We start from the raw sequence: 56,736 nt of genomic DNA, 5'->3' as shown, positions 1-56,736 counted from the left end.
ACCTTAAAATTCAGGGGGTGGCAAGTTTTTTGCATTCATTCCCCTATAAATCAAGGGGTTATTAACTTTTTACTATAGATTATTTGACAATACGAATTATTATGAAGAGGGTGATCTTATGAATAAAAAAGAAATTCTCTATAAAATTGAGGATTTAAAGGCGGATTATGTACGATTACAACATGATTTAGAAAAACTAGAGTATGTAAAGGGGAACTTACACCCTTTGGAAAAACAGCTAGCAGAAATAGAATTAGAGTTACAGAGGTGGAATAAAAAATTGGATGAAGTGGATGGATAAAGAGGGGCAGTCCAACAAGGTCAAACTGACTTTTTTGGAGGCTCCTCCTCTTTTTTAAAAAAGTCGATTGCTGAATCCCTATTGAAGGCCCCTTCACCACGAGCGGTACAGGAAGCCTGCATAAAGCAAGTGATATTCCTATTAATAAATTTATATTGGCTATTCGGAGGAGCAGATGCTGGGTTAGAACTAAAAATATAAGACGAACGATGTACTGCTTGTTGTATTCTCTTTATTGTTTAGCCATTTAACAGGCAAATATGTTCAATCAAAGGAAAAGAAGCTATAAAATTTATTTTGAAAAGAATTTTCCGAAAATGTATTGAAATAAAAAGATGGGCATATTAAAATAGTTGTGAAATATAATTTTATAGATAGATATAATTAGATGAAATTTAAAATTAGATATTGAAGGGGTATGTTTATGACCTACATAATTGGTATTGATGCGGGTGGAACGAAAACAAACGCCATTATTATGGATCGGCAAAAAAACATCCTTTTCTCAGTGGAGGTAGGATTTGGAAATCTACAAGTGGATTTTCAAGAAGCTTCATGCCATATATGGAAAGCGATTACAAAATGTTTAGGTAGTATATATGGTGAAAGATGTAAGGTGATTGTTGCGGGAATTGCAGGGATTGAGGCGAAGAATCATCGAGTAAGGCTTGAAAGGTTTTTGCGGGAGAGAACCTTACTTCCAATTATTCTAGTAAATGACGCTATATTGGCTTATCATGCCATGTTAGGAAATGAGGATGGGGTTTTAACGATTGCAGGAACAGGTTCGATTTCTTATGGACGAAATGGAGATAAGGAGGGGTACACGGGAGGATGGGGGCATCTTCTCGGTGATGAAGGAAGCTCATATCATGTAGTCATGCAAGCATTTCGAAAAATTACCGCGGAAGCAGACCAAGCTTGCCCTCATTCTTCATTATCACGAGTTTTATTGCATGAAATTAGCGCGAAACGGGCAGAAGAGATAAAAGAATTCATATACCAGGCGAATAAGGGAGAAATTGCGGCATTATCAGTTGTGGTTTTTAGTGAAGCTGTAAAAGGGGATCAGGAAGCGCGGGAACATTTTTATCGGGCAGGGCAAGAGTTGGCGAAGCAAACAGCTCGCTTATATCATAAATTGCAATTGGCTCGTCCTCTAAAGCTCGCTAGTAAAGGCTCGCTTCTAGAAAAAAACTTGTATGTCCAATCAGAATATGAAAAGGTTCTTTCTTCGATGGTAGGTGATGTTGAGTGGATTCGGGATGAAAAAAATGTATCAGCAACTGGTGCACTTTCTCTTGCATCCCATTATATAGAAGAGGAGTAGGAGGTAGAGATCATAGCTAAATTAGCAGTTGGACTAATGTCTGGCACATCGATTGATGGAGTTGATGCGGCTCTTGTGCGTATCAATGGATCTGGACAGCAAACAGAAGTTGAATTACTTCATTTTATTACATTACCCTTTTCAAAAAGGGACAGGGAAGATATTCTTCGATGCACGGACCCTGAACATTCTAATGTGCCCTTAGTTTGTCATTTGAATTTTAGGTTAGGCTATTTATTTGCAAATGCTGTGCAGGAAGTATGCAGGAAAGCGGATCTCCCGCTGGAAAAATTAGATTTTATTGCTTCACATGGGCAGACAATTTATCATTTGCCACACGGAGAAGGGAGGTATGAAAGATCAACTTTGCAAATTGGGGAGCCGGCAGTGATCGCTTATGAGACCGGGGTGAATGTAATCTCAAATTTTCGCTCAATGGATATGGCTGCTGGTGGAGAAGGAGCACCACTTGTTCCATATGCAGATTATCTTCTATATCGAAGTGAAGACAAGGGAGTTGCATTGCAAAATATTGGCGGAATTGGGAATGTGACGGCGATTCCAAAAGAGGGGGTGTTGGATGATTTATTAGCATTTGATACAGGGCCCGGAAACATGATTATTGACCAAATTTGTCAGATAGTAAAAGGTGAACCATTTGATGATGGGGGCAAGTGGGCAGCTTTGGGGAAAGTACATTATCCCATTGTAGACACTTGGATGGAGAGTGGGTTCTTCACTAAACCACCACCTAAGTCTACAGGCAGGGAAGAATTTGGCCAACACTTTACCGAGAAAATTATTCGGGAACACCAGCAAATGACAGCGAATGATCTTATTGCTACGACAACCTATTTCACCGCAAAATCTATTGCAGATGGCTATCAAAGATTTATCCTTCCGCGGTTTTCAATTGATGAAATCATTGTGGGAGGGGGAGGTAGTTTAAATCAAACTTTATTGCAATTTATTCAAGAACTTTTGCCTGATATTACCGTTCGCACCCAAGAGGATCTTGGCTTTTCATCAGAAGCGAAGGAGGCGATTGCTTTTGCTATCTTGGGTAATGAAACAATGAATCTTCAGCCAGCAAATGTACCTAAAGCAACAGGCGCTTCCAAAGCTGTTGTGTTAGGCTCCATTACCTGGGGGTAGGTTTATTTAGATGTTGTAAGGCAAAATATGGAGGTGTTGAAATGTTTTTACATGAATTAACAAAATATATTGAAATTAAATTTTAGTCATGATACTGTGGAAGTAGCTTAATTCATTGCATAGTGGAGGTCACATATGAGGATCATTCCAATAGAAATGAGTAGAATAGATGAGTTTGTTCTACTCTGGAATACAGAGTGGGGCACTGAATTTCCGATGCGGAAGGAATTATTTAAGCAAAATAGTGTTGATGATGAAAATGTGTTTTTGAAAGCCTCCTTCATGGCAGTTAATGAAAATGAAGAAGTTGTTGGGATTATTATTTGTAAGCGCTGGCAGGAGGAGCTGGCAATAGAGATGAACCGATATGCTGCCTGGATACAAGTATTATTAGTAAGTTCAGAATATCAAGGTAAAGGGATTGGCACGTCTTTATTAACGCATGCGGAGCAAGCTGTACTAGAAGACGGTGCGACGGAGATTTTACTGGGGCGAGATCCATGGCATTACTTCCCAGGAATACCGGTGCAAGCACAAAAGTCTATTCAATGGTTTGAAAGAAAAGGGTACCAGAACATTTCCACAGATTATGATTTAATAAAAATCTATCAGGAGAATGAGTTCATTGAAAAACCTAGATTCCATAATGTAGAGGCAGAACTTTTAACATTAGCAGAGAAAGAAGAATTTCTGCAATTTTTAAAAAGAGTATTTCCAGGAAGATGGGAATATGAAGCCATTCATTATTTTGATAAAGGCGGAACAGGTCGGGAATTTGTTGTGCTGAAAAAGGAAGGTCGAATTATAGGGTTTTCCAGATTGAATGATCAACATTCTCCAATGATTGCTCAAAATGTCTATTGGGCTCCCTTGTTTCGGGAACCACTTGGAGGGATTGGACCACTTGGTATAGATCAAGGTGAACGTGGGAATGGTTATGGATTGGCTGTAGTTCAAGCAGCTTGTTATTTTTTAAGAGAAAGAAAGATTAATAGAATTGTGATTGATTGGACGGGATTAGTCAATTTTTATGCGAAATTAGGTTACGAGATTTGGAAGGAATATAAGAGCTACCGGAAGCCATTAGTAGATCATCCAACCCCATGACATAGGAAAGGCGTGTTGAAATGAAAATAAAACTTTCGGAATTAACAACGGAACAAGTAAATGAAAATTCAAAGGATATTGACCAAATGTCCACCTTACAAATGATCCAGCTTATGAATGAGGAGGATGAAAAGGTTATTGAGGCAGTAAAATCTGTCGTACCCTCAATCGCTGAAGCGACGGATCAAATCTATCATGCTTTACAACAAGGGGGGCGACTATTTTATATTGGCGCCGGAACTAGTGGAAGATTGGGGATTTTAGATGCTGCGGAGTGTCCACCTACGTTTTATACCCCACCTGAAATGGTGCAAGGAATTATCGCAGGTGGTAATCAAGCTATGTTTGTGGCGGTGGAAGGTGCAGAAGACCATCCAGAAGGAGGAGCACAGGATTTAAAAGAAAAAAAGCTAACCGCCAAAGATATTGTAGTGGGAATTGCTGCGAGTGGGAGAACTCCCTATGTGATTGGAGCACTTGAATATGCTCGATCGCTTGGTGTGAAAACGATTGGGCTTACTTGTAATCATGGTTCACCCATTGGAAAGCTTGCTGATTACTCTATTGAAGTAATTGTTGGTCCAGAGGTATTGACGGGCTCGACAAGATTAAAGGCAGCGACCGCTCATAAGATGGTGCTGAATATGTTTACAACGGTCTCTATGATTAAAATGGGGAAAGCTTATGAGAATCTAATGATTGATGTGCAGCCAACAAATAGTAAGTTAGTGGACAGAGCGCGGACTATGCTAATGACTATTACTGGGAAGACGTTTGAAGAAGCTAAAAAAGCATTGGAGGAAACGAATCTAAAGGTGAAACCAGCCATCGTTATGTTGGAGGCTGAAGTCTCATATGAAGAAGCTGTCGCTTATATAGATCAAGCAAAAGGTTTTGTAAGGAAGGCGATTGAACTTGCACAACAAACCAATGGTTAATATGTTAGATAATCAATTAAGGGAAAAAGTTTTAACTTTTCTAGAAAGAGAAATAACTGCTGCCAATATTCCTGGGGCATGCATTTCAGTTTCTAGAAATAGCCAAATGATCGTGAAAGAATGTATTGGCTCACGGACTTTGCATCCATCGCCACAACCAGTTGAAGAAGCAACGATTTATGATCTTGCTTCTTTAACAAAGGTAGTCGCGACACTTCCAGCTTTATTAAAGTTATTAGGTGAAGGAGCATTTCACTTAAAGGACCGGGTTTCCTATTTCCTACCACGCTTTGGAAATAATGGGAAGGAAGAAATCAGAATTGAGCATTTATTAACTCATACTTCTGGCTTGGCTGCTCACCGAAGATTTTATTTAGAAAATATAACAAAGGGGCAAATTATCGAGAGAATATGTGCTGACACCTTAGTAGAAGAACCAGGGAAAAGAGTGATTTATAGTGATCTAGGGTTCATATTATTAGCGAGAATCATTGAAGAGATAAGCCAACAATCTTTTGAAAGTTTTGTAGACCAATATATTTTTAAGCCTTTAGATATGAAGGAAACAGGCTTTAATCTGTCCTTACCTAAGGAGCGATTTGCGGCCACAGTCTATTCTGATGAACTTCATGATTTTAAATATGGAATTGTTCATGATGAAAATGCAGAAGCGATCGGTGGTGTAAGCGGGCATGCTGGGCTCTTCTCTACGCTCAATGATTTAACTAAATTCGCTTCCATGATTGAAAATGAAGGGGCTTACAATCAAAAAGGGATTTTAGATAAATCAGTTTTAGACTTGGCTAGAACAAATTTTACTCCATATGACCGAGAGGGAAGAGGTTTAGGGTGGCAATTGCAAAGTGAAGGAGCATTGGCGAGTGGCGATCTTTTATCTCGCCAAACATATGGGCATACAGGATATACCGGAACAAGTATCTGGTTCGATCCGCTGTCAAAGATAACGGTAATTCTATTAACCAATCGGGTACATGCCAAAAATCAAAATGGCATTCTTCGCCTAAGACCTAGATTGCATAATTTAATACATTCTCACCTATCAGCGAAGGGGGTGAGGGAACAGTAGTGAATCAGCATGGAATAAGAATGAAATGCAAGGGGGAGGAAAATGAAAAAGTTCTTAATTTTGATTGTAGCATTACTGTTAATCGTGTCAGGTTGTAGTGGGAAAGAGGCTGATGGTTCTGGTGGCGATGGTAAGAAAAAAGGCAAAAAAGATGTGATCACGGTTTGGACTTATCCACATTATCGCGAGAATGAAGAGACAGGGCAGCAAAGCTATGAAGAAGATTTGATCGAACTAATTAAAGAGGTAGAAGCAGAAAATCCAGACATTAAAGTTGAACATGAAATATTATCTTGGGCAGAGGGTCCGAAGAAATTTGATGTAGCCTTGAATTCTGGTAATCCTCCAGATATCTTTTTCTCTGTTATGGAGACAAAATTTATTGACACAGGATTAGCGGTCCCTCTTGATGATTACATGACTGATGAAGATTGGGAAGATATGGAGCAATTTGCGATTGATAACTTTTCTACTGATGGAAATCTCTGGGCGATCTCCCAATGGATCTCGATTCATACTTGGGGTGGGAACCGTGGGTTAATGGAAGAGGCTGGAGCGGATGTTGATAAAATCATGAAAGATGGTTGGACTTGGCAAGAATTTTACGAGATTGCTGACAAGATTTCCAAAATGAAGAACAAGGACGGCAAAAAAATCTATGGATTTTCTACCGCTGGTGATACTGAAACGTACGAACATCTAATGAGGAATAATGGCGTTCTACGTACTGTTGATGAAGATGGGAAGTTTCTTTGGGATGGCGATAAAGCAATTGAAACAATGGAATTCATGAAAAAAATGATGGATGAAGGCATTATGCCAAAAGAAACAGCTGGATTTGATAGTCAAAAAGTAATTGATATGTTTGGAGATGTAGAAGTAGGTATTTACGGACGTACAGGTCCTTATCAAGTTAGATTTAATGATAATCGTAATGAAGAAATCGATGCCGGAAAAATAGATGGAGAAAAAATCGATTTTGTCTTACTGCCATTCCCACATAATGAAGGGGAGAAGGAAGTCGCTACTGGTGGCGGTGGTGGAATGTGGTTGTTTAAGCAGAAAAAATACAAAGGTGATGAACATACTGAAAACGCAGCCAAAGTATTAAAGCATTTAACAGGAACAAAATCGAGTATTGCAGCTGCAACGATGTTTATCCCACCTGCAAGAAAGTCCGGCCAAGAAATGTATGCAGACTTACTCCAGCTTGAAACAGAGAATGGCCAATTTATCCAGAGGACATTGGATTATGTAGTCCCTGGGGCGAAATTAGACCCAGATTTAGCACAGAAATATGCACAGCTTAAAAATGATGGAATTACACCGAAATTCCAAGGGTTTATCTCAGGTGAACTAACACCAGAAGAAGCAGTGGAAGAATGGACGAAAGTGGCCGATCAACTTCTTAAGTAGAAGCCGTTAGCACAATGAGGCTGGGACAAAAGTGTTTTCGCTTAAGTAAAGTCCGAACTTTTAGCGTGAAAATAACCACTCCGGAAATATACTTTGCTTTCCGAAGGCCTACAGGATGTGGGTCATGCAGGCGCTGCGCCAGGATGGCGCAAATTTAGCCTGCGTTTCCCAGCGGCAAGCCTCCGGGGTCTTGTCGAACTCTTACTTCCCGCAGGAGTTTACGTATATTCCCGCCGATAAGGAAATGCAATATTCGCTTTTGAGGCTTAGCATTTAGTTATGTCCCAGCCTCATTTCAGGAAATACGACTCGGATCAACTTTGCCACAAGACGTGGCGACCTTGCGTTTTTGTTCCTGTGTAGAAAATTATAAATTTCTACCTTGTGGATAAGTTTATATGGAGATTATAATCGTCCAGCTCCAGCGCCTAGCAAACTTTCAGTATCTTCCTACGATCAGTCAACATCAGTTCGCCTTTCAGGCACACTGTGTTTCCTTTATCTTAGGCCAACAGGATGTTGGTCAGAACAGCGTTGCGAAAGGACGGCGCGTCTTTAGCTGTTCATCCTTATTATAAAAGTTTGTACGTCGCTAAACAGGCGCTTGCGTTTTGTTCAGAAAGGAGATGAAGTAATGGCCACTTCAGTGGTGAAGTCTACCTCCAATGGGGGAAGCTTTAAACAATTTATTAAAGATTATGGTTGGTGTTATGCCTTTATAGCATTACCTTTACTGCTATTTCTCATCTTCACAGTCTATCCTCTTATCACAGCGTTTGTGATGAGTTTCCAAGAATATGGGATTATGGAATCAAAATTTATTGGACTGGATAATTATAAGTATCTATTGAAGAATGAAATATTTTGGAAGGCCATGAAAAACACAACCATTTATACATTAGGAACAGTCCCAGTCAATATTATTATTACTTTTTTTCTTTCTTTAATGATTTTTCCGCTCAATCAAAGATCACAAACTTTCTTTAAGGCATCGTTTTACCTACCTGCTGTTACCTCAGGGATTACAATGTCCTTGATCTGGTTATGGATGTTTGATCCAACACAGTCAGGGCTTGTCAACATTGTGTTAGGATGGTTTGGTTTTGACCACCAATTATGGTTAGCAAGTTCTAAATCGGCTTTATTTTCTCTTATGTTAATGACTTATATCGGGGGACATGGGAGTGGAGTTATTTTATATTTAGCAGCAATGGGAGGGATCCCAAAGTCACTTTATGAAGCGGCGGATATTGATGCGGCGAGCTGGTGGTCTAAGCTGAAAAATATTACTTGGCCACTATTGAAGCCGACAACACTTTATATGTTGATAACAGGTGTCATCGGTTCTTTCCAAGTTTTTGAAGCAACGTATGTTATGACACAGGGAGGACCAAACTTTGCTACAACAACTATCGCGTTCCTTATTTACCAACATGCTTTTGAATATTATCAGTTTGGCCTTGCTGCAGCAGAAGCCTTTATTTTAGGTTTTATCATCATTGTGATATCTGTATTGCAGTTTAAATACATGGCCAGTGACGTTGAATACTAGGGGGGATAAAGATGGAGCTAAAATCCGCAACTGAATCCCAATATCAAGTAAGATTAGACGAAAAAAAGGATTTGCAAAGAAAGATTTGGAAGCGTATTGGCCTTACGATCGTCTATCTATTACTTGTTTTGTGGGCTGTGTTTACCTTTGTGCCATTGCTATGGATGATTTCTTCCTCATTTAAGGATTCATCGGCTATTACATCGGTACCACCTGAACTTATTCCTAAAAATCCAACCTTGGATGCATATAAGCGGATTTTTCAGGTTGGTGGTCTAGGACGTTGGTTTTTAAATAGTACGATTATTGCCACGGTCAGTACAGTGATTAATGTATTCTTTGCATCATTAGCAGGTTACGCCTTTTCAAAGCTACGCTTTCCAGGAAGAAATGCTATCTTTTGGGTTTTATTATCATCGATGATGATCCCGGGGCAAGTTACGCTTATACCACTATATATTTTAGTTGTCGATAGTTTCCAAATGGAGAACACTTATTTTGGCATTATTGTACCTGGAATGGTGGCAGTTGGTAGTATCTTCCTAATGAGACAATTCATGGGTTCTTTGCCTAGCTCTTTAATTGATGCAGGCAGAATTGATGCCTGTAGTGAATTTGGAATTTTTTGGAAAATTATTTTACCAATTTCTAAGCCAGGTCTGGCCGTTTTAGGGATTTTTACCTTTGTGGCTCATTGGAACAACTTTTTTTGGCCATTTTTAATTACGAACACAAATAGTATGAGAACGCTTCAGGTTGGTTTGACGAGTTTTCGTTTTGAAAACTTGCAAGATTATGGAGCGATGATGGCTGGCGCAGTATGCAGTGCCGTACCCATGATTATTGTTTTCTTAGCATTACAGAAATATTTCTTACAGGGAATTACAATTGGAGCTGTGAAAGGTTAGGAGGGGCAAAATAATGGCTGAAGTGAAATTTGAGAATATCGTAAAAGAATTTGAAGATGCGAATAAGGGAAAGGTATTGGCGGTCAATGATGCCAATTTTGTCGTACATGATAAGGAATTTTTAGTATTTGTCGGGCCGTCTGGATGTGGGAAAACAACTTCCCTTCGGATGGTTGCTGGTCTGGAGCGTCAAACAAGCGGTGATATATATATAGGAGATCGTTTAGTGAATAAAGTCCATCCAAAGGATCGAGATATAGCCATGGTATTCCAAGATTACGCCCTTTATCCACATATGACGATCAGAGAAAATTTAGCATTCGGTTTGAAAAATTTAAAAACCCCGAAGGCAGAAATAGAAAAGAAAATTACAGAAGCTGCCTCCATCTTAAGTATTGAGAATTTATTAGATCGGAAGCCGCGAGAATTAAGTGGTGGACAGAAACAAAGAATTGCAGTGGGGCGGGCCATTGTAAGAAATCCAAGTGTATTCCTGTTTGACGAACCTCTTAGTAATCTCGATGCGAAACTGCGTGTGCAGATGAGAGTAGAGCTATCAGAATTGCATAAACGATTAGGCGCGACGATTATTTACGTTACTCACGATCAGGTAGAGGCTATGACACTGGGACAAAGGATTGTTGTCATGAATGCCGGAAAAATTCAACAAATTGCCACACCAGAGGAGTTATATGAAAATCCTAATAATATGTTCGTGGCTGGATTTATCGGATCACCGCCGATGAACTTTGCGAAGGCACGTTTAGAGGGGAATCAACTCCATACAGCTACACATACATTTACCGTACCTAAGGGGAAATTAGTAGGTTACAAGAAGTACGATGGGAAAGAAGTGATCATGGGTATTCGTCCAGAGGATATCTTATCGACACAACTTATGCCATCTGTACCGACTGAGAATGTCATCAAAGCGAATTTAAAAGTAGTGGAACATTTAGGCGCAGAATTGCTAATCTATTTTGATATTGGTAATGATCAATTAACTGGCAGAGTAAGTGCAGATGCAAAATATAAACCACTTACCCAAGTAGATTTATATTTTAACTTAAAGAAAATGCAGTTATTTGATCCGGAAACACAGCAAAGGATTTAATAATCTAGGAAGGGGGATCTCCATGTTATCAATTAGTAAACTACTAAAAAAAACAGGACATCAAATTTTCATTAATATTTTAACGGTCATGGGTGTTAGTGTAGGTTGGTCTTTATTCCTTGTTCCAGTTCTTTTTATTCTTCCATATCATTTAGCTTTAATCTTTTTTGCCCTTACCTTTATACCGGTTACAGTTGCCGTTTATGCCGTCATTCATCACTTATTATCAAAAAACAAGGCATCCCTTGCCTTGTTTGTCCGCTTTTTCTTTCGCTATTATAAAAGGGCGTTATTGTTAAGTGTCTTTTTCCTACTTGCTGTACTCATTCCTATATCTGAATGGTGGTATTATTTAAAAATCAATGATAGTTACTTTATTTTTATCTTTGCTACCTTTCAAACCTATTTCTGCTTAACATTTCTAGCTACCCAAGTGTATGCCATTCCATTCCTTGTGATCAAGGATTTGGGTACCTTTGCCGCTATGAATCAATCAATCAAGCATTTCATGCAACACAAGGGATATACGATCGGTTTATTTATCCAAATCCTTTCTGTAACAGCATTATTATCATTAACAGTGATTGGCTTCTTTCTACTATATATTGGAATGTTAGCTGTCTTTGTTTTAAATGCAACGAACAATCTTCAATTACATCATCAACAGAAAAACGAGCAATCTGAGAAGCATCCCATTTTGATTAATGAACAATAAAGAATTCGATAGGAGGAGTTTTGATGAAACTAGCTGTAGTTGGAGCTCATTGCGGAGATGCAGAAATTCAAGCAGGTGCCATTGCTCATAAGTATGCCAAGGCTGGGCATGAAGTGACATTTGTTCATCTAACAGCAGGGGAGAAAGGGAATCCTCCGCATATATCAGTGGAGGATTACCGCAAGCAAAAAATAGCCGAATCTGAGAAGGTGGCGGAGGTGCTCGGAGTCGAGACAATCACTTTAGATTATAAAGATGCTGAACTTGTCTTTGATGATGAGATTATAACAAGAGTTGCCACTCTGCTAAGGAGAATTAAACCAAATGTTGTGATTACTCATTGGGAAAATAGTATCCACTCTGATCATGCCCTATGCTGTAAAATTGTGCAGGCCGCTCAATTAAAGGCAGGTTTACCTGGATTCGATCTGGAAGGGTTACCACCTCATTATTATGGGATTTACCATAGTGAAAATTGGGAGGATATGGAGGGGTATGTTCCAGATATATATGTAGATGTATCTGAAGAGTTTGCTACCTACTTGGAAGCTCTATCCCATTATTGGTTCATTATGAATTCTTCTTCTTTTCGCTATTACGATTATTATGAAGCATTAGGAACTGTAAGAGGCTGTGTGAATCGTACAAAATATGCCCAAACCTTAAAGTTCCCAACTGGTAGCAATGTACGTAAAGGAGCCTATATTCCTGGTTATGAATTGTAAGGAGATAGAGACGTTCAAAAAGTCTGGTGAACATGATGTATTATGAAGAGGAAGTTGACTAAGCATAGAGATGTTTTGGGGGTTAGCCTTGGAATTGCTGGCTGTACTTCAGCTAACTTCGTCCAGTTTACCCTCGTTTTTGAATAGCCGCAAAAAGGTTTAGTAAATGAGAGAGGTGAAAAAATGAAGATCGGATTAGATCTTTTTTTGGAAAAAGATTATCAAACATTTGTGGGGAAGAGAATTGGACTACTAACTAATTTAACAGGGGTAAATGGAAGACTTATACCTGCAATCGATTTATTTCATGAGCATGATGGGATTGAATTAACCGCATTATATGGACCTGAACACGGAATTCGCGGTGATGCGAAAGAAGGTGAAGAGGTTGCATCCTCGATTGACCCCTATACGGGTATACCCGTATTTAGTTTATATGGAGAAACAAAGAAGCCGACTAAGGAAATGTTAGATTCCGTGGACACTATCGTATTTGATCTACAAGATATTGGTTCGAGATATTTTACATACATTTATTCAATGGCTTATGCGATGGAAGCGTGTGCAGAATATGGCAAGCAATTTGTTGTTCTGGATCGTCCTAACCCGATTTCAGGTATCCCAATGGAAGGGAATCTAATAGAACAAGATATTCGTTCTTTTGTTGGCTTATATCCTATCCCAAATCGCCATGGCATGACAGTAGGGGAACTGGCCCAATTCTTTAATTATGAAATGGGGATTCATTGTAATTTGACGGTGATTCAAATGGAGGGCTGGGATCGCTCTTTATATTATGATGAAACGGACTTATTTTGGGTGCCATCTTCGCCAAATACGACAGGTGTCGATATGACGATCTTATATCCTGGAACTTGTTTAATCGAGGGGACAAATATTTCGGAAGGAAGGGGAACAACAAAACCATTTGAATATATAGGGGCTCCTTTTATGGATGGCTACCACTTTGCTAGAACATTTAATGATAAAAAGTTACCTGGTGTTTTAGCTCGCCCGATTTCTTATAGGCCCAATATCCAGAAATATAAAGGCGAGGTGTGTGAAGGAGTGCAATTACATATTGTCGATCGTCATCAGTTCCAATCCTTCCAAACGGGTTTGACCGTCTTAGAGTTAATAGCAGAAATGTATCCAAATAATTTTCGCTTTAACCAGAACGAAACAGGGAAATACTTTTTCGATTTACTCGCAGGTAGCAGTACATTACGCGAAATTATTTTAAAGGGGAAGTCGCAAATCTTTTTAGAAGATTGTCAGAAACAGCTTGAACAATTTGCAAAGCAGCGAGGACCATATCTATTATATTAGCGGAAAATGGGAGTAGAAGGGGGATAAAATATGTTCCAGTATCGTCATTATGAAGCAGGGGATGAGGAGAATTTAGTTGATCTATGGAATCAAAGTTTAACTAAAGACCCGATTACAGCCAAAAGGTTCCGCCAGCTTGTTCTCCTAGACGCCAATTTTGACCCAAAGGGTTTGCGTCTAGTCTTCGAAAATGAGCAAATGATTGGTTGTGCCTATGGGATAAGGAGATTGCTACCTATGTATGGAACAGATTTGGAAGAGGATAATGGCTGGATTCCTTTTTTCTTTGTTCATCCTGAATTCCATAATCAAGGGATAGGAACAAGGTTACTAGAAGAAGTGATAACATTTTTTCACTCTGCAAGTCGGAAAAATATCTATTTTGCCTCATATGCACCCAACTATATTTTGCCTGGAATTGATGAGAAAGCTTATCCTACAGCCTTTAAATTTTTGCAAAAACAAGGATTTGAGCAACTATATTCTCCAGTTGCAATGGACCGAAATTTGGTTAACTATGAATATCCTCAAGAGGTTCGAAAATTAAGACAAAAGCGGCTAAAGGAGAATTATACTTTTTCTCAGGCGGCAGATGGAGATTTATATGAAGTGATTCAATTTGCAAATCAAGTATTTAATCCTGATTGGGGAAGAGCAATACGGGAAGGTGTTTTACAAGGTTTGCCAATGGAAAGGATTATAGTTGCAAGAAAAGAAAGGAAAGTGGTAGGATTTTGTATATATGGCGGTTATGAAGGGATTCCAGAAAGATTTGGCCCCTTCGGCGTTGCACCAGATCAGCAAGGAAAAGGTTTAGGGAAAATTCTATTACACGAAGCTCTGCAAAGTATGCGCTCTGAAGGATTGCATGGTGCATGGTTTTTATGGACAGGTGAAAAAACAGCTGCAGGCTATTTATATAAAAAAACTGGTTTTTCCGTGACTCGGCAGTTCCATGTAATGAAAAAAACATTGAGTTAGGATTGAATTCTATGTCATATGCAACAGGTGGATTAGTCATGCTTTCTGAAATGCTTCCAAAATTGCCCCCATCAGAAAGAAAAATTGCTTCATATATGTTGGAAAATCCTAGGGAGTCTATTTCATTAACAGCGAGTGAATTAGGTAAAAGAAGTTCAACAAGCAGTGCGGCAGTCATCCGATTATGTAAATCTCTTGATTTAAAAGGGTTGCAGGAATTAAAACTACGAATTGCAGGAGATTTGCAAAAGGAGCCCTCTAATGAGATTCGGGATATTGAACCGAACGAATCGAAGTACTCTATTATTGAAAAGATGACGGCGAATAGTATCCAAACATTAAAGGAAACAGCAGAATTATTAAGTGCAGATGAGTTATCAAAAGCAATTAAGGTGATTGAGAAAGCGCCAACGGTTCACTTTTTTGGAGTAGGGGCATCTTATATTAGTGCGGAAGATGCTCAACAAAAATTTCTCAGAATCAATAAAAATGCGACAGCTTTCAATGATGTCCACATGGCAGCGACGTCTGTAGCGAATGCTAAGAAACATGACGTAGTAGTCGGAATTTCGTTCTCTGGAAATACGTATGAAGTAGCAAAAATTTTAGAACTAGCTAATAAACAGGGAGCCACTACGATTAGCCTAACAAAATATGGCTCATCGATCGTCTCAGAACAGGCGGATATACGTTTATATATTTCAGCGACAAAGGAACCAACTTTCCGCAGTGGGGCAACCTCTTCTAGAATTGCACAACTTCATGCAATCGATATCCTGTTTATGTGTGTAGCTTCTCAGCAATATGAACAAGCAATTACTTCAATAGATGAAACGAGAGAGGCAATTCACTTTATCCAAAAAAGCCAATCTTCCCGTTCACGAAAATGAGATGATTAAGTAGAAAGACGACATTGGGGAGCACAATGCCGTCTTTTTTTGCGTGATAATAATAACCTTTGCTAAAGATAAATCCAGCGACTAATTTCAAATATGTTCAGGAATGAATTCATCGGCATTGTGTTAGGATGGCACGCTCTTAGCCGTGTTCTTCTGTAACCTCTGAAGCCATGAGGAAGGAATAGATCCCTTGTTGATCTAAAGTTATTTGTTTATTAAGGCACATGTATTTTGTTATGGGAAAAACATACAAAATTTGGCTTTTCTAGGGAAAGAGGCTCATAGGAAGGCTCTATCCCCCAAATCAAGTGAACCGGCGGAAACAGTGTTCAAAGAAGGGGCCTATGTCCCCCAAATCAAGTGAACCGGCGGAAACAGAGTTCAAAGAAGGGGTCTATGTTCCCGAAATCGAGTGAACCGGCGGAAACAGTGTTCAAAGAAGGGGTCTATGTTCCCGAAATCGAGTGAACCGGCGGAAACAGAGTTCAAAGAAGGGGCCTATGTTCCCGAAATCGAGTGAACCGGCGGAAACAGAGTTCATAGGAGGGGTCTATGTCCTCAAAATCGAGTTGAAAAGTGGTCTATGAGCCAAGACAAATCGGAAAGTAAACTATAGGGGAGATCTAGGAACTTTCGCTTATCCATTTCGTAATTCAATGTCCAGACTCTCACTTTTGTTTCATACCTTTACCAAAATTTCATATACATAGCTCTAATTCCTTACTTGCCATACTGCCTATTACTTCCCAATCCTTTGTTGTTAATGGAGAAAGTTTTAAGATGAATGTCAGAAATACATTTAACCGCATAGGCTAGTGTGGAGGAAGTTCATCGGATAGGAGATGATGAAATGAGCGAAAATATTTTACGATATTTTGCAGGAGGAAATACAGCTAAGGGTTTCTACAGTCTATATGATTCGAATTTAGCGGATATAGAAAGAGTTTTATTATTAACCGGAAGATCTCAACGGGAAAAATCAGAGATAATGGAACAGCTGTTAAATAAATGGAAAGATCAAGCATGCTTCATCGAAATTATTTACAGAGCTAATCATCCTGACCAAGTTGAAGGATTTATTATTCGTGAAAAGGGCTTTGCGATTATTGATGCAGATCCGCCCCGGATCATTGGTGAGGAATATGTGGGGCCACAATGGGAAACTCTTGACCTTGAACAAGAAGATCGGACAGCAAATCTTGGAGAAAATCAGCAGATATTGGATTCATTACAAAGAAAAATACAAGAACAGTATGCTGAAGCCTACAAGGCATATGCGAAAGCTCTGCGGATACACGATGATTGGGAAGACATTTATATTGGAAGAATGAACTTCACTCAGGCCGATCAAGTAACAGAAGCCCTTCTAGCTAAATTATTTGCGGATACGGATAAAGTGACAACAAAAAAATCGAAGATATTGCGACGTTTCCTAGGTGCTGCTACTCCTGTAGGTGCTGTGGATTTCGTAGACAATATTACGGAGGGGTTGCAAAATAGATATTTCTTAAAAGGGAGAGCTGGAACAGGAAAATCAACATTATTAAAGAAAGTTGTTGCAGAGGCAGAAAAGCATGGGTATGATCTAGAGATTTATCAATGTGGGTTTGATCCGGAAAGTCTTGATATGGTGTTAATCCGTGAGCTAGGCTGGGCGGTTTTTGATAGTACCTCTCCGCATGAATATTTCCCAGATCGTCCCGGAGACTCCATCATTGATATGTATGAACTTACTGTGGCACCGGGGACTGATGAAACCTTTGCGGAAGAAATTGCTCATATTGAAGCGAAATACCGAGAGCAAATGCAATTAGGAAAAAAACACTTAGCTGAGGCGCAGACAGTATTAGAACAGTTAGAAGACTTGTATTCAAAATACTTCGATCATTCTCGTATTGCCAATATCTATTATGAAGTAGAACAATCATTGTCAATATAGAAAATATTAATGGGGCGTTTCACCAAAACGCTCCCTTTGGAGATCATTCTACAATTCAGTACAAAGTAGTAGTAATCGTAGAATTTGATAATCATAGTTTTATAACTTTAAGAAACTTTATAATTACATTTCCAAAGATTCCTCTTTCATTCCCTTTTAGATAATGATAAAATAAATATACTGGTAATGACAACATGATGTGGTTGGATAAAGGAGAGAAATGATGCAGAAAGACAATCGGCTGCCCCTGTATTATCAATTAATGGATATCCTTGTGGGAAAGATAGATGCAGGCGAATTAAAAGAGCATGATCGCCTTCCATCAGAGCGGGAGTTATGCGAGATGTACGATGTCAGTCGTACTACCGTAAGGCAAGCAATGCAGGAATTAGAAAAAGAAAATTATATATACAAACAGCATGGAAAAGGGACTTTCGTTTCCCCGAAAGTTATTAATCAAAGTTTGGTTAAGTTCTATAGTTTTACCGAGGAAATGAAGAAAATTAATAAAGTTCCTTCAACAAAAGTTTTGGCCTTTGAAAGGATTGGTTGTGAAAGTAAATTGGCAATCAAGATGGGTCTTGTAGAAGGAGAGCAATTATATAAAATTACTCGTTTAAGATTAGCAGATGATATACCTATGCTATACGAAATTTCTTATCTCCCTGTAAGTAAGTTCCCAGATTTACAAGTGGAGTCACTAAAGAAACAACCAATGTATACGATTTTTCGTGACTTATATCAAGTCCGTTTAACGAAGGCAAGTGAACGATTTCGAGCAGTGCCTACGACAAAGGAAGAGGCTGATTTATTGCAAATAAATGAAAATGAGCCAAGTTTATTAATCGAAAGACTTACTTATGAAGATGAAATGGTTGTAGAGTATACATCTACAATTGCCAGGGGGGACAAATTTACCTACTCAGTGGAATTGAACTAACACTGAGTAAGTAAAGATTTAACTGGTAATGACAACACTACACGAGAGGAAGGATATGAAATGAACAATTATTCAAAAGAAATGACACATACAAGAAGAGAAATTGAGCAGCAACCAGAATTGTGGGTTAAAACGATTCAACAGTTTTCTGAGGAAAGGGGAAAATTGGAGCAATACCTTCATGCCATTGAGCAAAAACATTCCCAAGTAAGGGTTATTTTTACAGGTGCAGGAACAAGTGCATTTATCGGTGAAACGATTTATCCGCATGTGCGCGGAGCCATTCGAAATAGGGGATGGGAAGCGGAGACGATCTCGACAACGAATCTAACAGCTAATCCGTATTTATTTTTAGACAAAGACATTCCCACAATTATGGTTTCCTTTGCACGTTCCGGTAATAGTCCTGAAAGCGTTGCAGCAGTGGAATTAGCGGAAAAGCTTGTGGATGAATTTTATGAGATTACCATTACCTGTAATCAAGATGGAGCACTCGCAAAACGTAAGCAGGGAGAAGATCGGCAACTTGTGCTTATTCTTCCGGAAGAGTCTAATGATAAAGGATTAGCGATGACAAGTAGTTACTCTACGATGGTCTTGACGGCTTTGTATTTATTCAGTGAGGATAAAGCAAACTTTTCAAAGGCAATGACCGAAGTTTCTAAAGCTGGAAAAGAAATGCTAAACAAATGTACGGAGCTGATCCCGAGATTAGTAGAAGAAAATTTTTCTAGAATCGTGTATTTAGGTTCAGGTGTATTCGAAGGCTTAGCTAGGGAGTCCGCTCTTAAGTTCCTTGAGTTAACAGCAGGACGTTTCCCAACAATGTTTGATACATCCCTAGGGTTTCGCCATGGACCAAAATCGATTTTAAGTTCTCAAACAATGGTGGTTGTCTATTTATCTAATCATTCGTATACGAGAAAATATGATCTTGATATTTTAAAAGAAATTTATGCAACGGAAGAAAGAGGAAAAGTTGTTGCTATTTCTGGTATACAAGATGTTGAAGTTGAAAAATATAGTGATTACCAGATTACGATTCCTTTATCTGACATAGAAGATATTGCACTTGCATTACCTTATGTAATTTTTGCCCAATTATTTGCTTATGAAAAATCACTTCATACTGGAATTTCACCAGATAATCCATCCCCAACAGGTGTAATTAGCCGGGTTGTTCAAGGTGTTCAAATCTATCCTTTTAAGGGGGAAATATAGAATGACAACATCAACATTAAATATTTTTCAACGAGCACAAGAGGGGAAATATGCTATACCTGCTTTTAATGTTCATAATTTGGAAATTACTAAGGCGGTCCTTGAAACGGCGGAGGAAATGCAATCTCCAGTCCTATTGGCTGCTACTCCAGGGACAGTTAAATATGTAGGGGGTGAATTTTTAGCTGGAATAATGGAAGCGGCTAGGAATAAGTATAAAATTCCGTTTGAAGTCCATTTAGATCACCATGAAAATGTTGCTGATATTAAGAGAATGATTGATCTGGGAGTTGGATCTGTGATGATTGATGCGAGTCATCATCCCTTTGAAGAGAATATCAGCATTGTCCAAGATGTAGTTGCATATGCTCGGCCGAAGGGGGTACTTGTTGAAGCAGAGCTAGGGCGCTTAAGTGGAATGGAAGATGATATGAGTGTCGATGAGAAAGACGCCATTTATACTAATCCAGATCAAGCAAAGGAATTTGTGGAGCGAACTGGTATTGATACTTTGGCAGTTGCGATTGGAACAGCACATGGTTTATATCAGGGAGAACCTAAATTAGATTTAGAGCGCTTGCGGGAAATTCATGAGGCAGTTGATATTCCACTAGTTCTTCATGGTGCCTCTGGAATTCCAGATACTTTAGTTCATGAAACAATTCGCTTAGGAATTTGTAAAGTTAATGTTGCAACAGAATTAAAAAATGCCTATGTTGCTGGATTAAGAAGCTATTTATTGGCTCATAAGGATGAAAACGATCCACGGAAATATTTTAGTGTGGCCATTGCTGATCTAAAGAAGGTCGTGAAAAGTAAGATTATAATGTGTCAAAGCGCACAGAAAGCGTAGGTTGTAAAAATGATAGTGACAATTACCTTAAATCCTGCGATAGATATCGCCTACAAAGTGAATCATTTTAGGATAGGACATGGACATCGTGTAGAGCGTGGAAGAAAAACAGCAGGTGGAAAAGGCCTTAATGTCTCTCGTGTCTTAAAAAGATTAGGGGATAGCCCTGTTTGTACAGGATTTTTAGGTGGGATTAATGGAAAATGGATTATGGACCAACTTGAACATGAGGGACTTGATCAAACTTTTATTGAAATAAAGGATGAGACGAGAACATGTCTTGCCTTTTTAGATGAGGAAAACGGAAACCAGACAGAGTTAATGGAAAAAGGTCCGTTCGTCTCTGCAGAAGAGCAGGAAGAGTTTGAAGAAACTTTGAAACAACTTATGAGTGAGGCGAGCCTGATCATCGCATCTGGAAGTTTGGTTTCTGGTATTCCAGTTTCTTATTACCGAGAAATATCTGAATGGGCTCATGCCGCCCGTATCCCAATTTTATTGGATACAAGCGGAGAGGCACTTGAAAAAGGGATTGAAGGAAAGCCATTTTTGATCAAACCGAATAAAGCGGAACTCTGTAAATATATGAATCAAGCTAATTTATCGATAGATGAGCTAATTGCTGCCGCTAAAAATATATGTGCTCAAGGGGTAAGGTATGTACTTCTATCTCTTGGGAAAGATGGAGCCATTCTTGTGGGGGACGATCAAATTTTGAGAGCCGAAATTCCCACTGTCCCAGTTGTAAATGCCGTCGGCTCTGGTGATAGCATGGTGGCAGGTATGGCTTATGGCCTGCAAAAAAAGTATTCACTTGAAGATTGTCTTAAATGGGCTTGTGCTTGTGGTATAGCCAATGCAATGGAATGGGAGACAGGGACTATCCAGCCTCATGCTGTCCAAGAATTACTAGAAAAGATACAGATCAAACAAGAAGCGAAATTATAATCAACCCTTTTTCACGTTCTAAAATGTAAGCCATTTCTAGTTTAAAAGAGTAATGGGGTGTCAGGTATGAAGAAGCCAAATATTTTATTGATTACGAGTGATCAGCAGCATTTTAATACGATCGGTGCCTTTAATTCGGAAATTTCTACACCAAATTTAGATCGCCTCGTTCATGAGGGGACTACATTTCAACGCGCCTACTGTCCGAATCCGACATGTACGCCAACACGCGCTTCCATTATTACTGGGATGTACCCAAGTCAACATGGGGCTTGGTCGCTAGGAACAAAATTATTAGAGGATCGATTAACCGTAGGGGAAATCTTTAGAAAACATGATTATCAAACAGCTCTTATTGGCAAGGCCCACTTTCAACCAACTAATAGTACAGAAGAATATCCGTCCATTGAATCTTATCCGTTGTTAAGTGATTTAACATATTGGAAGAATTTTAATGAATCTTTCTATGGCTTCAATCATGTAGAGCTTGCTAGAAACCATACGAATGAACATTTGGTTGGTCAGCATTATGCATTGTGGTTGGAAGAAAAAGGCTGTCTTAATTGGCGTGATTATTTCCTTGCTCCTACTGGACAGATGGACCCGAACGAAAAGTACAAATGGGCAATTCCAGAAAAGTATCATTATAATACCTGGATTGCTGAACGAACAAATGCATTGTTGGAACAGTATCAAGAGAACAATCAGAACTTCTTTTTATGGTCGAGCTTTTTTGATCCTCACCCACCTTATTTAGTTCCGGAACCATGGGATACGATGTATGATCCTGAGCAATTGACGATACCAAAAGGAATAGAAGGGGAGCATGAGGATAAACCTCCCCACTTTAAAATGACCCAAGAAGCTAATCCTAACTTTTCAAGTTATCGTGAAACCGGATTTGGCATTCATGGATATATTTCTCACAAAGTGGATGAGAGCGACCATAAGAAATTGACAGCTACCTACTATGCAATGGTCAGTATGATGGATAAATATATTGGGGAAATTTTAAATAAATTAGATGAACTAGGGATTGCTAACAATACGATTATTGTTTTCACGAGTGATCATGGCCATTTCTTTGGCCAGCATGGGCTTCAATATAAAGGGGGCTTTCATTATGAAGATTTAATTAAAATCCCTTTTATTGTCCGTTATCCCGAAGCCGTACCCGCAGGGGAAGTTTCAAATGCGATGCAAAGTTTAGTTGATTTAGCTCCCACATTTTTAAGTGCAGCCAATATCCCAATTCCTGCTCAAATGACGGGTGTAGACCAACTGGATGTATGGAAAAATCAGAAATCCCAAGCTAGAGATCATATTATCTGTGAATTCCGACATGAACCAACAACTATTCACCAAAAAACATATGTTGATGATAGATATAAATTAACCGTCTATTATAACCAGACATATGGAGAACTATATGATTTGCAAGAAGATCCTCAGGAATATATAAACCATTGGGATGATTCAGACTACCAATCTATTAAACAGGAATTACTTTTAAAATATATTTGGGCAGAACTGGGAAAAGAGTCGATGGCAATGCCACGGATAGCTCATGCTTAATAGTTAAAATCATCAAGGGAAATGAGCGAAAAAAATTTAGGGGGGATTATGATGCAATTTCAATTAACAGATTCATTGGAAAAAGTTTTTCCGGATAAACATCCACGGATTTGGACGGAAAAAAGCGCAAGTCTCTTTCAGAATGAGCAATATTCGTTTCAAATTGCTTATCAGCATGTGGGGACTGAAGATAGTTTTGTTCAACTTCAAGCGGAAACAGATGCAGTTGCTATCACGCTTAGTCACGTAAAAAATGTACCTTCTGATTTACCTGCTTATCCTGATCGGCACGATGATAATTATTTATCCATTGAACCAGGATTATATCCAGACCTACTAGAGCCGATTAGAGAGAATAAAATAAAATTGCAAGCAGGTGGTTGGAATGCAATCTGGATTGATGTCCAACCAAAGCAACAAGTTTCGGGAGAGCAATTGATCAAGATCAAGCTGCTAGACGAAAAAGGGCAATGTCTTTATGAAGATGCGGTAAACATATTTGTTTATCCGTATGAGTTACCGAAACAGAAGTTAATCCATACGGAATGGTTTCACGGGGACTGTTTAGCTGATTATTACCAAGTAGAAGTATTTTCCGAGAAACATTGGGAAATTCTTGAAAACTTTATTCAAGCTGCAGGAGAAAATGGCGTCAATATGTTGCTTACTCCAATATTTACTCCTCCATTAGATACAGAAGTAGGAGGAGAAAGAACAACCATTCAGTTAGTGCAAATGGAATATCAGAATGGAAAATATATATTTGACTTTTCATTATTAAAACGGTGGTTAGAAATATGCGAGCGCCATCATATTAAATATCTGGAAATGGCTCATTTATTTACTCAATGGGGGGCAGAATTTACGCCAAAGATCATCGTAAAAGAAGACGGAAAATTAACGAAAAAATTTGGTTGGCATGTAAAAGCTGATAGTGAAGAATATCAAGAATTCCTTCAAGCCTTTTTACCAGAATTAACCTCGTTTTTAAAAGAAAACTGGGAAGTGGATAAGGTATATTTTCACATTTCGGATGAACCAGGAGAAGCTCAACTCTCTATGTACGCTAAAGCAAAAGAAATGGTTATCCCTTATCTAACAGAGTTTTCGATTGTTGATGCTCTAAGTGATTATGACTTTTATGAAAAAGGAGTTGTTGCCAAGCCCATTGTAGCTTCTAATCATATACAACCCTTTATTGAACATCAGGTTCCAGGATTGTGGACGTATTATTGTTGTTCACAAAATATTGATGTTAGTAATCGATTTATGGCCATGCCATCAGCGAGAAATCGGATCATCGCAACACAGTTATTTAAATATGATATCGAGGGATTTTTGCAATGGGGTTTTAACTTCTATAATAGTCAATTTTCGAAAAAGGCCATTAATCCTTATGAAATAACAGATGCTGGGAAAGCTTTCCCTTCAGGAGATGCCTTTCTTGTATATCCAGGGGAAAATGGGAAGGCATATCCATCGATTCGTTTAAGGGTTTTTTACCAAGCATTACAGGATTTACGAGCTTTTAATTGGCTTGCAACTCTAAGTGGGAAAGAAACAGTTCTTAGCAAAATAGAGAAACAAGGGGAAATTACTTTTTCCGTATATCCCAAAGACGGTCGTTATCTTTTTACATTGCGAGAAGAAGTGAATCAAGCCATTATCGAATCCTTAAAATATGAACAAATAAAATAAAGTGGGGTATGGGAGTGATGAAAGTGAAACAAGTGAGAATGGGGATTATTGGAGCTGGATTAAGAAGTGGAATTGCCAAGAACTGGCATGACCCTAATGGAGAATCCGTAGTTGTAGCTGCTGCAGATGTTTCGGAGGAAAGATTGGATAAATTTAAGCAAGAAATTAACCCAGATGCTTTTGTCACAACAGATTACCAGGAATTACTTAAACAAGAGGATATTGATGCGGTGGCGATTCTTTCTCCGGACTTTTTACATGAGGAACATGCTATTGCCGCTTTGAAAGCAGGGAAGCACGTCTATTGTGAAAAACCACTCGCAATTACAGTAGAAGGTTGTGACCGGATTATTGCAACCGCCAATGAAACGGGGAAGCACTTGATGGTTGGCTTTAATATGCGTTATATGAGTATGTATCAAACGATGAAAGGAATTGTTGATTCGGGAATAATCGGCGATATTAAGGCGGTTTGGGTTCGACATTTTGTTGGATTTGGTGGTTATTTTTATTACCATGATTGGCATGGTTTAAGCCGGAATACGACATCCTTGTTATTACAAAAGGGTTCCCATGATCTGGATGTGATTCATTGGATTACAGGAAGATATACCGAAAAGGTTTCAGCATTCGGCAGTCTTGACTTTTTCGGCGGCGACATGCCGAATACATTGACATGTCCAGAATGTGAGATAAAGGACACTTGTACGGAATACAGTCCACACACATTAACAGAGTGCGCTTTCCGTGGTGAGATTGATGTGGAAGATAATAATATGCTCATCATGGAGTTAGAAGGTGGGATTAAAGCATCTTACCTACAATGTCATTTCACTCCAGACTATCAACGGAACTATGTATTCATTGGCACGAAAGGTAGAATGGAAAACTCCGAATTAGAGGGGAAAGTATACGTCAAAACTAGAAAATCCAATTCTTGGAATGAATTGAGTGATGTGACATATGACATCAAAAAGGAACAAGGTACCCATGGGGGAGCAGATCCTAAAATAACTAAAGACTTTATCAATTTAGTTTTGCATAATAAACAACCATTAACCTCTCCTGTTGCTGGAAGAATGAGTGTGGCGGTAGGTTGTGCAGCAACAGAATCGATTCGTTCAGGTGGAAAAGTAATGGAAATTAAGAAAAGCCCAATGATTAATGCGTTATTAACAGAAAGTAAGTAATAGAGCAACAACTTATTGAGACGGTAAATAGATAAATGGAAAATATGAAATTCAAGTTTTAGCGCATAGCTCTGGGACGCGCCCAGGATGTAGGTCAGACCGATGTGGCGCCAAGACGGCTGTACTTCTTAGCCGTTCTTTTTATACCAAGGTGCTTGCGCTTTTCTTGATGGGAGGCAAAAATGAGTACACCTATTCTGGAGTTTTTTGTGATAAGTGATTTTCAGTTAACAGTAGAAAATAAGGAATCTCATGATAAATTACGAAATGCTTTACGCAAGTTAAAAGCTATCGATTCTTTTCCTGATGCTCTTGTTGTGAATGGGGATATGATAAATGATGGAAAGGAAGAAAGCTATCAAATAGTAAGGGAAATCATGGAGAGGGAATTTTATCCCCCTAATACGTTCTTTACAATTGGGAACCATGAATATTTTAAAAATGATGGAAATAGGCCTTCTATTGAGCGTTTTCTTCAATTTACTGGACTAGAGAAACTTTACTACGAAAGAACTGTAGAAGGTTTTCCTTTTCTATTCCTGGGTTCGGAAAGCTGGGGACCAATTGGAGCTCCTACGAAGGATTCAGCTGTATTGAGTAAGGAACAATTAAACTGGTTAGCGCAAACATTAAAAAAATATAAAACAATGAAGCTGCCTATTTTTGTCTTTTTGCATCAGCCTCTTCCATTTACCTTAGCTGGAACAGATTTACCCTATTATCAAAATGGTGTGATTCAGGCAAGGGAGTTACATGAAATATTATCATCTTATCCACAGGCGATCTTATTTTCAGGGCATACCCATTGGGATTTGCATTCCCCGAAAATGTTCATGAAAAGTCGTTTTGCGATGGCAAATTCCGGTGCTATTTATAACACTTATGGTCCAGATGGAGAAGGGCATGAAATGGTGACAGATCCAAATGGGTGTCAAGGTTTGTATATTCAAGTCTATGATAGTGAAGTCGTGATTCGGCCTTTGGATCTTGCAAAGGGAGAATGGATTGATCCGCCCTTTTCCGTAAAATAGATTATGGCTTCATACTAACTTTTAGAATACTCTACATCTGTTGGGAGAGTTGAAGATTTATGAATGCAAAAGCCATAAGCAAAGGGCCTGTCATTATTATCGCGATCATTACGGCGATTAGTGTTTTTGGAAATGAAATGTTGTTAATTGTCATGCCAATTTATTGGGATTTTTTTGGATTAACAGCATTATGGCAAGTGGGGATCATCTTATCGATGAACCGTATTATTCGTCTACCCATCAACTCTATTGTCGGCTGGTGTTATCAAAAGATTAGTAAAAGGACAGGAGTATTGATTGCAGTTATACTGGCGATTCTATCAACCTATTCATATGGGATGCTAAAGGGATTCTGGCTTTTATTATTTATGAGAATCTTATGGGGGATTTCTTGGTCATTTCTCCGTTTAGGTGGCTATTTGACCGTACTTACCTCAAGCGATAACCAAACGAGGGGGCAACTTATCGGGCTCTACAATGGACTATGGGGCTTAGGGACCCTGTTTGGTATGTTAATCGGTGGTCTATTCGCAGATTTGATTGGGATTAAATGGATTACAACTTTGTTTGCTATATTGGGGATTCTCACCTTGCCATTTGTGTTTCGATTTGTTCCAAACAGCCTAAGTGAAGAAGAAACAAATCGTTCAGCGGATAAGAAATTGGCGCCCTTAACGAATAAGGCTCAAATAAAAATATTAATCAATGGTTTGCTAGTAGCCTTGGTTGTTTATGGAATATTTTTTCAACTTTTAGCAAGCTCTTGGAATATCAAATGAATCAAAATTTTATTATTTTAGGCTTTTCACTAGGAGCGGTAGCTGTTGCGGGAATTTTGCAATCCGTTAAATTGGGGACAGATCCATTCATTGCCCCATTTATAGGAAGATGGTCAGATGAGAAATTTGGACGTATTCCGTTGCTGTTATTCGCTTTTACTTTAGGTGCCATTCTCTTGGCAGTCATACCGCTTACCTTGCCATTTCCGCTATTTCTAATTTTGATTTTTGCCTTTCAGCTCGTGGCAACAATTTTTATTACTGCAAGTGATTCTTTAGCTGCAGATGCGGCGACTGGTCCAGCATCTGTTAAAATGATGACCTATTATACATTATTTGTTGACCTCGGTTCGGCCTTAGGCCCATTAATTAGCTTTTTCATCCTTGATTTCATTGGTATTAGATTCTTATATTGGTTTACAAGCCTACTATTGATAATCGCTTTTATCTATTGGTTACGGGAATATCTCCTGCAAAAAAATCACAGACAAACAGAGACTCATTCGCTTCTTTAAGAAGAGGCAGATGAGTCTTTTATAATGATCACTTTTTTATGGCTTAATTTTAGAAAATATGTCCTCTATATACGTACATTATTTCCATTTAAAAGTATATATATTTATATAAGGGTGATAAAAGCACCTTATTGTATTTTGCATGTGAACAAATGTGTTTGTTAATGTGGTATGACAAGAACGGAGATATGGGGGGATGAGAATGCCAAATCAAAATTTACAAGAATTTTTACTGGGACATTTAAATGAGTTACGGAAGCAAGGTCTCTACAATGAGATCGATGTAGTCAAAAGTCCGAACGGACCTATTATCGAGTTAGAAGGTAAGAAGTTAATTAATTTATCTTCGAATAATTATTTGGGACTTGCAACAGATGAACGGTTAAAGGAAGCGGCTATCGAGGCAATTCGAGAGTGGGGTGTTGGGGCCGGAGCGGTTCGTACGATTAATGGCACGTTGTCTGTTCATATTCAGCTTGAAGACAGGATTGCCGAATTCAAAGGAACAGAAGCAGCAATTGCTTATCAATCTGGGTTTAACTGTAATATGGCAGCAATTTCGGCGGTGCTGGATCAACATGATGCAATTTTATCTGATGAACTCAACCATGCTTCGATTATTGATGGCTGTCGTTTATCCAAAGCTAGAATTATTCGGGTAAAGCATTCTGACATGATCGATCTACGAAGAAAGGCACAGGAGGCAAAGGAGTCTCACCAATTTAATAAAATTATGGTGATCACTGATGGTGTATTTTCAATGGATGGTGATATGGCCAAACTACCAGAAATAATAGAAATCGCCGAAAAATATGATCTTATAACCTATGTAGATGATGCCCATGGCTCTGGAGTACTTGGTGCTGGAGCAGGTACTGTGAAACATTTTGGTTTGCAAGATAAGGTGGATTTCCAAATTGGAACTCTTTCGAAAGCGATAGGGGTTGTTGGCGGTTATGTTGCAGGAAAAAAGGAACTAATTGATTGGTTGAAGGTCCGTTCCCGGCCATTCTTATTTTCCACAGCCATTAGTCCGGCAGATGCTGCAGCTGCGACAAAAGCGATTGAGTTATTAATGAAAAATAAGGAGTTAAATGAACGGCTATGGGCAAATAGTGATTATTTTAAAAAGGGACTAAAGGATTTAGGTTTTGATATTGGCATGAGCGAAACACCTATTACCCCATGTGTGATTGGGGATGAGAATAAGACACAGCAATTCAGTAAGAGGCTTTATGAAGAAGGCGTATATGCAAAAGCGATTGTTTTCCCTACCGTGCCTAAAGGAACTGGGCGTGTTCGAAATATGCCAACTGCAGCTCACACACAAGCTTTACTTGATCAAGCAATAGCAATCTATGCAAAAGTTGGAAAGGAACTTGGCATCATCTAAACGTGCGGATCAGGGGGAAATTTATATGAAAAAAATATTAGTCACTGGAGCGCTAGGTCAAATAGGAACTGAGTTAGTTATTTACTTAAGAAAGCTTTACGGAGAAACAAATGTGCTGGCAACTGATATCCGTTCTGCTGGAATGAATAAGGGTACAGAATCGGGACCATTTGAAATATTGGATGTAACTGATGGCGAAAAGATGTTTCAAATAGCAAAACAGAACAAGGTTGATGCGATTATACATTTAGCGGCCATGCTATCAGCGATTGCAGAACAGAAGCCCCTTTTAGCGTGGCATTTAAATATGAATGGGTTAATCAACGCGCTCGAAACAACGAAAGAACTTGGTATCCAATTATTTGCGCCAAGCTCTATTGCAGCCTTCGGTTCCACAACTCCGAAGGAAAAAACCCCGCAAAATACAATTCAACGTCCTGAGACTATGTATGGAATTAATAAAGTGGCGGGGGAACTTCTATGTGATTATTACCATGCAAAATATGGTGTGGATACTAGGGGAGTTCGCTTTCCCGGCATCATCTCCTTTATGACTCCTCCAGGGGGTGGTACAACCGACTATGCAGTAGAGATTTATTATGCAGCTATTGAGAGAGGAAGGTATGAGTCAGTTATTGAAAAAGGTACCTATATGGATATGATGTATATGCCTGATGCTCTCCACAATATTATCCAGTTAATGGAGGCAAATCCCGAAAAATTAAACCATCGCAATGCTTATAATATAACGGCTATGAGCCACGATCCAGAGGAGATTGCTACAGAAATACGTAAGCATATTCCCACCTTTGTGCTGGACTATAAAGTAGAGCCAACTCGTCAGGTGATCGCGGATAGTTGGCCGAATTCAATTGATGATTCGACAGCTCGGGAAGAATGGGGTTTTTGTGCAAAATATAATTTAGAAACAATGACGCTGGATATGTTAAATAAGATTGGTCAGTAGGCCATCTAGATGAAGAAGCTGCCCATTTTCTGTGCAGCTTTTTTGGCTATTCAATCAAAAGGTCTCGTTTGTTTCTAGTTGTCTATAAAAGATTGCATAGCATGAACTTTGATCATAAACTTTGATATACTAGTTTTATCTATTCAATTGGGGGATTCTTCATTGTTAACCAAAGGGAAAAAGTTATTACAAACTCATTTTGGATATAACCAATTTCGAGCAGGTCAAGAGGATATTATACAAAAGGTTTTATCAGGAAATGACACGCTAGCGATTATGCCAACAGGAGCAGGGAAATCAATCTGTTATCAAATTCCAGCGATGATGTTACCTGGAGTGACATTTGTTATTTCACCTTTGATTTCTTTAATGAAAGATCAAGTTGATGCCTTAGATAAAGCTGGAATTCCTTCAACCTATATTAATAGTGCTATTTCTAATGAAGAGATGAATCAGCGCTTAGCCGACATTTACAATGGTGAATATAAACTAGTCTATATTGCACCTGAAAGATTAGAAGTAACTTCATTTCGAAGAATGATGGATGGGATTCATATTTCCTGTCTAGCAATTGATGAGGCCCATTGTATTTCGCAATGGGGTCATGACTTTCGCCCAAGTTATTTACAAATTAAAAATTTGATTCAGGACATTCAACCGAAACCAGTTGTGCTTGCTTTAACAGCAACTGCCACGCCACAAGTTCAACAAGACGTTTGTGAGCTTCTTCGTGTTGAACAGGAAAATATTGTGATGACAGGTTTCGAACGTGAAAATCTCCATTTTCAAGTTGTAAAAGGGCAGGATCGTGACCGCTTTTTATTGGAGTATATAGAAAAAAACCAAGGGCAATCAGGGATTATTTATGCCGCAACAAGAAAAGAAGTTGATCGGCTTTATCAGTTGTTAAATAAACGTGGTATTGCTACTGGAAGATATCATGCAGGTTTATCAGAACAAAATCGTAATGAACAACAAGAAAGCTTTTTATATGATGATGTGACAGTAATGGTTGCGACCAATGCCTTTGGAATGGGAATTAATAAATCGAATGTTCGCTTTGTTATCCATTATCATATTCCACGAAACATGGAATCGTATTATCAAGAGGCTGGAAGAGCAGGACGAGATGGTGAAGAAAGTGATTGTATTCTTTTATTTTCACCTCAAGACACACATATTCAATCTTTTCTTATTGAGCAATCGGATATGGATGAATTACGGAAAGAGAATGAATATGGGAAGTTGCGAAAAATGGTTGCCTATGGACATACGGAATCTTGTTTGCAACAGTATATCCTCCATTATTTTGGGGAGGAAAATCCACCTGAATGCGGAAAATGTGGGAATTGTATTGATGAACGTGAACAAATTGATGTAACTAAGGAAGCCCAGATGGTTTTATCATGTATCCGCAGAATGAAAGAACGCTTTGGTAAAACGATGGTTGCTCAAGTCCTGACCGGCTCGGCCAATCAGAAAGTAAAAAACTTTGGCTTTCAAAAGTTATCAACCTACGGAATTATGAAAGGAAAGCCACAAAAAGAAGTCAATGAGTTTATTGATTTCTTAACAGCAGAGGGTTATTTAAAACCGACGGATGGGACTTATCCCATTCTGATGCTGACAGAACGAGCGGGAGAAGTACTAAGAGGAAATGAACTTGTTTACCAGAAGGAAAAGGTGCAAATCTCTAAAATTGTGGAGGATAACGCATTATTTGAGCGCTTGCGCCAAGTAAGAAAAGAAATTGCCGAAGGAGAAAAAGTTCCTCCCTATATTATTTTCTCGGATGTGACATTAAAAGAGATGAGTGGGATGTTGCCATTAAATAATGCAGAACTTCTACAAGTTAAAGGTGTTGGCGATCGTAAGTTAGAGGCTTATGGAGCTCCATTTCTTGAGGTGATTCAGCAATACTGTGAGGAAAAGGGAATGGAAAAAAAGAGTTTCTCTACACCCATAATGGAGAAGAATGTCACTGCACAAGTTTCCAAGGAGGCAAGTCATCAAACAACTTACCAAATGCTACAAGCTGGAAAAGAAATAGCAGAGATTGCTACTGAACGTGGCTTATCTGAAAGAACTGTGGAGGGACATATTATTAAATGCGATCAAGAGGGGATGGCTGTTTCTTGGGATCAATTTATTCCGAAAGAATTTGAACCATTGATTGAACAAGCAGTTAAACAAGTAGAGACAGCAAGATTAACGCCGATTAAGGAGCTTTTACCTGAGGAAGTTAGCTTTTTTATGATTCGAGCCTATCTGCAAAAATCTCAAAATAGAAATGAATAAAAAGAGCTGCCCATCTGGGGCAGCTTCTTTAAATTAAAAAATAAGATGAGCTATTCCTGCAATGATCGGCAAGGTAATAATCGTTCTTAAAAGGAAGAGCACGATCAAATCTTTCATATTAACAGGGATTTTTGAACCAATCAGTAGTCCACCAACTTCAGACATATAAATGAGCTGTGAAACAGAGACACCAGCAATGACAAACCGAGTTAAATCAGATTCAATGCCAGACGCCAAAATCGATGGGAGAAACATATCGGCAAAACCGACTACAAAAGTTTGAGAAGCGGCTTGAGCTTCTGGAATTCCTAGTAATTGTAATATCGGAATAAATGGTAATCCGAGCCATTGAAATAGAGGAGTGTATTCCGCAATAATCAATGCTAATGTACCTAGTGCCATGACGACAGGGGTAACCCCCATCCACATATCTATAATGTTTTTACAACCATCTGCAAAGAACTTTTTCACACTGCTACTTTTCTCTGCTTGTATTTGTGCTTGTTCTAGGCCATAGCTCAATCTAGTGTATCCTTCGGGAATCAGTTCTGCCGTATGATCGAGTTCTTTTCCATTTACATACGTATCTTCCTTCTTGGATAGCGGCCATATACGCGGTAAAATAATTGCCGCAACCACACCTGATAATGTAATCGCAAAATAATAAGGGACAAAATAATTGATTAAATCGACTTGTTTCAGAACGACAATACTAAAGGTAATCGAAACAACGGAGAAGGTCGTACCAATAATCGCTGCTTCCCGTTTTGTATAATGACCTTCTTCGTATTGTCTACTAGTTAACAACACGCCAATCGTTCCATCTCCTAACCATGAGGCTAAAGCATCGATAGAAGAACGACCAGGTAATTTAAAAATAGGTCGCATCACCTTTGTCATTAAAGCACCAAATAGCTCTAACAGACCGAAGTTTAGTAAGAGTGGCAATAATAAGCCAGCAAATAGAAATACCCCAAAAAGTACCGGCAATAGATCATATAATAAAGTCGCCCCTGTACTTTCGGACCAAACTGCTTCCGGTCCAATTTTAAAATAGACCATAACAGCAAAAATGAAAGCAAGTATTCTAGCGATCACCCAGATAGGATGAACATCCAATAAATTAGTAAAAAAGAGAGAATTTTTTATAAAAGTTGGTTTAACTATTTTAGCGATAATTGTACCAATTAAGGTAAATAGAAGAATCCAAACCATAATAGCCGGGATAATCGGCCCAATTAAATCTTGGATAAGATCGGATAAAACCGCAATTGGGATTGTTATTCCTTCAGAAGAAGGAATAGGAATCATAAATAGAAATACTCCAATTAAAGATGGAATTAAAAATAATAAAAAGTTACCTATCGAAAAAGTCTTCTTGTCCAAAATGTTCACCTTTCATATCAATAAATTTACCTCCTTATTCTAATGCATATTTATTGGGAAATCCACATAATTATACTGGAAAAATAATGAAAGGGAGAAAAACATCTTAAAGCTGTCATAAAGTGGACTTCAAAAATGAGCTCTTAATAAGTTGCTGAAATGAGTCATTCATATAGACCTAATTAAAGAGCGCGAATACAGTGCCTTTTAAAGTCATTCTCTGCGATCTCGCTAAAGGTGGGATTTTGTATCAATGATTTAAACCCAATAGTTTTTCAGTAGTAGAACTATATAATTCAAAGTCTATCCTTTTTATTATTTTACCCCATGATATTCAGCTTTATAATTCATTTTAATTTGTTTGAAAATCGGGTCTATTATTAAACTAGAATTACAGTAAATGGTAGGCACGATCCTTGAATAAAGGTATTTAGAAGAAAATAATTGGATCTGTAATTAGGATGTAGAGCCTAATGATTGTTTTCACGCTGTGTAAATTTAAACTTAATTTAATTTTTTTAAGATAGTAAACTAATTTCTATGCATACCCGGATTTCAGCTAATTAAACCTATTGTAACAAAGGATCCCATCCAATTATACTTATTCAAAACAAAGGGGCATTTTAAGGCCTTATTAAAATATCGGGATAAACACTTGGGCTTGTTTATTCATTATTATCGCTGTTAAAAATTCATATTTTAGGGAATAAGCAATTTATCCCATGTCAATGACTTGCAAACTTTCGGATTCTTCCTGCAATAAGTCAACATCAGCTCGCCTTCAGTCTCTAGCTACAGGCGATAGAGGATCAAGGTCCAATAACCTTGAAACACGAAGGGGAAGTTCACTTTTCTTTGGCTCAAGAATATTTGCTTATCGTCCCTAGACAATCGCCTTTCGCTTTTAACCCTCCCTGTGTTTCCCTTATCTCAGGTCAACAGGATGTGGCGAACCTTAGCCGTTCACTCTTATTATTTAAAGTTTTTACGCAGCTGGCAGTTGTCTCCGCCCTTATTATAATCAAGGATTTTTGCATTGGGGGTATAGATTCGCTATGCTTATTAAGAACAGATGGTTTAAAGGAGCTTGAAAAATGGTTAAATGTATTGCATCAGATATGGATGGAACATTATTGAACTCACAAGGAATGATTAGTGAGGAAACTAAGCAAGCGATCCAATTAGCGAAAGAACAAGGTATCGAATTTTTGGTCGCCACAGGGCGGTCTTGGGAAGAAGCACGCTATGTATTAGACAAAGAAGAGATCGATTGTGCCGCTATTTGTGTAAATGGAGCAGAGATTCGCTCGAGTAAAGGAGAAATCCTTCATTCCATTGGTATGGATGGAGAAACAGCGGAAAAAGTGGCCAAGGTATTTGATGAAGTAGGGATGTATTATGAGTTATACACACCTGAAGGGACATGGACAGCCGATGAAGAGTTAGGAATTCAATCCCTTGTCGATATTTACCATACAGCCAATCCTTCGGAGGATGTCGAGGAGATCCGCGATGCGGTGAAAAAGAGATTCACGCATAGTTCCCTTCGGATTGTCGATCAATATCAGGAAGTCTTTCAAGCCGAGGATTGTACTATCTATAAATTCCTCGCATTTTCTATGGATGAGGAGTTATTGCTGAAAGTAAGTGATCGATTAAGAGAGATTGAGGGAATAGATGTCACATCTTCCGGGCGACATAATATAGAAGTGAGTCATAAGCAAGCCCAGAAAGGCATTGCTTTAAAAGAGTGGACAGCAAAATTAGGAATATCCCTTCAAGATACAATGGCGATCGGAGATAATTATAATGATCTTTCCATGCTTCAAATAGTTGGTCATTCCTTTGCGATGGGCAATGCTGAACAAGCAGTTAAACAGGTTTGTCGTTATACTACAGCTACAAATTCAGAGGATGGTGTAGCAAAAGCAATCAGAAAGTTATTAGGATAAAGTTACAAGAAACTCCGCGGTTTCATATGGAGGATACCGCCTGAATACAATAGGTTGTAAGTCATTTATTTATGATTCTATAATAGGCTATGACGATAAGAAGGATGATTTTCGCTATTGGTAGGAGCGGCAGTTTTGCCGCTCCTATTATAAGAAGGCGCTTACTGTCTATGGTAAATACAATTTCTATTCTTCAAATGAGATTCATAGAAGGGCAAGGTGAAGTATATGAATATGGCAGAAGTACTAGCCATTGGCTTGTTTGTTATTTTATCACTACTAATTATTGTACCTCTGATTATTTTGATCTGGATTTATTTTCTTGATGCTGGTCAGAAGGAGCACTCAGTGCTACGAAATTATCCTGTCCTTGGAAATGTCCGCTATTTCTTTGAAAATATTGGACCTGAGCTCCGTCAATACCTATTCGCAAATAATCGTGAGGGGAAGCCGTTCTCAAGGCATCAATATCAAAATGTTGTAAAATCAGGTAAATATAAAGATCGAGTTCATGCATTTGGCTCCGAGAGAGACTTTGAGGAAGCAGGTTTCTACATAAGGAATGCAATTTTTCCGAGATTAAGAAGCGAACTTCGCATCGATCAAGAGCCGAAAATTCAAACAAAAATTTATAAAATCGATCATGAAGGATTATTTAATCGGAAGGAACATCGAGAGGATGCTATTGTTGAACCACATTTACTTGCGGACAAAGATGCCGTGGTTTTAGGGGAGCATACATGCCGCCAACCATTCAAAACGAAAGGATTAATCGGGCAATCTGCTATGAGCTATGGTTCCCTTGGGAAAAATGCGATTACAACACTTTCGAAAGGGCTAGGAAGGGCAGGAGGTACATGGATGAATACTGGAGAAGGGGGCCTTTCTCCACATCACCTAGTCGGTGATACAAATATTATCATGCAAATCGGGCCTGCCTATTTTGGCGTTCGAACAGTGAAAGGGGATTTTTCTTGGGAGGAATTTAAACGAAAGAGTGAAATCAAGCAAGTAAAGGCATTTGAGCTGAAATTAGCCCAAGGTGCGAAAACACGCGGAGGTCATATTTTGGGAGAGAAGGTGACCCCAGAAATTGCCGAAATACGCGGTGTTACACCATGGGAAACAATCGATAGTCCTAATCGTTTTCCTGAATATGATCGAACTGAAAGCCTTTTAAATTTTGTCGAGGAACTGCGGGAAGTCGGAGGAAAACCAGTAGGAATCAAAGTGGTTATTGGGTCTAAGGAGGAAGCAGAAAAATTTGTTCGAGAAATGGCTGAACTAGGAAAATTACCCGATTTTATTACTATTGATGGAGCGGAAGGAGGTACAGGGGCGACCTTTCAGGAATTATCAGATGCAGCTGGCTTGCCGTTGTTTTCTGCTTTGCCGTTACTAGATTCCATGTTGAAAAAATATGGGATTCGAGATCGCTTGAAAATTATCGCTTCAGGTAAGCTAGTGACTCCAGATATGATTGCTTATGCTCTTTGCTTAGGTGCAGATCTTGTGAATACAGCAAGAGGGATGATGATATCGGTCGGCTGTATTATGGCTCAAGTTTGCCATAATAACACATGCCCAGTTGGCGTGGCAACAACAGATCCCAAAAAGGAAAAAGCGTTGGTCATTGAAGAAAAGATGTATCGTGTAACCAATTATATTGTTTCATTAAGAGAAGGCTTGTTCGATCTTGCAGCTGCAGCTGGAATTTCCTCCCCAACGGAGTTTTCTGAAGAACATCTTATGTACCGAACTCCATCGGGACAATTAATGTCAGGAGAAGAGTTTAAGAAAAGTATGCTCGCTTTGCCGCCAGAATTGGTACAAGAAGGAGCATCTTAAGAAATGCAGTACTTTACTCTATGAATATCGGTTAAGGAGCCTAGGTGAATTGTATTATCTTATCCTTTAAAAAGAAGCTGTCCCATCCTTATTGTTTATTGATGAAACAGCTTCTTTTAATTTGGCAAGATTAGAATGTTTTTATTGATTAAGTCAATTTCATAGCATATGAATGATAAATTCACGAACAATAAAGCGGATCAAATTGTCAGTCAATATATTTCCCGAACTCAGTTGATTGGAGCGGAAGGTCACGACTCTTGGGGGATTAGATTAGTGTGACAGGTGAGATCCCGCAGGAGCATATAGCGACAAGGCAGCTCACCGCATAAAGAACACAGGCTAAATACGGGCTCGTCTATCGGCAGGTTCCAAGCACAAGATCCTATTGCTTTGCCTGCACTTATACGTAGCAACGCCTGCGTGACCGGCACCCCCCCAGGCTACCGGAAAAGCGACCACCTTAGGCGTGAATCAACGTTGTTTGAATTTAATGCTAAAATCGTTACTATGAAATTGATTCGATTTTATATGAAGAAAGAAGTTTTAACGTACTTCCGAAAGAAGTCCCCTCTCTTCACTCGTGTGAAAGGCATAGCCCAACGATTAGGGGGAGATGAATTTCGGTTGGCGCAAGTCTGAGAAAGGGCTTTCATCCGTGGGGCGAATGTTCTGAAATGGAGTTAGATATAGCAAAGAAGGTGATGGCCGTGTTGGTCAATCAAAAGTATGAGATTTTCCCAACAGAAAAACAAAAAATGCGGAACGATACTTGATTGTGACCATAATGCTAGTCGAAATATTTTACAAAAAGGATTAGATGAGTTACTTTACCATAATGGAATAGCCATAACTGTGGGGCAAGGTTGTGTCCGAACAGTATAAGCTACGCCTGCGGAGACTATGTAAGACAAATTGGTACATCCCCATTATGCGACGGTTCATGAAACAGGAAGCCCCTTCTTCAAACAACCCGAAAGGGTGTTAAGGAGGGGTCACTCACACGGCGACTGGTTCCGTAGTCGTCACTTTCAGACGGTGATGGACTAACAAATCACGGTTATATTCAGCTGTATACGTTAAAAGACTATAAAATTCTACAACATCCATAATTTTGGGATCTACAATGCGATGCGTTTGATTCAAGCTTTGGGCATTGCGCCATGCTGTCTCTTCAAAGACATAATTCATTTCATGATCTTCAATATCCCATTGAAAAAGCTCGATATTTTTACTTCTTTCAGAGTAGGGATGGGCTTTTTTTATTTGATAAATATGATAGGATTTTGGAATAGAGGCGTATAAAGCGTCCCGATCAAGAGAATGTCCTAATTCATGAAGAGTTAACGCTTGTACAAATGCTTTAAAAGAGATCGATACAGGCAATTCTTTATGGGATTGAATTAATCGTGTCGGATTAAAAGATATAAAATTTTCTAAGAAGTTATAACTCATATTGATACCTGTAGATCGTTGTTTCATAGGCATAGGTAATTGGACTGTATCCAATACCCCTTTGATCCAACCTTTTATTTGTTTATAAAGAATATTTCTACTCAATTTTTCCCCTCTTTTTTGTATATAGGGTGCGGTCGTATTCATTTGACATAGTCCACACCAACTTTTTATTATTGTATTCTACTTTTTATTATAATATGAAATGGTCTATTTGTACTAGGAAAAAATGAATAATTTGGTAAAATTTGTAATCATTAAGTGAGATAGGGCTGGTGATATAATGAACATTTTAATTGTAGAAGATGATAAGACAATTGCCTCTGGGCTAGAATACTCACTCAAACAGGAACAATTTTCAACGAAGTTATGCTATGATGCGACATCAGCGAAAAAGCTATTAACTGAAAAACGAGAAGAAATTGATTTATGTCTATTCGACTTATCTTTGCCAGATGGAAGTGGTTATGAATTATGTGAGTTGGCAAAACAGGGTGGAGATCTTCCAGTGATATTCTTAACGGCAATTGATGACGAAGTGAATGTTGTAATGGGATTAGATATGGGAGCAGATGACTATATCACAAAACCATTTCGGATTCGTGAATTACTCTCGCGAATTAAATCTGTATTACGGCGCTATCAAAAGCAACCAAAATCAACATCCTTTGTTGAAATAGAGAATATTCGTATCCATCTTTTGGAAGGAAAAGTTTATAAAAATGGGGAAGAAATTATTTTAACGGCATTGGAATACCGATTATTATTAATTTTTGCCAATCATATTGGCCAAGTTCTCTCACGCAATCAGCTTTTAGAGCAAATTTGGGATGTGGCAGGTGACTTTGTGAACGATAACACCTTAACAGTTTATATTAAGAGACTGCGAGAAAAATTAGAAGATGAACCGCAAAAGCCAAAGATTATTAAAACCATTCGTGGCCTTGGATATAAGGTTGGGGATTAGAGATGCTTCGGAATCGTGAAGTTCAAATTTTTATATGGGTGATGGGATGTATTAGTGTTATCGCAATTATCATTGGAAGTTTTATTTCCCTAGCAGCAACCATCACGATCTTTATGACGGCCTTTTTGTTATTGGGAGGTAGCTTTGTTATGACCCGCTGGAGATATCGTGAGATCGAAAAATTGTCCGAGTATTTACGAAAAATTCAAGCTGGGGATTATTTTCTTGATGTTCGTGATAATCGTGAAGGAGAATTAAGCATTTTAAAAAGTGAAATTTACAAAGTGACTTTAATGTTGTCAGAACAGGGAGCCCTTTTGCAAGAGGATAAAATTCGATTAACGAATGCCATTTCAGATATTTCCCATCAGTTGAAAACTCCAATTACCTCTATGACCGTGATGGCGGATTTATTAAGTGATGATGATTTGCCATATGAGAAACGAAAAGAATTTGTTCATAATATTCAAGTACAACTCGAGCGAATTGAATGGCTCGTATCCTCATTATTAAAACTATCAAAAATCGATGCAGGTACGGTGATTTTTAAGAAGGACAAGGTCAATGTAAAAGAGTTAATCCAAAAGGCCTTGAAACCTGTGCTCATACCAATGGATATTAAAGCTCAAACGGTGTCTGTTACTGGAGACCCACAAGTGTCCTTCAACGGCGACTTTAATTGGACAGTCGAAGCTTTAATCAATATTTTGAAAAACTGTGTTGAACATACGAGGATTGGTGGAGCGATCACAATTACTTTTGCAGAAAATGCACTCTTTACGGAAATCATTATTATAGATAATGGGAAGGGCATTTTGAAGGAAGATTTGCCTTATATATTCAAACGCTTTTATAAAGGAAAATCTGGAAGTGAAGAGAGTGTAGGCATTGGACTGGCTATGGCCCATAGCATTATGACTAGCCAAAATGGCTCGATCGATGTTCAAAGCGAGGTAGGAAAAGGCACAAAGTTTCATCTAAAAATGTATAAGCAGGTTATTTAAAATGATTTTTGCAGAATGAAGAATTGAGAAGGAACCCCATAAATTTGTGAAGAACCCCATACTTGATCGGAGAACCTCATAAGTAAGCGGGGAAGCCCACATCCGGTCGAAGAGGCCCATAAATGATAAAAGGCACTTGATTTTTGGATCGATAATGCCAAGCTTTTAACGTAAATCAAAGTGACGATTTTGTCACTTAACAGTCACTTGAAAGTCATTTTAGATAGATAGACTGAGTTTAACAGTTAAAATAATGGAGGTTTTACAATGGAGATTTTAAAAATTGAGCATCTATCTAAAATGTATGGAAAAGGAGAAACAGCTGTAAAGGCATTAGATGATGTTTCCTTTTCGATTCAGAATGGAGAGTTCGTCGCCATTATTGGGCCATCTGGTTCCGGGAAATCGACCCTTTTGCATTTATTGGGTGGGGTTGACCGACCTTCAAGTGGAAAGGTTTTTGTCGACAATACGGATATATACAATTTGAATGAAACGCAATTGGCGATTTTTAGACGTCGGCAAATTGGATTGATCTATCAATTTTATAATTTAATCCCAGTGCTCACCGTTGAAGAAAATATCACATTGCCACTTTTATTAGATGGTCATAAAGTCGATCGAAAACAGTTAGATGATATTGTCAAAAGCCTAGGATTAGAACAACGCTTAAACCATTTACCGAACCAGCTTTCTGGTGGCCAGCAACAAAGGGTCTCTATCGGGAGAGCTTTAATTTGTAATCCTGCTTTAATGTTAGCAGATGAGCCTACTGGGAATCTGGATAGTAAGAACAGTGAGGAAATCATAGATCTTTTAAAAATGTTTAATAAAACGTATAACCAAACATTGATTGTGATCACACATGATGAGCGGATTGCTCTGCAAGCAGATCGAGTGATTGCCATTGAGGATGGCCGTATCACCAAGGATGAGGTGGTTCGTCCATGAATATTGTCAACAAACTGACGATCAGACATTTAATACAAAATAAACGCCGTACACTTGTTACGATTATCGGTGTGATTATTTCAGTTGCCATGTTAACCGCGGTGGCAACCATTGGTGTCTCGTTTATGGATTTATTGAAAAGACAGACGATTTCCGAGGATGGGGAATGGCATCTTGTTTATCATAATGTCGATGGGAAGCAAATAGAGAAGATTCGCAAGGACGCGAATACAGAAAAGGTTATCCTTTCAAGAGATCTTGGCTTTGCCCTCTTAGATGGAGGAAAAGATAAGTACAAGCCTTATTTGTTTATAAAAGAATATAATGAACAAGGTTTTGAACAATTTCCTATCGAATTAAGTTCAGGGCGCTTTCCGCAAATGGCTGAGGAAATCGTTATTTCGGATGAAATGAGTGAAAAGTCAGGAGTCCCCTATAAAATAGGTGATGTGCTGACACTTGATATCGGTGAGCGCTATGCTTTTGACGAAGAAATTGATTATCCATTGGACCAAAGCTTTTCCTATATGACAGATCAAAAAGGTAAGTCGGAGGAAGAGTTGAGGGATACTAAGGCAAGGGAATTCACCATTGTAGGTATCATTAAGCGTCCTACTTGGGAGGCGCCTTGGTCACCAGGCTATACGGCTATTTCGTATTTTGATGAAGAGGCAAACGAAAAAGAAAACGGTGTGAATGCATCCGTTGTGTTGAAGAAACTGAAAGGCTCTATTTTTAAAGATACAGAAGAATTTGCCGAGGAGCATAATATCCCCCATGAAAATTATGAGTTTAATCATGATTTGCTGAGATATTCTGGTGTGATGAAAAATGGGGGAATGCGCACAACTCTTTATACCTTATCGGCGATTATCATGCTGATTATTATTGTCGGCTCTGTCTCACTCATTTATAATGCATTTGCCATCTCTGTATCGGAACGATCCAGACATTTAGGTATGCTTTCAAGTGTTGGGGCAACGAGACAACAGAAACGAAATTCCGTCTTTTTTGAGGGCGCTGTAATTGGACTTATAAGTATTCCAATTGGCATTATCGCTGGTCTCATTGGGATGGGGATTACGTTTATGTTCATCAATCAGATGATTCAGGGAGTTTTTGGAGTTAGTGAGGGACTAAGAGTAACAGTCACGGCCAGCTCTATTCTTATTGCGGTGCTTGTTTCCATTCTAACCATTTTTATTTCAACCTTTATCCCGGCAAGAAGAGCGTCACGTGTTTCAGCTATCGATGCAATTCGCCAAACAGCAGATGTAAAATTAACGGGGAAAGCGGTCAAAACCTCGAAACTTGTCCGTAAACTATTCGGGATTGAAGCAGAAATTGGCTTGAAGAATTTAAAACGAAATAAACGTCGTTACCAAGCCACTGTTTTTTCTCTCGTTATTAGTATCATTCTATTTTTAACTGTCTCCTATTTTACAGACAATCTTAAAAAATCTGCCGAACTTTCTCAAATTGGAATGAATTATGATATGAGCGTGGGGGTAGATCACGAAGGTGATGATCAGCTCATTCAATCAATCATATCCATGGATGAGGTGACAGATTATAATATCATGACACAGGTAAATAATCTGAAAACATGGATAGATCCGCAAAGTATAGCAGATCCGTTACGTGAATCTGCAACATTTGAACAAGAATTTCAAGATGGAAAATATCCATATTATATAAATTTATATGCATTAAAAGATGAAAATTTAAAAAAATATGCAAAAGAAGTTGGGGCAGATTACAATCAACTTCAAAACGGCTTAGCAGCTATCGTTATTGACAAAGCAAAATATGAGGATGGCGGGGCAGGAAAGTATGTTGAAACGAAAGCCATCCACACAAAAACAGGTGAAAAACTAGATCTTTATACAGAGGATTGGGAGACGGGCAAGGAAACGAATTTAGATAAAATAACGATTGCAACATTAACAAACCAACTGCCAATGGGAGTTCACTCAGAAGGGCTTGGGGGATTAAATCTCATAGTATCGGAGGCAACTTTAAATCAATTAGGTGAGGGGGCTTTAAAAGAGGAAGAAAACAATGTTTACCTATATTTAAATAGTAAAGACCCACTTAAAACGCAGAAAAAGATTGAGGAAGTAGAACGAGTTCGCCACTATATTCATAATGTCTATCAAAATAGGCAAGAAGAAGAACAACTTATCATGCTACTATCTGTTTTTACGTATGGTTTTATTAGTTTGATTACAGCGATTTCCATTGCCAATATTTTAAACACAATTTCAACAAGTATTTCTCTAAGAAAACGTGAATTTGCGATGCTGAAATCAATGGGAATGACACCAAAAGGCTTTAATAAAATGATTAATTATGAAAGTATCTTTTATGGGGTTAAAGCCTTATTATACGGACTTCCGCTTAGTATTGCGATCATGCTTCTGATTTACCGAGTGTTAATGAATAGCTTTAGTTATCCCTTTACCCTCCCGTGGCTCAGTTTGTTATCTGTTGTAGTAGCAGTATTTCTTATTGTTGGGATTGCAATGCTATATTCTAGTTCCAAAGTGAAGAAGGAAAATATTATCGATGCGTTGAAGCAAGAGAATATTTGATAGATGGTCCTTTTGTCACGCGAAACGTGATAAAATAGGAGAAACAAACTGGAGTGATGAACATGGATCATGATTTAAAAGAAATGTTACGCTCTTTGCTAAAAGAAGAACTTGGCGAAATCCGTTCTGAGATAAGAGAGTTGAAAGCAGGACAAGAACGGATGGAAACAGACATCGAAAGATTGAGCAGTGGTCAGGAAAGAATCGAGCAAAAGCAAGATCGCATGGAGGTTAAGCAAGATCGCATGGAGGTTAAGCAAGACCGCATGGAGCTCAAACTTGATCAGTTGGCAACGGAAATGAGAAGTAGTTTTAAACATCTGGATGAGACTGTGAAGGAACACCGAGTCGTGATTGATATACTGTAAAGTGATCGAAAGTCAAATCTCTCTCAGTAAAACATCATAAGCACATTAAAAATCGTAAAGGCTCGCTTCTTTACGATTTTTAATTTTGGTTTCTGCTGATAGGATAAACCCAGCATGAACAGGTCAAAATGTGAAAAGGCGAATAAACTCCTCGCAACAGCCAATCTGATAATATCTGTATTGTCCGTAATACATAAAAAAACGGCAGAATTTCTTCCGCCGATTTCATTATAAAACTTTGTCTTGATCCCAATTATAGGTCCAAAAATGTTCTGTTCTAAATTGCTCTGGCAATCCTGTTTTTTCTTCTGTCATTTTCTTCTCTAAGTCGGCTAACATCCATACAGTTTGGGAAAGATGGGCTTTTAATGCGCCAAATTTCCGTTCAGAAACGGCGCTAATATCATGCTTGATATCTGGTAAACCAATCTCTGCTTCGTGATTCTTTGCAAAGGCGACACAGTGAAGCTTTGGTCGGTTTTCTTTGGGAAGTCTACGTATCGCCCGAACGACAGCACGGCCTGTGGCTTCGTGATCCGGGTGAACAGAATATCCTGGATAGAAAGAGATAACAAGGGAAGGATTCAATTCTTCAATCAAGTCAAAGACAAGATTAGTTAACTCCTCATCTGGAATAAATTCTAATGTTTTATCGCGATAGCCCATCATTCGTAAATCTGTGACACCCATGGCTTCTGCCGATGCTTGAAGTTCTTTTTTACGAATCTCTGGAAGGGATTCCCTTGTAGCAAACGGAGGGTTCCCCAAATTCCTTCCCATTTCTCCAAGAGTAAGACAAGCATAGGTGACAGGTGTGCCACTTAAGATATGACTTGCCATTGTTCCGGAGACGCCAAAGGCTTCATCATCTGGATGTGGAAATACAACTAAAACATGACGTTCTTTTTCCATATAAAGCAATTCCTTTCTATTAGAGGGTGTTCGAAAAGTTCGGTAAAAATGACACTGCTAGATAAATGATCTTCGACTGAGTACCGCCACGTCCTGTGGCGAACGTCGAAATCACGACATCCTGTGGTAGCTCGTTGGCTTGTTTCTATGCTCCTCGGAAAAGAGAACCACTTTTCCTTCGTGTGACGCGGATTCATGGGAGCTTTCCTTGTGCTCATGTATCAGGAAAGGTTCTTCTGCTAAATTCACCCACGTCCTGTGGGCATTGTGCAGGTCCGCTGCTCGAAACTGCGCCGCCTTGAACTTTCGATGTACAGGATGTACTAGTGTCGGACGTTAGCGATTTACGTCAGCGCTTTTAGCCGACTTGGTCCTTTTTATCCTTCTTTTTGAACACACGCTATTAATATTTAAACGGTGTTTTGCTAATTTGTAGAGCAACGGCTAGTTTTCCATCATATCCGTGACCAGCAAGTAATAATCTACCTTGTTCATCTAGCTCGAAATGGGTAAGGCCCTCTGCGTAGATCCAGCCAATCGCTAATTTTAGCCCGATACGATAGGGGCCTTCCCCAACAATCTTCCCATATTCGTAACAAACTTCAGCATTGCGAATATAAGCTCCAGCTGAAAAAAATGTTTCATCATTATGGGAAGCATACGCTCCATTTGTTGTTTCTAAATGTATGTAAACTTGTTCTGTAGCAAAAGTATTAATTAATTGTTGAACTTCATCGATACGAATCTTCTCCATAGGATAAACCTCCTTCCTAAATCATTATTTTACTAAAAGAAGAGAAAAATTACGAAAAATAAGATTGGGAATATGGTCAAACTCTCTGATTCCAGTCGAAAAGTTCTTCCTCGATAGGCCATTGATTTTTCCGCGCTTTTCTTGCAATGTGGAAGAATATAATCAATACGAACAAAGTTCCAATAAAACTACCTACCCAAGAAGCGGTCATCGGTAAGTGAAAACCGATTTTTGCATGCAAAATATAAGTAAAAACCATGATAAGCATAAAGGTTCCGGGAATAAGTGAAATCCAATAATTTCTTTTAGCAATATATAAATACATAGCACCAATGAATAAGGTGATCACAGCTGTTGATTGATTAGCCCAACTAAAATATCGCCACAATAAATTGAAATCTATCTTTGTTAGTAAGAAAGCAATGATGAATAAAGGAAAGGCAACCCATAAGCGACTGGATAACTTCCTTTGAGCTAACCCTAAATATTCAGCAATGATCATCCGAGCGCTACGGAAGGCAGTATCTCCTGAGGTAATCGGTAGGACCACTACTCCGAGTACAGCGAGTGTCCCACCAAGTGCACCAAGTAGAGAAGTGGAGACTTTATTGACGACAGCTCCCGGTCCTCCTACTTTTAAAAGTTCATTCAATTCATTGGGCCCATCAAATAGACTCATCGCTGCTGCTGCCCAAATCATCGCAATAATTCCCTCAGCAATCATCATCCCATAAAATACTTTCCTGCCTTGGCTTTCTTTTTGGATAGTTCGAGAAATAATTGGCGTTTGGGTCGCATGAAATCCTGATAAGGCTCCACATGTAATGGTAAAAAATAATAGAGGAAAGATCGGTGCTTGCTCTGGATGAAAATGACTAAAGGACAATTCGGGAATGGGAGCTCCAATTACGACGAGCCCAACACCGACTCCAGCGGCACTTAGGATTAACAAGGCTCCGAAATAGGGATATAATCGCCCGATAATTTGATCAATCGGTAGAAGTGTCGCGAGAATATAATAACTAAAGATGATGAATAGAATAATACTCAAGGCTAGTTTCCCATCGATTAACACATGGAGTAGGTTAGCGGGAGTAATGACAAAAACAGTCCCAACTAATAGAAGGAGTAAAACAGCTAAAACATGGACAAGGTATTTCATCGTACGACCTAAAAATTTGCTCGCTAGTGCAGGTAAATGGGCACCCCGATTTCTAATCGAAATCATCCCAATTAAATAATCATGAACCGCTCCAGCAAAAATAGAGCCAATGACAATCCAAACAAAGGCTACAGGTCCATATAAGGCACCCATAATAGGACCAAAAATAGGGCCTGTCCCCGCAATATTGAGCAATTGGATTAAGGCGTTTTTTGAGGTGCTCATTGGAACGTAATCAACCCCATCATGATTAACTAGTGCGGGAGTGGGTCGATCCTGCTTGATGCCAAATGCTTTCTCAACGATTCTTCCATATATAAAATACCCGAGAATTAAGAGAATGATTCCACCTAAAAAAGTCTTCATTTCACTTCCCCCTGTCCAATAAGTGTTCGAAAAGAGGATAAAAATGACAAGTCGGCTAATGGCGCTGACGCCGCTCAACAACGTAGATACGTTCTGTACATCGAAAGCCATTTATCTAGCAGTGTCATTTGTACCGGATCTTTGAACAGCTTCTAAAATAGAATTGGAGTTGTTTCTGTCCCATGCTATTCAAGAAGAAGGAAGTTTAGAACATTGAGAGGAATGATAAACGCCCAGAAAGGATGAAATAATCATCCTTTCTGGGCGTCATCCTTATTTCTTGGAATTATTATCAAAAGCAAAATAAGCGCCATGCATAACAGGACCTACATATTCATTCAGCTTCCAGCCGTGTTGGATCGCGGCTGTAACAAAGTCCTTGGCAGAGGCAACGGCTTCCTTGACTGATTTACCCTTTGCCAAGTTAGCTGTAATCGCGGCAGCAAAAGTACAACCAGCACCATGGTTATAAGTCGTTTCTAGTTTATCTGACTCAAGTAGAGTAAATTCTTGACCGTCATAGAAAAGGTCGATGGCTTTGTCATGGGCGATTGCCTTTCCACCTTTTACGACAACATTTTTTGCCCCCAACTCGTGAATTTTCGCAGCGGCTTCTTTCATCCCATCTACTGTTTTCACTGGTCCTGTTTTAGCTAATTGTCCCGCTTCAAAAAGGTTCGGGGTTACAATTAAAGCCCGTGGGAGAAGGAACTCACGCATTGCATCCGTATTTTCTGGTTGTAAAACTTCATCCTCGCCTTTACATACCATCACAGGGTCAATGACCACATTTTCTAATTTATGCTCATCCAATTTACGCGCACCTAATTCAATGATTTCCACTGAACCAAGCATTCCAGTTTTCATGGCATCAATTCCGACAGATAGAATGGTGTTTAATTGCTTTTCTACTGTATCAACATCAATTGGAAAGACGTCATGACTCCAATTATTGTTAGGGTCCATTGTGACGATTGACGTTAAAGCATTCATGCCGTAAACGCCATACTCTTCAAATGTTTTTAAATCAGCTTGAATTCCAGCGCCACCACTTGTATCCGAACCAGCAAATGTTAAAACTTTCTTCATTGTCATCCGTTATTCCTCCTAGCAAACACATGATGTTTCTTCTTTGGTCTAGCTTTAGCGCTCAGATTAGTAAATCAACGAAATATCTCGCCTATTTAGCCTTTTTATCTTTACGAGCACTTCTGCTTTTCTCTTTAGGATATACCAATTTATTTGAAAATAAAAGATTTTAATTCCTTACTAGGCTTTACCTGTAAATAGAGCTTTGCCTATAATTTGGTATATAGATGTTAAAATAGGAACATATATGAATTATTTTAAAAGAAAATCAGGGGGATATAAATGGCCAATATTCTATACATAGAGGATGATTTAGAAATTAGTAGATGGGTCGTAGAAGTGTTAGAGGAAAAAGGACATAACGTAAATTGGTTACCATCAGGGGAAGGAGTGATGAAACTAGCAGAAGATGTGGAAATTGCAATTTTAGATGTGATGATACCTGGCCTAGATGGCTTTTCTGTTGGAAGGAGATTAAAACAGGAATATCCTTCATTAGCGGTCTTAATGTTATCAGCTAGAACCTCTGTCGAAGATCGACTTCAGGGACTAGAATTTGCGGATGATTATTTAACAAAGCCCTTTTATCCAGAAGAATTGGTTGCAAGGATAGAAGTTTTATTGCGACGGTTTCAACAAGATCAAACAGAAAAGATAACAATTGGTCATTTAGATATTTTCTTAGAAGAAAACCGGATATTAGATCATGAAAGAAACAAGGAAATTATTTTAACGGGAAAGCAATACCAAATTTTTCAATACTTCCTCCGCCATCAAAACCAAATTTTGACAAAGGAGCAATTATACGAAGGGGTATGGAAAGAACCTTATATAGATGGGGATAAAACATTAATGGTACATATTCGTTATTTACGCGAGAAAATAGAAAGGGATCCCGCAAAACCCGGTTTAATAGAAACCATTCGGGGATTAGGCTATCGATTAAAATCATGACTATAAAAAAGGTTTTAACTCTTCGTCATTCTTTATTAGTAAGATATCTACTGATTATTTTATTCGCGGTTCTATTTATCCCTATTATTTTTCCTCTATCGATTGTTGTTTGGTATTCATTTGATGAGGCGGATGTAAACCAATTAAATGGAGAGGACCTGGAAAAATGGTGGCATCAAGAAGCAGGAAAACTGACTTCTTTAGATGAGGAAGAAGTAAAGAAGAAATTGACTGAATTTCAGAAGAAATACCACGCTTCTACTGTGTTTTGGGTCGATGATAATGGAACACTTCTTTTTGCTTATCCAGAACCAGTTGCTGTACCTAAAAGGTGGACATCTTCAGATATTGTTGAATTTATGAAAAAAAGCTATGATAGTGACCCTTTTACAACAGTGGCCTTTCTTGGTGAAAAAAAGGAAAACGGCTTTATTACCTTTCAAATTCCAAGAAGTGAAATGGACCATACTCGAGAAAAGTTGGTAGATCGCTATAGTTATCTATTTTACGGTATTAATATTGGACTCTTTTTCATATTTGTTTTTATTTCCTGGCTGTTCTTTTCCCATATTCGCAAACGATTACTCCGTTTAGGATTAGCAATGGAAAAAGAGGGTATCGCCGGTATTCCTGACAAAATTATGATTAAGAAACAAGATGAAATTGGCCAGCTTGAGCAGTCCTTCAATGGAATGGTCGAGAGGTTAGGGGAAAGTCAAAAACAGAAGGATGAGGAAGAAGAACTAAGAAAACAATTAATGGCCAATCTTTCTCATGATTTGCGAACACCATTGACGACATTAAGAGGACATCTCTATACATTAAAAAAAGAAAAATTAACGGACAAAGGGGAAAAATCCCTGCAATTAATGGATTATAAGATTACCTTTCTTAGTCAGTTAATTGATAATTTACTGTCTTATACACTGCTAACAGCAGGAAAATACCCTTATCATCCCCAAAAAGTAGATATTATCAGGTCGGTTCGCGTGATGGCTGCTTCTTGGTATCCAACTTTTGAGAAAAAGGGCTTTGCAATTGAAATTGAATTGCCCGAGGATCAGCATTTTGAGTGGTCATTAGACCCAAGTTGGTTGGAGAGAGTGCTTGATAATCTATTTCAAAATATCATTCGCCATGCCGATTCTGGGAAATATATTAGAATTAAAAGTGCAACAACCGAAAAAGGCTTTCAACTCATAATTGAAGATCGGGGCCCGGGAATAGAGACTGCTTCTGATAGTAAGGGGGCTGGGATTGGTATGGCGATCGTAACGCTTATGTTGCAAGAAATGAACTTAAAGTTAAATGTCCAATCAACAGATAGAGGAACGAGAATGACGATAACAGCTGCAGGGGACATGGGAAAGTAAATTGTAATCATGCAAACCGCTTGATTCATGAATATCCATGATTCAAGCGGTTTTTCTTACACTAAGAAAGCCTTCTAATTTTGAATGGAATGGTTGCCTTATTTGCCGATTGGAGGTTATTCGATCTTTTTTAAACAAATTTTAAACTTGCTTGTCCATTGTTTTAACCTTCACCTTTTAATCTTAGAGATGAGGTGAAGAAAATGAACGAATTAGTGTTAAAAACTTCAAATTTAACGAAGAGATTTAAAGGAAAGCAAGCAGTGAATGGAGTGGATCTTGCCATTCAAAAAGGAGAAATTTATGGTTTCCTTGGACCAAACGGGGCAGGGAAAACAACTACGATTCGGATGCTACTTGGATTAATGAAACCGACACATGGCTCGATCCATATATTTGGACAGGATTTAAGCAAACATAAACTATCGATATTAAGCAAAGTCGGTTCTCTAGTGGAATCTCCCTCCTACTATGGTCATTTAACAGCTATTGAAAATTTAGAAGCTTTACGAAAAATTTTAAATGTGCCTAAAGCAAGAATTGGGGAAGTATTGGAAATCGTCCGTTTAACAAACGAGGCCAAACGACCTGTAAAAGGCTTTTCGCTTGGAATGAAACAAAGGTTAGGGATAGCAGCTGCTCTCTTAGGAAATCCGGAGTTGTTAATTTTGGATGAACCAACAAATGGCTTGGACCCTGCAGGCATTCAAGAGATGCGAGAACTAATTAAAAGTCTACCGAAAAAATTTGGTGTAACAGTTGTAGTATCAAGTCATCTCTTAAGTGAAATTGATCAAATGGCAACACGAGTAGGTATTATTACGAAAGGTTCACTTATTTTTCAAGATTCGATCGAGGTATTAAGAAAAAGATCCAGTCCGACAATCCGCATTCACACAAATAATCAAAAAGAGGCAAGGAAAATTCTTCTGTCTTCTGGCATTCAAGTACAGGATCAGGATTCATTTCTTACGCTTGATCAAGCTGATAATATGTTAACGGCTAAAGCAGTGGCGAATTTAGTCAAAGGGAATCTATCTGTTTATCGTGTTGAGGAACAAAAAATGTCTTTGGAAGAAATATTCCTCGATTTAACGAAGGAGGAGATGAGCCTATGATGATCCAAATATTTAAGGCTGATCTGCTAAAAATGAAACGAAAATGGGTATGGTTTCTTAGCTTTCTTGGTCCCTTTGGAGTGATCTCTCTGCAGGCGGTCAATTATGGTGTAAGATATGATTACTTAGTTGGTCTGAATCCGGATGTTTGGGGAGAATTGCTAAAGAATATTAATGGGTTAGTCACGATTTCCTTAATACTAGGCGTTGCCATCTTGGCATCGATGACCGCAAATGTGGAACATCAACAAAATGCTTGGAAACAGCTTTTAGCCCTGCCTGTTCGTAAAGGCTCGGCTTTTGCGTCAAAATTCCTTTTAAACATTATATTCCTTTTGATTGCTTGTCTTCTGCTATTTGTAGGAACGATTATCTTGGGACTTAGTTTGAAGTTTGGGACAGAGATTCCTTATATCGCGATTTTAAGAAATAGCTTCTATCCCTTGGCGGCTGCTTTGCCCATTCTAGCTTTACAAACATGGTTATCGATTACGATGACCAACCAAGCGGTTCCACTTACCATTGGAATTCTTGGTGCCATCGTTTCGTCATCCGCTTATAATGCGGCTGATTGGTTCATGTGGAAGTGGCCATTATTAATGAGTGATGTTCATGAGCCAGTTTGGTTTGTTGGGATGGGCTTACTCGTAGGCATTATTCTATTGGGATTTGGTGCGCTAGATTTTACAAGACGGGATGTGAAGTAAGATGTTATGGAAAATAATTCAGTCAGAATGGCTTAAATTTCGCAAATCTAATATATGGCTGCTGCTTTTCGTGAGTCCTGCATTGGCTACTATTGCCGGTATGACTATGAATATATCAGAAATGAAAGGGGTCGAATGGGCTTATCTATTATCAACAATGGTTTTTATCCATGGCCTGCTTTTTCTTCCCTTATTAACAGGGGTATTCAGTGCTTTTGTCGCTCGCTATGAACATCAGGGTGGGGGATGGAAACAATTACTTGCCTTGCCAGTATCAAGAGGGCAAGTATTCTTGGCAAAAGGGATCATCGTCATGGCTTTTTTAGCGATTACCCAAATATTATTTTATTTCGGTTGGGTAATGGCTGGAATCATTCAGGGAATTGAGACGTCAGTTCCTTACCTGTTTGGTCTTAAAAGTGTCTTTTTCGGCTGGCTCGCCTGTTTACCATTAGTTGCCTTACAATTATGGATTTCAACAGCATGGACAAGTTTCGCCGCCCCACTTGTTATCAATGTGATTTTCACGATTCCTAATATTTTAGTAGCGAATTCAGAGAAATTCTCTCCCTTTTATCCTTGGGTCCAACCCTTTTTAACCATGCTTTCGGCTGGAGGAGATGGGGCAGATGAATTTTTTATCCGCTCACTCTCTTTGTTATTATCAGTGATATTTGGTAGCTTCTTTATATTTTTGTTCGGGGGATTACTGTATTTTCAGAAAAGGGCCGTTTAATCGTCAAAAATACCCTTTTGAACCTGGTCTGTATAAATAATCTCTATATAGGAAGCTGTGAGAATAATGAAATTCAAAAAGAAGCTTAGCCCGTGGTTGGTTACTAGAAATATTTTATTGTGTATACTAGCAGTACTCGTAATTGGGTTCATTTTTCATTCCATTAAAACGGTAATGGAACAAAAGAGATATCCAGCTATTGGGGAATTAGTTGAAGTTGCCGGTAAGAATATGCACGTCTATACAAAGGGGAATGGAGAAAACACCATTGTCTTATTAAGTGGATTAGGTACAGCTGCACCTGTATTAGACTTCGAACCCCTAATTAATCAAATGGCAAAAAATCATAAGGTTGTTGTCGTAGAGCCTTTTGGATATGGTTGGAGTGACATGACGGAGAAGGAACGAACAGTGGAAAACATAGTAGAGGAAATAAGAACGGCACTAAAAGAATCAGGCATAGAAGGACCGTATATTTTGATGCCACATTCAATATCTGGTATATATAGTATCTATTTTGCCGATAAATATCCAAATGAAGTGAAGGCCATTATCGGAATCGATCCTACGTTACCGAAAGCTGTGGAATACTTCGATGAAGCTGTGCCCACTATGCCTAAGTATTGGAGCTATGTGGCACCAACTGGAATGGCAAGATTAGCTGTATCCTTGATCCCAAGTGAGTTTCTACCTGTTGCTGAAGACGGGACTTATTCGGGTGAAAATTTACAGATGGTTAAAGCTATTTCAGCATGGAAAGGCAATAACCGAAATATAGTGAATGAAGCAAATGAAATAAATAATGATCTTGAAAAGACAACCGATATGGTAATCCCTTCTGAGCTACCCGTTTTAATCTTTACTACGAAAGAGAAAAATGTGAATAAAGACGGGAAGTCGAATATCACCTTTTATCAAACGCAATTGGATCGTATCTCCTCTCATAAGCTGATTACGCTAGAAGGGCATCATTATCTCCATTGGACTCGTTACAAGGAAATGAGTGAATATGTGACTGAGTTCATAGAGAATTACTTAAAAGATTTGTAATGGAATTTAACCTGTTGTATTTACATTTTTGCTACTAGACAAAAGCGGTTTCCTCAGTGCAAGTTGCTGGAAAGAAACCTTCATATAATCCGCAAAAAGGGCGTTCTCAAACCGGGAACGCCTTTTAATTTCATTGGCTTATAAGTATCTTTAGCTATCATTATGAGTTTCTCCCTCTAAATGATAAACTTTAGGGAGAGTATAGGGAGAAAAAGATCTATCTCCCTGTTAAATAAGTTTTGATTAAAGCAGCTCGTTCACGAGTGGTCATTTTCCACTTCACTACCTCTGGTGTTTTGGCGGCAAGGGCATCGGTCTCAAGCCCTAGTTGATGAGCAATCTTGCGAGATCTGGCAAGGTGATAATCACTGGTAATGATCGTGACATGATCAATGGAATCAGGAAGTAGTTTTTTTGAAAATAGAATATTTTCATAGGTAGAAGTGGATGTTGTTTCTAGAATAAGTCTGCTTTCTTCTATTCCTTTTTCAATTAAATAGTTTTTCATGGCTTCTGCTTCTGAGAGTTGTTCATCAGGACCTTGGCCACCGGATAATACAAACCGAACATTCGGATATTCATGGCTATACTGGACAGCAGCATCTAATCGATATTGTAAGGAGCGTGAGGGAATGCTGCCATTCACCTTGGCGCCAAGAATGATTGCATAGGAATGTTTGCCAGTGGCTAAGGGAGTTTGACCTTTTTGGATCCAATCACCCGTTTTCCACCAAAGAAAAGCAAGGGAAAAGAGTAGGATGAGAAGGCTAGATAGTAAAACGATCTTTATGTTCATAATTCATTCCCTTTCATCATCATGATAAGCTTAGAATACCTGATAAAAATGAAATCGTATATTGTTTTTATAAGATAAATTGGGAATGACTGGCTAGCGTTAAGATCTAGCATCAGGGCTTGGCTCTAATCATGGATGTTCGACAAGACAGCGAATTCCTAGTTGCTCCCTAATATCAAGAGGTTTACGCTTTTGTAGGTAGTGTCAAAAATTCTATGAAAACAAAAGCCTAAACGTAGCTCTACGGTCTAAATGTGGTGGTAAGCTACCGCAATCGCTCTTGACAAACA

Annotated in this window: 49 protein-coding genes; 42 read left to right on the top strand and 7 right to left on the bottom strand. The window is 38.7% G+C overall.

What is annotated here, in order from left to right:
* Nucleotides 1-118 precede the first annotated feature (118 nt).
* The 29 genes from J2Z23_RS19125 (at nucleotide 119) to recQ (ending at nucleotide 32,904) form a co-directional block, all read left to right on the top strand.
* The gene (locus J2Z23_RS19125; RefSeq protein ID WP_064468894.1) at nucleotides 119-301 is read left to right on the top strand and encodes an SE1832 family protein; all 183 of its coding nucleotides are present in this window, start codon (nucleotides 119-121) and stop codon (nucleotides 299-301) included.
* Between the two features lie 424 nt (nucleotides 302-725).
* On the top strand, nucleotides 726-1,631 hold the full coding sequence (locus tag J2Z23_RS19120) for a BadF/BadG/BcrA/BcrD ATPase family protein (protein WP_057985691.1): 906 nt from the start codon (nucleotides 726-728) through the stop codon (nucleotides 1,629-1,631).
* A 12-nt stretch (nucleotides 1,632-1,643) separates the two neighbouring features.
* On the top strand, nucleotides 1,644-2,786 hold the full coding sequence (anmK, locus tag J2Z23_RS19115) for an anhydro-N-acetylmuramic acid kinase AnmK (RefSeq protein WP_082881465.1): 1,143 nt from the start codon (nucleotides 1,644-1,646) through the stop codon (nucleotides 2,784-2,786).
* 135 nt (nucleotides 2,787-2,921) lie between these two features.
* A complete protein-coding gene (locus J2Z23_RS19110; protein WP_057985687.1) occupies nucleotides 2,922-3,893 on the top strand; it encodes a GNAT family N-acetyltransferase in 972 nt (323 codons plus the stop codon).
* 20 nt (nucleotides 3,894-3,913) lie between these two features.
* Nucleotides 3,914-4,831, top strand: a complete 918-nt coding sequence (gene murQ, locus J2Z23_RS19105) for an N-acetylmuramic acid 6-phosphate etherase (protein WP_057985685.1) — start codon at nucleotides 3,914-3,916, stop codon at nucleotides 4,829-4,831.
* Nucleotides 4,809-5,918 (top strand): serine hydrolase domain-containing protein, encoded by a 1,110-nt coding sequence (locus tag J2Z23_RS19100; RefSeq protein WP_238456223.1) that lies wholly within the window; start codon nucleotides 4,809-4,811, stop codon nucleotides 5,916-5,918. The genes murQ and J2Z23_RS19100 overlap by 23 nt, the downstream gene beginning before the upstream one ends.
* Before the next feature lie 42 nt (nucleotides 5,919-5,960).
* A complete protein-coding gene (locus J2Z23_RS19095) occupies nucleotides 5,961-7,334 on the top strand; it encodes an ABC transporter substrate-binding protein (RefSeq protein ID WP_057985683.1) in 1,374 nt (457 codons plus the stop codon).
* 634 nt (nucleotides 7,335-7,968) lie between these two features.
* Complete coding sequence (locus J2Z23_RS19090; RefSeq protein ID WP_057985680.1) at nucleotides 7,969-8,886, top strand: carbohydrate ABC transporter permease; 918 nt, start codon at nucleotides 7,969-7,971, stop codon at nucleotides 8,884-8,886.
* Nucleotides 8,887-8,897: 11 nt separating this feature from the next.
* Nucleotides 8,898-9,794: a carbohydrate ABC transporter permease gene (locus J2Z23_RS19085; protein WP_082881466.1), complete on the top strand. Its 897-nt coding sequence runs from the start codon at nucleotides 8,898-8,900 to the stop codon at nucleotides 9,792-9,794.
* A 13-nt stretch (nucleotides 9,795-9,807) separates the two neighbouring features.
* A complete protein-coding gene (locus J2Z23_RS19080) occupies nucleotides 9,808-10,908 on the top strand; it encodes an ABC transporter ATP-binding protein (RefSeq protein WP_057985678.1) in 1,101 nt (366 codons plus the stop codon).
* Nucleotides 10,909-10,930: 22 nt separating this feature from the next.
* A complete protein-coding gene (locus tag J2Z23_RS19075) occupies nucleotides 10,931-11,623 on the top strand; it encodes a YesL family protein (protein WP_057985676.1) in 693 nt (230 codons plus the stop codon).
* Nucleotides 11,624-11,646: 23 nt separating this feature from the next.
* A complete protein-coding gene (locus J2Z23_RS19070) occupies nucleotides 11,647-12,348 on the top strand; it encodes a PIG-L deacetylase family protein (RefSeq protein WP_057985675.1) in 702 nt (233 codons plus the stop codon).
* A gap of 183 nt (nucleotides 12,349-12,531) precedes the next feature.
* The gene (locus J2Z23_RS19065; RefSeq protein ID WP_057995573.1) at nucleotides 12,532-13,677 is read left to right on the top strand and encodes an exo-beta-N-acetylmuramidase NamZ family protein; all 1,146 of its coding nucleotides are present in this window, start codon (nucleotides 12,532-12,534) and stop codon (nucleotides 13,675-13,677) included.
* Between the two features lie 30 nt (nucleotides 13,678-13,707).
* Complete coding sequence (locus tag J2Z23_RS19060) at nucleotides 13,708-14,658, top strand: GNAT family N-acetyltransferase (protein WP_057985671.1); 951 nt, start codon at nucleotides 13,708-13,710, stop codon at nucleotides 14,656-14,658.
* 11 nt (nucleotides 14,659-14,669) lie between these two features.
* Nucleotides 14,670-15,548 carry a MurR/RpiR family transcriptional regulator gene (locus J2Z23_RS19055; RefSeq protein WP_165589616.1) on the top strand — a complete coding sequence of 293 codons (879 nt, stop codon included), beginning with the start codon at nucleotides 14,670-14,672 and terminating at the stop codon, nucleotides 15,546-15,548.
* 859 nt (nucleotides 15,549-16,407) lie between these two features.
* Nucleotides 16,408-17,496 (top strand): hypothetical protein, encoded by a 1,089-nt coding sequence (locus J2Z23_RS19050; RefSeq protein ID WP_209974861.1) that lies wholly within the window; start codon nucleotides 16,408-16,410, stop codon nucleotides 17,494-17,496.
* A gap of 220 nt (nucleotides 17,497-17,716) precedes the next feature.
* Nucleotides 17,717-18,436, top strand: coding sequence for a GntR family transcriptional regulator (locus J2Z23_RS19045; protein WP_209974859.1), 720 nt, complete (start codon nucleotides 17,717-17,719; stop codon nucleotides 18,434-18,436).
* Between the two features lie 60 nt (nucleotides 18,437-18,496).
* On the top strand, nucleotides 18,497-19,657 hold the full coding sequence (locus tag J2Z23_RS19040) for an SIS domain-containing protein (RefSeq protein ID WP_064468813.1): 1,161 nt from the start codon (nucleotides 18,497-18,499) through the stop codon (nucleotides 19,655-19,657).
* Between the two features lies 1 nt (nucleotide 19,658).
* The gene (gatY, locus tag J2Z23_RS19035) at nucleotides 19,659-20,510 is read left to right on the top strand and encodes a tagatose-bisphosphate aldolase subunit GatY (protein WP_064468814.1); all 852 of its coding nucleotides are present in this window, start codon (nucleotides 19,659-19,661) and stop codon (nucleotides 20,508-20,510) included.
* 15 nt (nucleotides 20,511-20,525) lie between these two features.
* Nucleotides 20,526-21,458, top strand: coding sequence for a 1-phosphofructokinase (gene pfkB, locus J2Z23_RS19030; RefSeq protein ID WP_209974857.1), 933 nt, complete (start codon nucleotides 20,526-20,528; stop codon nucleotides 21,456-21,458).
* A 66-nt stretch (nucleotides 21,459-21,524) separates the two neighbouring features.
* Nucleotides 21,525-23,033 (top strand): sulfatase family protein, encoded by a 1,509-nt coding sequence (locus J2Z23_RS19025; RefSeq protein WP_064468816.1) that lies wholly within the window; start codon nucleotides 21,525-21,527, stop codon nucleotides 23,031-23,033.
* A gap of 51 nt (nucleotides 23,034-23,084) precedes the next feature.
* The gene (locus J2Z23_RS19020; RefSeq protein ID WP_205634431.1) at nucleotides 23,085-24,731 is read left to right on the top strand and encodes a DUF4091 domain-containing protein; all 1,647 of its coding nucleotides are present in this window, start codon (nucleotides 23,085-23,087) and stop codon (nucleotides 24,729-24,731) included.
* A gap of 23 nt (nucleotides 24,732-24,754) precedes the next feature.
* The gene (locus J2Z23_RS19015) at nucleotides 24,755-25,921 is read left to right on the top strand and encodes a Gfo/Idh/MocA family protein (protein WP_064468895.1); all 1,167 of its coding nucleotides are present in this window, start codon (nucleotides 24,755-24,757) and stop codon (nucleotides 25,919-25,921) included.
* Nucleotides 25,922-26,103: 182 nt separating this feature from the next.
* Entirely contained in the window at nucleotides 26,104-26,952 is an 849-nt protein-coding gene (locus J2Z23_RS19010; RefSeq protein ID WP_057982782.1) for a metallophosphoesterase family protein, read from the top strand.
* A gap of 59 nt (nucleotides 26,953-27,011) precedes the next feature.
* On the top strand, nucleotides 27,012-27,731 hold the full coding sequence (locus J2Z23_RS19005) for an MFS transporter (RefSeq protein WP_209974855.1): 720 nt from the start codon (nucleotides 27,012-27,014) through the stop codon (nucleotides 27,729-27,731).
* A complete protein-coding gene (locus tag J2Z23_RS19000) occupies nucleotides 27,728-28,246 on the top strand; it encodes an MFS transporter (protein WP_209974853.1) in 519 nt (172 codons plus the stop codon). Before J2Z23_RS19005 ends, J2Z23_RS19000 begins: the two co-directional genes overlap by 4 nt.
* A gap of 202 nt (nucleotides 28,247-28,448) precedes the next feature.
* Complete coding sequence (locus tag J2Z23_RS18995) at nucleotides 28,449-29,639, top strand: glycine C-acetyltransferase (RefSeq protein ID WP_057982779.1); 1,191 nt, start codon at nucleotides 28,449-28,451, stop codon at nucleotides 29,637-29,639.
* 25 nt (nucleotides 29,640-29,664) lie between these two features.
* Entirely contained in the window at nucleotides 29,665-30,606 is a 942-nt protein-coding gene (locus tag J2Z23_RS18990; protein ID WP_209974851.1) for an L-threonine 3-dehydrogenase, read from the top strand.
* A 162-nt stretch (nucleotides 30,607-30,768) separates the two neighbouring features.
* Nucleotides 30,769-32,904: a DNA helicase RecQ gene (gene recQ, locus J2Z23_RS18985; RefSeq protein ID WP_209974849.1), complete on the top strand. Its 2,136-nt coding sequence runs from the start codon at nucleotides 30,769-30,771 to the stop codon at nucleotides 32,902-32,904.
* A 33-nt stretch (nucleotides 32,905-32,937) separates the two neighbouring features.
* On the opposite strand, the gene J2Z23_RS18980 is transcribed toward recQ, so the two are convergent.
* Nucleotides 32,938-34,215: a YjiH family protein gene (locus J2Z23_RS18980; protein WP_082881486.1), complete on the bottom strand. Its 1,278-nt coding sequence runs from the start codon at nucleotides 34,213-34,215 to the stop codon at nucleotides 32,938-32,940.
* 1,169 nt (nucleotides 34,216-35,384) lie between these two features.
* On the opposite strand from J2Z23_RS18980, the gene J2Z23_RS18975 reads away from it, so the two are divergent.
* Both J2Z23_RS18975 and J2Z23_RS18970 read left to right on the top strand, forming a co-directional pair.
* Nucleotides 35,385-36,242, top strand: coding sequence for a Cof-type HAD-IIB family hydrolase (locus J2Z23_RS18975; RefSeq protein WP_057982771.1), 858 nt, complete (start codon nucleotides 35,385-35,387; stop codon nucleotides 36,240-36,242).
* Nucleotides 36,243-36,470: 228 nt separating this feature from the next.
* Nucleotides 36,471-38,090 (top strand): FMN-binding glutamate synthase family protein, encoded by a 1,620-nt coding sequence (locus J2Z23_RS18970; RefSeq protein WP_209974847.1) that lies wholly within the window; start codon nucleotides 36,471-36,473, stop codon nucleotides 38,088-38,090.
* A gap of 999 nt (nucleotides 38,091-39,089) precedes the next feature.
* On the opposite strand, the gene J2Z23_RS18965 is transcribed toward J2Z23_RS18970, so the two are convergent.
* Nucleotides 39,090-39,650, bottom strand: a complete 561-nt coding sequence (locus J2Z23_RS18965; protein WP_057982765.1) for a hypothetical protein — start codon at nucleotides 39,648-39,650, stop codon at nucleotides 39,090-39,092.
* Between the two features lie 178 nt (nucleotides 39,651-39,828).
* Here J2Z23_RS18965 and J2Z23_RS18960 point away from each other — a divergent pair, with 178 nt between their 5' ends.
* The 5 genes from J2Z23_RS18960 (at nucleotide 39,829) to J2Z23_RS18940 (ending at nucleotide 45,429) form a co-directional block, all read left to right on the top strand.
* Nucleotides 39,829-40,512, top strand: coding sequence for a response regulator transcription factor (locus J2Z23_RS18960; protein ID WP_209974844.1), 684 nt, complete (start codon nucleotides 39,829-39,831; stop codon nucleotides 40,510-40,512).
* A 2-nt stretch (nucleotides 40,513-40,514) separates the two neighbouring features.
* Entirely contained in the window at nucleotides 40,515-41,516 is a 1,002-nt protein-coding gene (locus J2Z23_RS18955) for a sensor histidine kinase (protein WP_057982761.1), read from the top strand.
* Nucleotides 41,517-41,783: 267 nt separating this feature from the next.
* Nucleotides 41,784-42,467 carry an ABC transporter ATP-binding protein gene (locus J2Z23_RS18950; protein WP_209974843.1) on the top strand — a complete coding sequence of 228 codons (684 nt, stop codon included), beginning with the start codon at nucleotides 41,784-41,786 and terminating at the stop codon, nucleotides 42,465-42,467.
* Nucleotides 42,464-45,061, top strand: coding sequence for an ABC transporter permease (locus J2Z23_RS18945; protein ID WP_057982757.1), 2,598 nt, complete (start codon nucleotides 42,464-42,466; stop codon nucleotides 45,059-45,061). The genes J2Z23_RS18950 and J2Z23_RS18945 overlap by 4 nt, the downstream gene beginning before the upstream one ends.
* 62 nt (nucleotides 45,062-45,123) lie before the next feature.
* On the top strand, nucleotides 45,124-45,429 hold the full coding sequence (locus tag J2Z23_RS18940; RefSeq protein ID WP_057982754.1) for a hypothetical protein: 306 nt from the start codon (nucleotides 45,124-45,126) through the stop codon (nucleotides 45,427-45,429).
* 228 nt (nucleotides 45,430-45,657) lie between these two features.
* Here the strand turns inward: J2Z23_RS18940 and bshB2 are convergent, their stop codons facing one another.
* From bshB2 to pdxK, 4 genes are all read right to left on the bottom strand, one after another.
* Nucleotides 45,658-46,341, bottom strand: coding sequence for a bacillithiol biosynthesis deacetylase BshB2 (bshB2, locus tag J2Z23_RS18935; RefSeq protein ID WP_057982753.1), 684 nt, complete (start codon nucleotides 46,339-46,341; stop codon nucleotides 45,658-45,660).
* Nucleotides 46,342-46,744: 403 nt separating this feature from the next.
* The gene (locus tag J2Z23_RS18930) at nucleotides 46,745-47,095 is read right to left on the bottom strand and encodes a YojF family protein (RefSeq protein WP_057982746.1); all 351 of its coding nucleotides are present in this window, start codon (nucleotides 47,093-47,095) and stop codon (nucleotides 46,745-46,747) included.
* A gap of 76 nt (nucleotides 47,096-47,171) precedes the next feature.
* Nucleotides 47,172-48,623, bottom strand: a complete 1,452-nt coding sequence (locus tag J2Z23_RS18925; protein WP_057982744.1) for a carbon starvation CstA family protein — start codon at nucleotides 48,621-48,623, stop codon at nucleotides 47,172-47,174.
* A 273-nt stretch (nucleotides 48,624-48,896) separates the two neighbouring features.
* Complete coding sequence (gene pdxK / locus J2Z23_RS18920; protein ID WP_057982742.1) at nucleotides 48,897-49,718, bottom strand: pyridoxine/pyridoxal/pyridoxamine kinase; 822 nt, start codon at nucleotides 49,716-49,718, stop codon at nucleotides 48,897-48,899.
* A 276-nt stretch (nucleotides 49,719-49,994) separates the two neighbouring features.
* Here pdxK and J2Z23_RS18915 point away from each other — a divergent pair, with 276 nt between their 5' ends.
* From J2Z23_RS18915 to J2Z23_RS18890, 6 genes are all read left to right on the top strand, one after another.
* The gene (locus tag J2Z23_RS18915; RefSeq protein WP_057982741.1) at nucleotides 49,995-50,666 is read left to right on the top strand and encodes a response regulator transcription factor; all 672 of its coding nucleotides are present in this window, start codon (nucleotides 49,995-49,997) and stop codon (nucleotides 50,664-50,666) included.
* Nucleotides 50,663-52,039 carry a sensor histidine kinase gene (locus tag J2Z23_RS18910; protein WP_209974841.1) on the top strand — a complete coding sequence of 459 codons (1,377 nt, stop codon included), beginning with the start codon at nucleotides 50,663-50,665 and terminating at the stop codon, nucleotides 52,037-52,039. The genes J2Z23_RS18915 and J2Z23_RS18910 overlap by 4 nt, the downstream gene beginning before the upstream one ends.
* A 203-nt stretch (nucleotides 52,040-52,242) precedes the next feature.
* On the top strand, nucleotides 52,243-53,157 hold the full coding sequence (locus J2Z23_RS18905; protein WP_209974839.1) for an ABC transporter ATP-binding protein: 915 nt from the start codon (nucleotides 52,243-52,245) through the stop codon (nucleotides 53,155-53,157).
* On the top strand, nucleotides 53,154-53,864 hold the full coding sequence (locus J2Z23_RS18900; RefSeq protein ID WP_057982736.1) for an ABC transporter permease: 711 nt from the start codon (nucleotides 53,154-53,156) through the stop codon (nucleotides 53,862-53,864). Before J2Z23_RS18905 ends, J2Z23_RS18900 begins: the two co-directional genes overlap by 4 nt.
* 1 nt (nucleotide 53,865) lies before the next feature.
* Nucleotides 53,866-54,600 (top strand): ABC transporter permease, encoded by a 735-nt coding sequence (locus J2Z23_RS18895; protein WP_057982735.1) that lies wholly within the window; start codon nucleotides 53,866-53,868, stop codon nucleotides 54,598-54,600.
* A gap of 66 nt (nucleotides 54,601-54,666) precedes the next feature.
* The gene (locus J2Z23_RS18890; protein WP_057982733.1) at nucleotides 54,667-55,650 is read left to right on the top strand and encodes an alpha/beta fold hydrolase; all 984 of its coding nucleotides are present in this window, start codon (nucleotides 54,667-54,669) and stop codon (nucleotides 55,648-55,650) included.
* 217 nt (nucleotides 55,651-55,867) lie between these two features.
* Here the strand turns inward: J2Z23_RS18890 and J2Z23_RS18885 are convergent, their stop codons facing one another.
* Nucleotides 55,868-56,446, bottom strand: a complete 579-nt coding sequence (locus tag J2Z23_RS18885) for a YdcF family protein (RefSeq protein WP_057982731.1) — start codon at nucleotides 56,444-56,446, stop codon at nucleotides 55,868-55,870.
* Nucleotides 56,447-56,736: the final 290 nt, after the last annotated feature.

The organism is Lederbergia galactosidilytica (assembly GCF_017873565.1).
Taxonomy (GTDB): Bacteria; Bacillota; Bacilli; order Bacillales; family Bacillaceae_C; genus Lederbergia; species Lederbergia galactosidilytica.
Note: the sequence above shows the minus strand (reverse complement) of the source record. Positions and strands in the feature narration are given on the sequence as shown.

Excerpts from the sequence above, each read along its gene's own strand:
- J2Z23_RS19005 (WP_209974855.1), top strand. The coding sequence starts at position 27,012 with ATGAATGCAAAAGCCATAAGCAAAGGGCCTGTCATTATTATCGCGATC.
- J2Z23_RS19125 (WP_064468894.1), top strand. The coding sequence starts at position 119 with ATGAATAAAAAAGAAATTCTCTATAAAATTGAGGATTTAAAGGCGGAT.
- J2Z23_RS19070 (WP_057985675.1), top strand. The coding sequence starts at position 11,647 with ATGAAACTAGCTGTAGTTGGAGCTCATTGCGGAGATGCAGAAATTCAA.
- J2Z23_RS18890 (WP_057982733.1), top strand. The coding sequence starts at position 54,667 with ATGAAATTCAAAAAGAAGCTTAGCCCGTGGTTGGTTACTAGAAATATT.
- J2Z23_RS18900 (WP_057982736.1), top strand. The coding sequence starts at position 53,154 with ATGATGATCCAAATATTTAAGGCTGATCTGCTAAAAATGAAACGAAAA.
- murQ (WP_057985685.1), top strand. The coding sequence starts at position 3,914 with ATGAAAATAAAACTTTCGGAATTAACAACGGAACAAGTAAATGAAAAT.
- J2Z23_RS18990 (WP_209974851.1), top strand. The coding sequence starts at position 29,665 with ATGAAAAAAATATTAGTCACTGGAGCGCTAGGTCAAATAGGAACTGAG.
- J2Z23_RS18970 (WP_209974847.1), top strand. The coding sequence starts at position 36,471 with ATGAATATGGCAGAAGTACTAGCCATTGGCTTGTTTGTTATTTTATCA.
- J2Z23_RS19055 (WP_165589616.1), top strand. The coding sequence starts at position 14,670 with ATGTCATATGCAACAGGTGGATTAGTCATGCTTTCTGAAATGCTTCCA.
- J2Z23_RS19065 (WP_057995573.1), top strand. The coding sequence starts at position 12,532 with ATGAAGATCGGATTAGATCTTTTTTTGGAAAAAGATTATCAAACATTT.
- J2Z23_RS19060 (WP_057985671.1), top strand. The coding sequence starts at position 13,708 with ATGTTCCAGTATCGTCATTATGAAGCAGGGGATGAGGAGAATTTAGTT.
- J2Z23_RS18925 (WP_057982744.1), bottom strand. The coding sequence starts at position 48,623 with ATGAAGACTTTTTTAGGTGGAATCATTCTCTTAATTCTCGGGTATTTT.
- J2Z23_RS19000 (WP_209974853.1), top strand. The coding sequence starts at position 27,728 with ATGAATCAAAATTTTATTATTTTAGGCTTTTCACTAGGAGCGGTAGCT.
- J2Z23_RS18910 (WP_209974841.1), top strand. The coding sequence starts at position 50,663 with ATGACTATAAAAAAGGTTTTAACTCTTCGTCATTCTTTATTAGTAAGA.
- J2Z23_RS19025 (WP_064468816.1), top strand. The coding sequence starts at position 21,525 with ATGAAGAAGCCAAATATTTTATTGATTACGAGTGATCAGCAGCATTTT.
- J2Z23_RS18960 (WP_209974844.1), top strand. The coding sequence starts at position 39,829 with ATGAACATTTTAATTGTAGAAGATGATAAGACAATTGCCTCTGGGCTA.
- J2Z23_RS18950 (WP_209974843.1), top strand. The coding sequence starts at position 41,784 with ATGGAGATTTTAAAAATTGAGCATCTATCTAAAATGTATGGAAAAGGA.
- J2Z23_RS19020 (WP_205634431.1), top strand. The coding sequence starts at position 23,085 with ATGCAATTTCAATTAACAGATTCATTGGAAAAAGTTTTTCCGGATAAA.
- J2Z23_RS19095 (WP_057985683.1), top strand. The coding sequence starts at position 5,961 with ATGAAAAAGTTCTTAATTTTGATTGTAGCATTACTGTTAATCGTGTCA.
- J2Z23_RS18930 (WP_057982746.1), bottom strand. The coding sequence starts at position 47,095 with ATGGAGAAGATTCGTATCGATGAAGTTCAACAATTAATTAATACTTTT.
- J2Z23_RS19050 (WP_209974861.1), top strand. The coding sequence starts at position 16,408 with ATGAGCGAAAATATTTTACGATATTTTGCAGGAGGAAATACAGCTAAG.
- J2Z23_RS18905 (WP_209974839.1), top strand. The coding sequence starts at position 52,243 with ATGAACGAATTAGTGTTAAAAACTTCAAATTTAACGAAGAGATTTAAA.
- J2Z23_RS19040 (WP_064468813.1), top strand. The coding sequence starts at position 18,497 with ATGAACAATTATTCAAAAGAAATGACACATACAAGAAGAGAAATTGAG.
- J2Z23_RS18940 (WP_057982754.1), top strand. The coding sequence starts at position 45,124 with ATGGATCATGATTTAAAAGAAATGTTACGCTCTTTGCTAAAAGAAGAA.
- bshB2 (WP_057982753.1), bottom strand. The coding sequence starts at position 46,341 with ATGGAAAAAGAACGTCATGTTTTAGTTGTATTTCCACATCCAGATGAT.
- J2Z23_RS18915 (WP_057982741.1), top strand. The coding sequence starts at position 49,995 with ATGGCCAATATTCTATACATAGAGGATGATTTAGAAATTAGTAGATGG.
- J2Z23_RS18895 (WP_057982735.1), top strand. The coding sequence starts at position 53,866 with ATGTTATGGAAAATAATTCAGTCAGAATGGCTTAAATTTCGCAAATCT.
- J2Z23_RS19110 (WP_057985687.1), top strand. The coding sequence starts at position 2,922 with ATGAGGATCATTCCAATAGAAATGAGTAGAATAGATGAGTTTGTTCTA.
- J2Z23_RS19085 (WP_082881466.1), top strand. The coding sequence starts at position 8,898 with ATGGAGCTAAAATCCGCAACTGAATCCCAATATCAAGTAAGATTAGAC.
- J2Z23_RS18975 (WP_057982771.1), top strand. The coding sequence starts at position 35,385 with ATGGTTAAATGTATTGCATCAGATATGGATGGAACATTATTGAACTCA.
- J2Z23_RS19075 (WP_057985676.1), top strand. The coding sequence starts at position 10,931 with ATGTTATCAATTAGTAAACTACTAAAAAAAACAGGACATCAAATTTTC.
- J2Z23_RS18995 (WP_057982779.1), top strand. The coding sequence starts at position 28,449 with ATGCCAAATCAAAATTTACAAGAATTTTTACTGGGACATTTAAATGAG.
- J2Z23_RS18945 (WP_057982757.1), top strand. The coding sequence starts at position 42,464 with ATGAATATTGTCAACAAACTGACGATCAGACATTTAATACAAAATAAA.
- J2Z23_RS19080 (WP_057985678.1), top strand. The coding sequence starts at position 9,808 with ATGGCTGAAGTGAAATTTGAGAATATCGTAAAAGAATTTGAAGATGCG.
- J2Z23_RS18980 (WP_082881486.1), bottom strand. The coding sequence starts at position 34,215 with ATGATTCCTATTCCTTCTTCTGAAGGAATAACAATCCCAATTGCGGTT.
- gatY (WP_064468814.1), top strand. The coding sequence starts at position 19,659 with ATGACAACATCAACATTAAATATTTTTCAACGAGCACAAGAGGGGAAA.
- pdxK (WP_057982742.1), bottom strand. The coding sequence starts at position 49,718 with ATGACAATGAAGAAAGTTTTAACATTTGCTGGTTCGGATACAAGTGGT.
- J2Z23_RS19090 (WP_057985680.1), top strand. The coding sequence starts at position 7,969 with ATGGCCACTTCAGTGGTGAAGTCTACCTCCAATGGGGGAAGCTTTAAA.
- J2Z23_RS18885 (WP_057982731.1), bottom strand. The coding sequence starts at position 56,446 with ATGAACATAAAGATCGTTTTACTATCTAGCCTTCTCATCCTACTCTTT.
- J2Z23_RS18955 (WP_057982761.1), top strand. The coding sequence starts at position 40,515 with ATGCTTCGGAATCGTGAAGTTCAAATTTTTATATGGGTGATGGGATGT.
- J2Z23_RS19045 (WP_209974859.1), top strand. The coding sequence starts at position 17,717 with ATGATGCAGAAAGACAATCGGCTGCCCCTGTATTATCAATTAATGGAT.
- J2Z23_RS19120 (WP_057985691.1), top strand. The coding sequence starts at position 726 with ATGACCTACATAATTGGTATTGATGCGGGTGGAACGAAAACAAACGCC.
- J2Z23_RS19010 (WP_057982782.1), top strand. The coding sequence starts at position 26,104 with ATGAGTACACCTATTCTGGAGTTTTTTGTGATAAGTGATTTTCAGTTA.